The 55,535-nt window shown below is 57.7% G+C and carries 59 protein-coding genes (1 of these 59 cut by a window edge); 37 read left to right on the forward strand and 22 right to left on the reverse strand.

The window, feature by feature from the left end:
* The 4 genes from BLV11_RS03295 to BLV11_RS03310 form a co-directional block, all read left to right on the forward strand.
* Positions 1 to 398: the 3' portion of a LutC/YkgG family protein gene (locus tag BLV11_RS03295; RefSeq protein WP_091811531.1), read on the forward strand. 265 nt of this gene lie to the left of the window's left edge; the window shows 398 of its 663 coding nt (coding positions 266–663); the start codon falls outside the window, past its left edge; it ends in the stop codon at positions 396 to 398.
* Between the two features lie 63 nt (positions 399 to 461).
* Positions 462 to 2,135 carry an L-lactate permease gene (locus BLV11_RS03300; RefSeq protein ID WP_091811532.1) on the forward strand — a complete coding sequence of 558 codons (1,674 nt, stop codon included), beginning with the start codon at positions 462 to 464 and terminating at the stop codon, positions 2,133 to 2,135.
* Between the two features lie 154 nt (positions 2,136 to 2,289).
* Positions 2,290 to 3,024 carry a substrate-binding periplasmic protein gene (locus BLV11_RS03305; protein ID WP_091811533.1) on the forward strand — a complete coding sequence of 245 codons (735 nt, stop codon included), beginning with the start codon at positions 2,290 to 2,292 and terminating at the stop codon, positions 3,022 to 3,024.
* A 7-nt stretch (positions 3,025 to 3,031) separates the two neighbouring features.
* Entirely contained in the window at positions 3,032 to 3,940 is a 909-nt protein-coding gene (locus BLV11_RS03310) for a DMT family transporter (RefSeq protein WP_245725900.1), read from the forward strand.
* 22 nt (positions 3,941 to 3,962) lie between these two features.
* On the opposite strand, the gene BLV11_RS03315 is transcribed toward BLV11_RS03310, so the two are convergent.
* A complete protein-coding gene (locus BLV11_RS03315) occupies positions 3,963 to 4,472 on the reverse strand; it encodes a DUF2244 domain-containing protein (protein ID WP_091811534.1) in 510 nt (169 codons plus the stop codon).
* An 18-nt stretch (positions 4,473 to 4,490) separates the two neighbouring features.
* Entirely contained in the window at positions 4,491 to 5,537 is a 1,047-nt protein-coding gene (locus tag BLV11_RS03320) for an SDR family oxidoreductase (RefSeq protein WP_091811535.1), read from the reverse strand.
* Positions 5,538 to 5,640: 103 nt separating this feature from the next.
* On the opposite strand from BLV11_RS03320, the gene BLV11_RS03325 reads away from it, so the two are divergent.
* A complete protein-coding gene (locus tag BLV11_RS03325; protein ID WP_091811536.1) occupies positions 5,641 to 6,003 on the forward strand; it encodes a MerR family transcriptional regulator in 363 nt (120 codons plus the stop codon).
* 344 nt (positions 6,004 to 6,347) lie between these two features.
* Complete coding sequence (locus BLV11_RS03330) at positions 6,348 to 7,340, forward strand: choice-of-anchor P family protein (protein WP_091811537.1); 993 nt, start codon at positions 6,348 to 6,350, stop codon at positions 7,338 to 7,340.
* Positions 7,341 to 7,447: 107 nt separating this feature from the next.
* Here the strand turns inward: BLV11_RS03330 and BLV11_RS03335 are convergent, their stop codons facing one another.
* From BLV11_RS03335 to BLV11_RS03350, 4 genes are all read right to left on the reverse strand, one after another.
* Positions 7,448 to 8,509: a PA0069 family radical SAM protein gene (locus BLV11_RS03335; RefSeq protein WP_091811538.1), complete on the reverse strand. Its 1,062-nt coding sequence runs from the start codon at positions 8,507 to 8,509 to the stop codon at positions 7,448 to 7,450.
* Positions 8,510 to 8,594: 85 nt separating this feature from the next.
* Positions 8,595 to 9,956 (reverse strand): MBL fold metallo-hydrolase RNA specificity domain-containing protein, encoded by a 1,362-nt coding sequence (locus BLV11_RS03340; protein WP_091811539.1) that lies wholly within the window; start codon positions 9,954 to 9,956, stop codon positions 8,595 to 8,597.
* A 148-nt stretch (positions 9,957 to 10,104) separates the two neighbouring features.
* Positions 10,105 to 10,839, reverse strand: coding sequence for an LrgB family protein (locus BLV11_RS03345; RefSeq protein WP_091811540.1), 735 nt, complete (start codon positions 10,837 to 10,839; stop codon positions 10,105 to 10,107).
* Complete coding sequence (locus BLV11_RS03350) at positions 10,832 to 11,197, reverse strand: CidA/LrgA family protein (RefSeq protein ID WP_091811541.1); 366 nt, start codon at positions 11,195 to 11,197, stop codon at positions 10,832 to 10,834. The genes BLV11_RS03345 and BLV11_RS03350 overlap by 8 nt, the downstream gene beginning before the upstream one ends.
* A gap of 730 nt (positions 11,198 to 11,927) precedes the next feature.
* Between BLV11_RS03350 and BLV11_RS03355 the strand changes: the two genes are divergently transcribed.
* From BLV11_RS03355 to BLV11_RS03370, 4 genes are read left to right on the forward strand one after another with little or no spacing between them, the layout of a single operon-like run.
* A complete protein-coding gene (locus BLV11_RS03355; protein WP_091811542.1) occupies positions 11,928 to 12,878 on the forward strand; it encodes a hypothetical protein in 951 nt (316 codons plus the stop codon).
* A 14-nt stretch (positions 12,879 to 12,892) separates the two neighbouring features.
* Positions 12,893 to 13,420, forward strand: a complete 528-nt coding sequence (locus tag BLV11_RS03360) for a GTP-binding protein (protein ID WP_091811543.1) — start codon at positions 12,893 to 12,895, stop codon at positions 13,418 to 13,420.
* Between the two features lie 26 nt (positions 13,421 to 13,446).
* The gene (locus BLV11_RS03365) at positions 13,447 to 13,836 is read left to right on the forward strand and encodes a roadblock/LC7 domain-containing protein (RefSeq protein ID WP_091811544.1); all 390 of its coding nucleotides are present in this window, start codon (positions 13,447 to 13,449) and stop codon (positions 13,834 to 13,836) included.
* 45 nt (positions 13,837 to 13,881) lie between these two features.
* A complete protein-coding gene (locus BLV11_RS03370; protein ID WP_091811545.1) occupies positions 13,882 to 14,289 on the forward strand; it encodes a hypothetical protein in 408 nt (135 codons plus the stop codon).
* 53 nt (positions 14,290 to 14,342) lie between these two features.
* On the opposite strand, the gene BLV11_RS03375 is transcribed toward BLV11_RS03370, so the two are convergent.
* The 5 genes from BLV11_RS03375 to BLV11_RS03395 all read right to left on the reverse strand — a co-directional run bounded on the left by BLV11_RS03375 (position 14,343) and on the right by BLV11_RS03395 (position 20,342).
* The gene (locus tag BLV11_RS03375; RefSeq protein WP_091811546.1) at positions 14,343 to 15,947 is read right to left on the reverse strand and encodes a metallophosphoesterase family protein; all 1,605 of its coding nucleotides are present in this window, start codon (positions 15,945 to 15,947) and stop codon (positions 14,343 to 14,345) included.
* 82 nt (positions 15,948 to 16,029) lie between these two features.
* Positions 16,030 to 16,869, reverse strand: coding sequence for an iron-sulfur cluster-binding protein (locus BLV11_RS03380; protein WP_091811547.1), 840 nt, complete (start codon positions 16,867 to 16,869; stop codon positions 16,030 to 16,032).
* Entirely contained in the window at positions 16,862 to 17,851 is a 990-nt protein-coding gene (locus tag BLV11_RS03385) for a 4Fe-4S dicluster domain-containing protein (RefSeq protein WP_091811548.1), read from the reverse strand. Before BLV11_RS03385 ends, BLV11_RS03380 begins: the two co-directional genes overlap by 8 nt.
* Positions 17,848 to 19,971, reverse strand: coding sequence for a formate dehydrogenase subunit alpha (gene fdhF / locus BLV11_RS03390; protein WP_091811549.1), 2,124 nt, complete (start codon positions 19,969 to 19,971; stop codon positions 17,848 to 17,850). The genes BLV11_RS03385 and fdhF overlap by 4 nt, the downstream gene beginning before the upstream one ends.
* Positions 19,972 to 20,162: 191 nt before the next feature.
* Complete coding sequence (locus BLV11_RS03395) at positions 20,163 to 20,342, reverse strand: hypothetical protein (RefSeq protein WP_091811550.1); 180 nt, start codon at positions 20,340 to 20,342, stop codon at positions 20,163 to 20,165.
* A gap of 125 nt (positions 20,343 to 20,467) precedes the next feature.
* On the opposite strand from BLV11_RS03395, the gene BLV11_RS03400 reads away from it, so the two are divergent.
* The gene (locus BLV11_RS03400) at positions 20,468 to 21,223 is read left to right on the forward strand and encodes a dienelactone hydrolase family protein (RefSeq protein ID WP_091811551.1); all 756 of its coding nucleotides are present in this window, start codon (positions 20,468 to 20,470) and stop codon (positions 21,221 to 21,223) included.
* On the opposite strand, the gene BLV11_RS03405 is transcribed toward BLV11_RS03400, so the two are convergent.
* The gene (locus tag BLV11_RS03405) at positions 21,207 to 21,968 is read right to left on the reverse strand and encodes an ATP-grasp domain-containing protein (protein WP_091811552.1); all 762 of its coding nucleotides are present in this window, start codon (positions 21,966 to 21,968) and stop codon (positions 21,207 to 21,209) included. The genes BLV11_RS03400 and BLV11_RS03405 overlap by 17 nt on opposite strands.
* Positions 21,969 to 22,109: 141 nt before the next feature.
* Positions 22,110 to 22,382 (reverse strand): YebG family protein, encoded by a 273-nt coding sequence (locus tag BLV11_RS03410; protein WP_091811553.1) that lies wholly within the window; start codon positions 22,380 to 22,382, stop codon positions 22,110 to 22,112.
* Positions 22,383 to 22,608: 226 nt separating this feature from the next.
* Here BLV11_RS03410 and BLV11_RS03415 point away from each other — a divergent pair, with 226 nt between their 5' ends.
* The gene (locus tag BLV11_RS03415) at positions 22,609 to 23,070 is read left to right on the forward strand and encodes a DUF1499 domain-containing protein (RefSeq protein ID WP_217634529.1); all 462 of its coding nucleotides are present in this window, start codon (positions 22,609 to 22,611) and stop codon (positions 23,068 to 23,070) included.
* A gap of 23 nt (positions 23,071 to 23,093) precedes the next feature.
* On the opposite strand, the gene BLV11_RS03420 is transcribed toward BLV11_RS03415, so the two are convergent.
* Positions 23,094 to 24,101 carry an MBL fold metallo-hydrolase gene (locus BLV11_RS03420; RefSeq protein WP_091811554.1) on the reverse strand — a complete coding sequence of 336 codons (1,008 nt, stop codon included), beginning with the start codon at positions 24,099 to 24,101 and terminating at the stop codon, positions 23,094 to 23,096.
* Positions 24,102 to 24,185: 84 nt separating this feature from the next.
* Between BLV11_RS03420 and rrtA the strand changes: the two genes are divergently transcribed.
* Together rrtA and BLV11_RS03430 are read left to right on the forward strand one after the other, a co-directional pair.
* Complete coding sequence (gene rrtA / locus BLV11_RS03425; RefSeq protein WP_175528269.1) at positions 24,186 to 24,752, forward strand: rhombosortase; 567 nt, start codon at positions 24,186 to 24,188, stop codon at positions 24,750 to 24,752.
* Positions 24,753 to 24,889: 137 nt separating this feature from the next.
* On the forward strand, positions 24,890 to 25,582 hold the full coding sequence (locus BLV11_RS03430) for a hypothetical protein (RefSeq protein WP_091811556.1): 693 nt from the start codon (positions 24,890 to 24,892) through the stop codon (positions 25,580 to 25,582).
* A 54-nt stretch (positions 25,583 to 25,636) separates the two neighbouring features.
* Here BLV11_RS03430 and BLV11_RS03435 read toward each other — a convergent pair whose 3' ends face one another.
* Positions 25,637 to 25,828, reverse strand: a complete 192-nt coding sequence (locus BLV11_RS03435; RefSeq protein ID WP_091811557.1) for a hypothetical protein — start codon at positions 25,826 to 25,828, stop codon at positions 25,637 to 25,639.
* A gap of 44 nt (positions 25,829 to 25,872) precedes the next feature.
* Positions 25,873 to 26,193: a DUF6316 family protein gene (locus BLV11_RS03440; protein WP_091811558.1), complete on the reverse strand. Its 321-nt coding sequence runs from the start codon at positions 26,191 to 26,193 to the stop codon at positions 25,873 to 25,875.
* A 259-nt stretch (positions 26,194 to 26,452) separates the two neighbouring features.
* On the opposite strand from BLV11_RS03440, the gene BLV11_RS03445 reads away from it, so the two are divergent.
* A complete protein-coding gene (locus BLV11_RS03445; RefSeq protein ID WP_091811559.1) occupies positions 26,453 to 27,973 on the forward strand; it encodes a hypothetical protein in 1,521 nt (506 codons plus the stop codon).
* Positions 27,974 to 27,992: 19 nt separating this feature from the next.
* On the opposite strand, the gene BLV11_RS03450 is transcribed toward BLV11_RS03445, so the two are convergent.
* A complete protein-coding gene (locus BLV11_RS03450; protein WP_245725902.1) occupies positions 27,993 to 28,634 on the reverse strand; it encodes a TetR family transcriptional regulator in 642 nt (213 codons plus the stop codon).
* A 161-nt stretch (positions 28,635 to 28,795) separates the two neighbouring features.
* Between BLV11_RS03450 and BLV11_RS03455 the strand changes: the two genes are divergently transcribed.
* The 4 genes from BLV11_RS03455 to BLV11_RS03470 all read left to right on the forward strand — a co-directional run bounded on the left by BLV11_RS03455 (position 28,796) and on the right by BLV11_RS03470 (position 36,332).
* Positions 28,796 to 29,965 carry an efflux RND transporter periplasmic adaptor subunit gene (locus BLV11_RS03455; RefSeq protein ID WP_091811561.1) on the forward strand — a complete coding sequence of 390 codons (1,170 nt, stop codon included), beginning with the start codon at positions 28,796 to 28,798 and terminating at the stop codon, positions 29,963 to 29,965.
* A 10-nt stretch (positions 29,966 to 29,975) separates the two neighbouring features.
* Positions 29,976 to 33,140 carry an efflux RND transporter permease subunit gene (locus BLV11_RS03460; RefSeq protein WP_091811562.1) on the forward strand — a complete coding sequence of 1,055 codons (3,165 nt, stop codon included), beginning with the start codon at positions 29,976 to 29,978 and terminating at the stop codon, positions 33,138 to 33,140.
* Entirely contained in the window at positions 33,137 to 34,588 is a 1,452-nt protein-coding gene (locus tag BLV11_RS03465; protein ID WP_091811563.1) for an efflux transporter outer membrane subunit, read from the forward strand. Before BLV11_RS03460 ends, BLV11_RS03465 begins: the two co-directional genes overlap by 4 nt.
* Before the next feature lie 106 nt (positions 34,589 to 34,694).
* On the forward strand, positions 34,695 to 36,332 hold the full coding sequence (locus BLV11_RS03470) for an FMN-binding glutamate synthase family protein (RefSeq protein ID WP_091811564.1): 1,638 nt from the start codon (positions 34,695 to 34,697) through the stop codon (positions 36,330 to 36,332).
* Positions 36,333 to 36,381: 49 nt separating this feature from the next.
* On the opposite strand, the gene BLV11_RS03475 is transcribed toward BLV11_RS03470, so the two are convergent.
* Entirely contained in the window at positions 36,382 to 36,684 is a 303-nt protein-coding gene (locus tag BLV11_RS03475) for a hypothetical protein (protein WP_091811565.1), read from the reverse strand.
* A gap of 287 nt (positions 36,685 to 36,971) precedes the next feature.
* Between BLV11_RS03475 and BLV11_RS03480 the strand changes: the two genes are divergently transcribed.
* From BLV11_RS03480 to BLV11_RS03495, 4 genes are all read left to right on the forward strand, one after another.
* Entirely contained in the window at positions 36,972 to 37,229 is a 258-nt protein-coding gene (locus BLV11_RS03480) for a hypothetical protein (protein WP_139173202.1), read from the forward strand.
* 226 nt (positions 37,230 to 37,455) lie between these two features.
* On the forward strand, positions 37,456 to 38,052 hold the full coding sequence (locus tag BLV11_RS03485; RefSeq protein WP_091811567.1) for a CAP domain-containing protein: 597 nt from the start codon (positions 37,456 to 37,458) through the stop codon (positions 38,050 to 38,052).
* Between the two features lie 210 nt (positions 38,053 to 38,262).
* Positions 38,263 to 38,622: a hypothetical protein gene (locus BLV11_RS03490; RefSeq protein WP_091811568.1), complete on the forward strand. Its 360-nt coding sequence runs from the start codon at positions 38,263 to 38,265 to the stop codon at positions 38,620 to 38,622.
* 122 nt (positions 38,623 to 38,744) lie between these two features.
* Positions 38,745 to 39,530, forward strand: a complete 786-nt coding sequence (locus tag BLV11_RS03495) for a hypothetical protein (RefSeq protein WP_091811569.1) — start codon at positions 38,745 to 38,747, stop codon at positions 39,528 to 39,530.
* A gap of 21 nt (positions 39,531 to 39,551) precedes the next feature.
* Here the strand turns inward: BLV11_RS03495 and BLV11_RS03500 are convergent, their stop codons facing one another.
* The gene (locus tag BLV11_RS03500; RefSeq protein WP_139173203.1) at positions 39,552 to 40,463 is read right to left on the reverse strand and encodes a hypothetical protein; all 912 of its coding nucleotides are present in this window, start codon (positions 40,461 to 40,463) and stop codon (positions 39,552 to 39,554) included.
* A 1,032-nt stretch (positions 40,464 to 41,495) separates the two neighbouring features.
* On the opposite strand from BLV11_RS03500, the gene BLV11_RS18645 reads away from it, so the two are divergent.
* The 10 genes from BLV11_RS18645 (at position 41,496) to BLV11_RS03550 (ending at position 51,602) form a co-directional block, all read left to right on the forward strand.
* Positions 41,496 to 42,200, forward strand: coding sequence for a methyl-accepting chemotaxis protein (locus BLV11_RS18645; RefSeq protein ID WP_245725914.1), 705 nt, complete (start codon positions 41,496 to 41,498; stop codon positions 42,198 to 42,200).
* Between the two features lie 42 nt (positions 42,201 to 42,242).
* A complete protein-coding gene (locus BLV11_RS03510) occupies positions 42,243 to 42,608 on the forward strand; it encodes a response regulator (protein WP_091811572.1) in 366 nt (121 codons plus the stop codon).
* Between the two features lie 19 nt (positions 42,609 to 42,627).
* Positions 42,628 to 44,532 (forward strand): chemotaxis protein CheA, encoded by a 1,905-nt coding sequence (locus BLV11_RS03515; RefSeq protein ID WP_091811573.1) that lies wholly within the window; start codon positions 42,628 to 42,630, stop codon positions 44,530 to 44,532.
* Complete coding sequence (locus BLV11_RS03520; RefSeq protein WP_091811574.1) at positions 44,529 to 45,056, forward strand: chemotaxis protein CheW; 528 nt, start codon at positions 44,529 to 44,531, stop codon at positions 45,054 to 45,056. The genes BLV11_RS03515 and BLV11_RS03520 overlap by 4 nt, the downstream gene beginning before the upstream one ends.
* 91 nt (positions 45,057 to 45,147) lie before the next feature.
* Entirely contained in the window at positions 45,148 to 48,186 is a 3,039-nt protein-coding gene (locus BLV11_RS18610; RefSeq protein WP_217634530.1) for a methyl-accepting chemotaxis protein, read from the forward strand.
* Positions 48,187 to 48,210: 24 nt separating this feature from the next.
* A complete protein-coding gene (locus BLV11_RS03530) occupies positions 48,211 to 49,044 on the forward strand; it encodes a CheR family methyltransferase (RefSeq protein WP_091811575.1) in 834 nt (277 codons plus the stop codon).
* Between the two features lie 5 nt (positions 49,045 to 49,049).
* Positions 49,050 to 49,655, forward strand: a complete 606-nt coding sequence (gene cheD, locus BLV11_RS03535) for a chemoreceptor glutamine deamidase CheD (RefSeq protein WP_091811576.1) — start codon at positions 49,050 to 49,052, stop codon at positions 49,653 to 49,655.
* Complete coding sequence (locus BLV11_RS03540; RefSeq protein WP_091811577.1) at positions 49,656 to 50,720, forward strand: protein-glutamate methylesterase/protein-glutamine glutaminase; 1,065 nt, start codon at positions 49,656 to 49,658, stop codon at positions 50,718 to 50,720.
* Positions 50,721 to 50,736: 16 nt separating this feature from the next.
* On the forward strand, positions 50,737 to 51,012 hold the full coding sequence (locus BLV11_RS03545) for a hypothetical protein (protein WP_091811578.1): 276 nt from the start codon (positions 50,737 to 50,739) through the stop codon (positions 51,010 to 51,012).
* 62 nt (positions 51,013 to 51,074) lie between these two features.
* Complete coding sequence (locus BLV11_RS03550) at positions 51,075 to 51,602, forward strand: shikimate kinase (RefSeq protein WP_091811579.1); 528 nt, start codon at positions 51,075 to 51,077, stop codon at positions 51,600 to 51,602.
* 83 nt (positions 51,603 to 51,685) lie between these two features.
* Here the strand turns inward: BLV11_RS03550 and BLV11_RS03555 are convergent, their stop codons facing one another.
* On the reverse strand, positions 51,686 to 52,141 hold the full coding sequence (locus BLV11_RS03555; protein ID WP_091811580.1) for an aminoacyl-tRNA deacylase: 456 nt from the start codon (positions 52,139 to 52,141) through the stop codon (positions 51,686 to 51,688).
* A gap of 236 nt (positions 52,142 to 52,377) precedes the next feature.
* Between BLV11_RS03555 and BLV11_RS03560 the strand changes: the two genes are divergently transcribed.
* Positions 52,378 to 52,776: a globin family protein gene (locus BLV11_RS03560; protein WP_091811581.1), complete on the forward strand. Its 399-nt coding sequence runs from the start codon at positions 52,378 to 52,380 to the stop codon at positions 52,774 to 52,776.
* 63 nt (positions 52,777 to 52,839) lie between these two features.
* Positions 52,840 to 53,052, forward strand: coding sequence for a hypothetical protein (locus tag BLV11_RS03565; RefSeq protein WP_091811582.1), 213 nt, complete (start codon positions 52,840 to 52,842; stop codon positions 53,050 to 53,052).
* Here BLV11_RS03565 and BLV11_RS03570 read toward each other — a convergent pair.
* Positions 53,033 to 53,812: a helix-turn-helix domain-containing protein gene (locus BLV11_RS03570; protein WP_091811583.1), complete on the reverse strand. Its 780-nt coding sequence runs from the start codon at positions 53,810 to 53,812 to the stop codon at positions 53,033 to 53,035. The genes BLV11_RS03565 and BLV11_RS03570 overlap by 20 nt on opposite strands.
* A 187-nt stretch (positions 53,813 to 53,999) precedes the next feature.
* Between BLV11_RS03570 and BLV11_RS03575 the strand changes: the two genes are divergently transcribed.
* Entirely contained in the window at positions 54,000 to 54,269 is a 270-nt protein-coding gene (locus tag BLV11_RS03575) for a YiaA/YiaB family inner membrane protein (RefSeq protein WP_091811830.1), read from the forward strand.
* Positions 54,270 to 54,274: 5 nt separating this feature from the next.
* The gene (locus BLV11_RS03580; protein WP_175528270.1) at positions 54,275 to 54,970 is read left to right on the forward strand and encodes a PspA/IM30 family protein; all 696 of its coding nucleotides are present in this window, start codon (positions 54,275 to 54,277) and stop codon (positions 54,968 to 54,970) included.
* 40 nt (positions 54,971 to 55,010) lie between these two features.
* Here BLV11_RS03580 and BLV11_RS03585 read toward each other — a convergent pair whose 3' ends face one another.
* On the reverse strand, positions 55,011 to 55,427 hold the full coding sequence (locus tag BLV11_RS03585; RefSeq protein ID WP_217634536.1) for a DUF4399 domain-containing protein: 417 nt from the start codon (positions 55,425 to 55,427) through the stop codon (positions 55,011 to 55,013).
* Positions 55,428 to 55,535: the final 108 nt, after the last annotated feature.

The raw sequence follows: 55,535 nt of genomic DNA on the forward strand, positions 1-55,535 counted from the left end.
GACAGCAGTTGCTCCAGCAGCAACAGGCTTCAGGCCCGGAGTTGCGGACCTACCGGGATCCGGTGGAGCACTGGAAAAGCGAACTGTTTAACGGTGTGGATGCCGCTCTGACCGGTTGCCGGGGCGCCATCGCCGAGACCGGTTCGCTGATTCTTTGGCCCACGGTGCAGGAGCCGCGACTGATGAGTTTGGTGCCGCCGGTTCACTTCGTCGTCCTTCGCGCCGACCAGGTTTACTGCACCTTTTACCAGGCCCTGGCTGAACAAGGCTGGGCGGATCAAGGCATGCCCACGAACGCATTGCTGATTTCCGGCCCCTCCAAGACTGCCGACATCGAGCAGACACTGGCTTATGGCGTGCACGGCCCCCGGGAACTCGTTGTCCTGGTGCTGGAGTAACGCCGAATACCCCACCGCAACTGCGGATTACTACAAAGACAATAACTCAATTGGGAGCAATTTATGTCCGAATCCTTGCTGTCCTTTCTGGCCTTTGCGCCATTACTGCTGGCCGGTGTCCTGCTGGTCGGATTCAACTGGCCGGCCCGACTGGCGATGCCGCTGGTGTTTTTGGCCACCGCGGCAATCGGCCTGTTTGCCTGGGATATGAGCGTCACCCGGATCCTCGCCTCGACCTTTCAGGGGCTGACGCTGACGGCGGCTATTCTATGGATCATTTTCGGTGCCATCCTGCTGCTCAATACGCTGAAGCATTCGGGCGCCATTACCTCCATCCGGCGCGGTTTTTCCGACATTACGCCAGACCGACGAATTCAGGCGGTGATTGTGGCGTGGCTGTTTGGCTGCTTTATTGAAGGGGCTTCCGGGTTTGGTACGCCGGCGGCGGTTGCCGCACCTTTGCTGGTGGCGCTTGGCTTCCCGGCGTTGGGCGCGGTGATGATCGGGATGATGATTCAGTCCACCCCGGTATCCTTCGGGGCGGTGGGCACCCCGATTGTGGTCGGAGTAAGCGGCGGCCTTGATAAGGCCATGATCAGTGGACAGATGCTGGCCCAGGGCTCCAGTTGGGAGATGTTCTATCAGCTGGTGACATCCCAGGTGGCGATTATTCACGCCATTATTGGCCTGGTGATGCCGCTGTTCATGTGCGTGATGCTGACCCGGTTCTTTGGTCGCCGCCGGTCCTGGCGGGAAGGCCTGGAGGTGGCTCCATTCGCGGTATTTGCCGGTTTGTGCTTTGTTCTGCCATATGCCGCTGCAGGCGTTTTCCTGGGGCCTGAATTCCCCTCGATGATTGGTGCTCTGGTTGGCATGGCGATCGTGATTCCGGCGGCCAAGGCTGGCTTCCTGATGCCCAAAAAGGTCTGGGATTTTGCGCCGGCCAGTGAGTGGCCTGCAGAGTGGTTGGGGAAGCTCGAAGTGCGTTTGGATAAAGTGGCTGACAGAGCCTCAATGTCTGGGGTCCGGGCCTGGATGCCCTATGTTCTTCTGGCCGTGTTGTTGGTGGTGTCACGGGTGTTCCCTGAAGTGAAAGCGGTATTGACCTCGTTCCTGAGTTTCGGTTGGAGCGATATCCTGGGGGAGCAGGGTATTTCCGCTGCTATCCAGCCGTTATATCTGCCGGGTGGCATCATGATGATGGTGGTCGCTGTTACCTATGTCCTCCATCAGATGCGCTTTTCCGAACTAAAAGCGGCGTTGAGCGAGTCGTCCCGCACCCTGTTGGGGGCCGGATTTGTCCTCGTCTTCACCATTCCGATGGTGCGTATCCTGATTAACTCCGGGGTCAATGGGGCCGATCTGCCGTCCATGCCCATTGCCATGGCACAGTGGGTCGCCGACTCCATGGGGCACATCTACCCGATGTTTGCGCCGATGGTTGGCGGGTTAGGGGCCTTTATTGCCGGTTCCAATACGGTATCCAATCTGATGCTGTCGCAGTTCCAGTTCAGTGTGGGCGGCTTGCTCGGGGTATCGGGCGCCTTGCTGGTTGCGCTTCAGGCCGTCGGTGCTGCGGCGGGCAATATGATTGCGGTGCACAATGTCGTGGCCGCGTCCGCGACAGTGGGTATGTTGGGGCGTGAAGGACAGACCCTCCGCATGACGGTGATCCCGACACTCTACTACCTGGCTTGTGCCGGCCTGATCGCGGTGGTCGCGACGCAGTTGCTTTGACGCTTGATGCCGCCGGGCCAGAGCCCGGCGGGTGAGTCTGCGTTGGCATTCAGTTAAGGCTGTGGTATTTAAAGTTTGTGGAAGTCAAACTTGTACCATGGCCTTTGTGTTCTCTGCCAGCTCATGAAGGGGCGCCTGCAGGAGAGGGTTTGTCTTGATTTCACGGTCACATGCCCGCTGGATTTGCTTGTCGGTTCTGCTGATGTCCTTTGGGGGGCTGAAAGCCGAGGCTGAGATTCATCTTGCGGTGCCGAGCATCACCACCTTGCTGCAAGCGGATGGTGAGGGGATTTACCAACGTATGTTTGCTCGCGCCATGGCCTCTCTTCATTACCCGGTTAACCAGGAATTTTACCCCTATAAACGCGCTTTGGTTCAATTCAGGGCCGGGCAAGCAGACTGCGTTTATTCATTCACCGATGTCCTGACAAAGGAACTCGGCGCTGATGCGGTTATTGCCAGCTATCCCTTGGGCCATTTTCGATACTTCCTCTTTTCCCGGGCGGACCGCCCCCCGGTCAGGTCCAATGAAGAGCTGGAGGGGCTGCGCTTGGGGGCTGTCATCGGCCATGAAAGCTATTATGGTGAGGTGCTGCGTTATCCCGGTGAAATCCTGGAAGTGAATTCTGACCGGCAAGCCATGGAGTTGCTGAGGCAGGGGCGCATCGATGTTGCCATCGCCGCCTTGCCGGATATTCAGCCTTATTTAGACGAACTTGCCTACGCTGAAGAGTTCCCGCTGTACATAGGCTATGATCGCATTACCTGCCATAACACTCCGCAGAACAGGGTGTTTCTGGACGACCTGTCTGCTGAGCTGAAAAAGCTCAAGGAAGAGGGGGGGTATCGGGAACTCGCGGGCGACTACTTCCTGGACTTCAACTTCTGAGGTGGCTTTGCTGTTTACCTCAATTTCACATTCCCGCCTGATTGCTTATGTCGGGCTGATCCTGACGCCCCTGTTCTGGGCGGGTAATGCGGTGGTTGCCCGTGCGATGTCAGGGCAGATGCCGCCGTTGTCGATGTCGTTTTACCGTTGGCTTCTGGCGTTGTTGATCGTGCTGCCATTAGGCTTGCCAGCGGTCTGGCGGCAACGGCGGGCGGTCCGTGATCACTGGCGGACGATCGCCGTGTTGGCGACCTTCAGTGTGGGGGCCTTCAATTCCCTGTTGTACTTTGCTGCGTTGACCACCAGTGCCACCAATATCGCCCTGATCAATACGACTATCCCTGTGATGATCGCGTTGCTTGCCTGGCTTATGCTGGGCGAGCGCACTCGCCCGATACAGGCGATTGGCATTGCACTGGCCATTGTTGGCATTGTGATGGTTGTGGCCCGTGGCAGTTGGCAGACCCTGGCCCGGCTCGACTGGCATCCGGGGGACCTGATCATGGTTCTGGCCGTGTTCTGCTGGGGGCTGTTTTCAGTGCTTCTGCGCCGCCATGCACTGCCGCTGACCTCACTGGCGTTCCTCACGGTACAGATTGCTTTCGGCCTGATCGCTATTGCACCGTTTTATCTGATCGACCTGCTGTTCTTGAGCGGGGGCTTTGCGGTGACCTCGGGTAACCTTCTGGCGTTGCTCTATTTTGCCGTGTTCCCGGGGATTCTGGCCTATGGTTTCTGGAATCATGCGGTGCACGAGGTAGGCCCGTCGAAATCGGCTCTGTTCATGTACCTGGTTCCGATCTTTGCCGCGGTGATGGCAACCCTGTTCCTCAACGAACAGTTGTCCTGGTTCCACCTCGCCGGCGCGGCACTCATTCTTGCCGGCCTGTTGCTGGCGACGCGGGCGGGCCGGTAGGCGTTGAACTGTGTCCCTAATCTTACATCCAGATCGATGGTGGCGCGGGCGCCCGGGTGTCAATGGCGAGGCCGCTGTGTTCCAGGAGACTTACCAGGGCCTCGATATCATCCCGGTTCAGGAAGTTTGCCAGAGCCACTTCCTTTTCCCTGTGGACCAGGAATAACCTGGGTGGGGCGACCGGGTTCAGGGGGGGATTGATCCGCAGGCGGGCATAGGGGCGTGGCAGGTGCCACTCGGCTTGTTTTCGGAAGATGCCTTTTTCCAGGTGCAAGGCCTCGTCGGTGATGGTGAGGATTTCTCTTCGTCGGCAGGCGAGGGATGTGAGGTAGATGGCGGTGGCTAAGGCGGCCAGTTCCAGGCCGGCAAAGGGCAGTACCACCCACGCCCCAAGCCAGGCCATACCGCCTGCAATCACCAGAGACACGCCGCAGAGTGCAAGCCAGACGCGGACATTGCCGCGCCAGCTCATGGATTGGTTGGGGGTTAGCAAAAGGCGCGTGCCCCCGTTAAGTGGCAGTTGCTGAACCATGATGGTGTTCCTCATGGGTCAGGTTAGCACCTTTTCCCGGTACCAGCGCGCGTTGCTCTGTACCACCTGGTGAATCGGCGGTAGCGTGATTCCCTGGCCTTCCATGAATGCGCAGGACGAAGTCGTATCGAAGCGGGTGGGCTGGATGAAGTGCAGGGATTCCGGCGCGGTGTTCAGCTTTGTCGCGAGCCCCGGAATTTTTAACAGCCAGGCCAGCAATTTACTGGGAATATGATATGCCGGTGGCTTTACGCCAAGGGGCGCGGCCATCAGTGCCAGTAGTCCTTTGAGATTAGGGGTGGCGGGATCCAGCGCCAGTATCCGTTCAGGCGGGGTAGGGGCACTGATCGCAGCGGCAATGATGCTGACCAGGGTGTCGACGGACACCAGTGGGAGCCAGTGTTCCGGTGAGCCCGGAATCAGCGCCATGCGTCCGTGGTTCAGGTTGTCGATCATCTGAAACAGAGGCTGGGCGGTATCCAGCTCGCCAGTGGCTGTGCTGCCTGTCAGCGTGGCGGGCTGTACCTCTACCCAATCCATATCCCTCGCCACCGCGTACTCCCTGCTTTTCAGCGCGCCTTCAAGCTTGCTTGCTTCGTAACTGCCAGCCTGCTGATAGACCTGCTCCCAGTCGGTGTCCGAAAGGTTGGCTAGCTTGATGCCCAGCCGCTCCAGATGAACTCTGTTTTCCAGCATGAAGCCAGAGATAAAGACCATCCTCACCCCCAGTTTGTGGGCCAGTTCGGTAGCCGCCAGACTGCCTTCGACGTTGGTTTTCCGGGCAACGGCGGGGTCCATCGCCCACGCAAAGCGTGCGCCGAGGTGCACGACAGCGGTAATGTCATTGGGCAACGCCGAGGTCAGTCCCAGGCCCGGGGCGTCCAGGTCGCCAGCTATAGCATCAACGAGCTCACCTTGGCCGCCCAGTGTTGATACCTGCTGGCGCAGCTCGGAGAGTTTTGCCGGTTGGCGCATCAGAGCCAGAACCGGCTGGTGGTGCCTGGTCAGGTGGGCGCAGAGGTGGCGACCGATGAAGCCGGTGGCTCCGGTGATCAATACAGTCATGGCGGATCTCCTGTCTATGGGTGTATCCGCAAAGGTAAAGTGTAGAGTATGCTCTAAGGTCAACCCCTCAGCGGCGCCTTAATGAATCACAGGAGATGTCTCTGTGCGAATTGCAGAACTGGAAGTGCGAACCGGAGTCAGTCGTCACACCCTGCGCTATTACGAGAAGGAAGGATTGCTGCAGGAAGTTATCCGCGATGGCAATAACTACCGGGATTACTCCGAGACCGCCGTAAGGCGGGTCGGTATGGTCAGACAACTCAAGGAACTGGGCTTCTCTCTCAAAGAGATCAGAGACGTTATGGATGCCCTGCGAAGCAACACAATTGATTGTGCCCGAGGCGCCGCACTGATGGCTGAGAAAAAGGCCGCGGTTGACCGTCGTATCAAGGAGCTTCGTGAGGTGAGCAGGATGCTGGCTCAGGAGCAGACGCGCCTGGAAGCGAGTGCGGCTGCAGCCTGCTGATCAGGCATCCACCTGAATAGCGACAATATGCACAAATGTACCATATAGAACATTTGTACCATTTTCTTGCCCTTCATATTTAAAAAGAGTCTTTTGCTACTCCCGTTATCGCGCCAATACTGAGATGACCGAACGCAAGGAAATTTTGATCGCGGTGCTGTGTTCAATCGCGCTCATGGGAGGGTGTAGATGTGTCAGACTGGAATTCGCAGTTAACGGGAGTTGTAAAACTTCTCAGCATTGTCTGTCTCGGGGTTGTGCTGGCTTCACCGGCCACAGCCGGAAACGGTAATGGGAAAAACGGCAATCAGGGAGGTTCAGACCCGGTCGTGGAACCGTCGGTCATGGCCACGTACCGCGGCAGTGCCAAAGCGCTGGATGTCAGCGTTAATCTGTTAGTGCTCTCCAAGGATCTGGTGATCTCAGACACCGGTGAACTGGACAGTGTCGGCGGGAGCAAAGATGAATCCCTGCTGGAAATCAACGAAGACATCGTCCAGGCGGCGCTGCTTAAGGCAACCACCGTCGGGTCTGGTCATCAGACCGATTCCATGGCCCAGACTCTGGGGCTGAACCTGGATCTGACGTCTCTGGGGGTAGGCCTGAGCATTGGCGCATCAGTTCTGGAGGCTGGTGCGACGGCTCGCTGTCAGAATGGTGACGTCGCCCTCACGGGTTACTCGGATATTGTCGGTCTGACCATTAATGGCCAGTCAATCGAAGTGGGGACTGATCCCAATGTATCTGTAGATCTGGGGCCGCTGCTGGAAGTTCATATCAACGAACAGATTGTGGACAGCTACGGCATGACCGTCAATGCTTTGCGGGTTGTGGTTCTGGATGTTTTGGGAGCACCGGTTGCGGAGGTCATTATCTCCCAGGCTCGGGCTGGTATTGATTGTGGCTCCGGACCGGAGGGCGAATGCCCGGATGGCGCGGACTTCGTGACTGGCGGAGGCTTTATCATGGGTCCGGACGGTAACCGGGTTACCTTCTCCGTACACGGAGGCTACTTCCCGAACGGTGACCTCAAAGGCGGGATGAACCTGGTCACCAGCGGTCACCACATTAAAGGGTCACCAGCGCTCGGTTACTACATCATCGACGAGACCACCCGGCAGCTTGACTTCATGGCGGATGACTCTGGCCAAGCCACCGTCTGCACCGTCACCGTAGCGGATAATGGCGAGCCGGGGCGTGATGACACCTTTGCCATCACTTGTGACACGGGTTACAACACCAGCGGAGTGATGTCACAAGGCGGCAACATCCAGCTGCACAAGCCCCAGGCGTGCAGTGACTCCAAGACCAACAAACGTGGAGGCAGAAACCGATAGTTCCCATGCGTTAAGCCACGGAGGTTGGGGGTACCTTTTGCTGACGGGTACCCCCTTTTTTATGGGATCTTGCCTGAGTCAGCCATGTCAAAAATCTCCGGCCCAAGTCATAACAGGGACAGTTGGTTTCCTCCAGGGCGTTGGAACAGGTCGGTTCTCAGAGGCGCTCTTTCATCCCTGGCGAGGCCTTCGGCTCTGGCCTTTCGGGCAAAGCGCTGACGAATCAGATCAGCGTAGGGGCCGGTACCGGTCATGCGTTCGCCAAACTGTGACCGGTAGTTTTGTCCGCCCCTTGAATCACGGATCCGGTTCATGACATGACTGGCTCGCTGGGGAAAATGTCGATCCAGCCAATCTCTGAACAGGTCATCCAGCTCATGGGGGAGCCTCAGCAGTATCCAGCTGGCGCTGGTGGCGCCAGCTTCAGCTGCGGACTGCAGGATGGACTCGATTTCATGGTCGTTAATGAACGGAATGACGGGGCCCATGATAATGCCAGTGGGAATACCTGCAGCCGAGAGCTCACGGATCATGCGAAGTCGGGTTGCCGGAGCCGCAGTCCGTGGTTCCATCTTGCGTTTAAGGTCATTGTTCAGGGTGGTCAGGCTCACCCGGACGGAACAGAGTCCCTGGCTGGCCAGCTCGGTGAGCAGGTCGAGATCCCTGAGGATCAGCGCGCCCTTGGTGATAATGGAAACGGGATGGCGATATTCGACCAGTACTTCAAGAATCTGGCGGGTGATCCGGCGCTGTTTTTCCAGCGGCTGGTAGGCATCGGTGTTCACCCCGAGGGCGATGGCTGAAGGTTGATAACCGGATTTGTCCAGCTGCTGTCTCAACTGGGCAGCGGCATTGGGTTTGGCTGTCAGCCGTGTTTCAAAATCCAGCCCCGGCGACATATCCCAGTAAGCATGGGTTGGACGTGCGAAACAGTAGACACAGCCATGTTCACAACCGCGATAGGGGTTAATGGACTGTTCAAACGGAACATCGGGCGAACGGTTGCGGCTGATGATGGACCTGACCTGTTCATCCCGGACCTCTGTCGCCAGGGAGTCCGGACAGATGTCATCATCTGGGTCATGGTACCAGCCATCATCCTGCTGGCGATCGCTGACAATGGTCTGGTAACGGTTGTGGGGGGTTAGGTCAGTGCCACGTGTTTTCATTGCCATGCTCAATACTGTTTAAATATACAGCATTGAGCATAGCGGTCTTCACAGGTTGCGGCAATAGGTCCGGACGAGCGGCTGCCTAGATCTGTACCTTTTCATACAGATCAGGCACACAGCAATCCCAGCCAAAACGGTCACGTATACGCTTACGCATGATATCGCTGGCCAGTGGTTCGCCATGGGTGACGTAGACCCGGTCAGGGCTCAGGGATCCCTGACCCAGCCAGTCCAGAATCTCCTGGTAGTCGCCATGGGCGGATAGTGAATCCAAGTTGAAAATCTCGGCTTTGACCGGCCAGTGCTCGCCATGGATCTTTACCGACTCGGCGCCGTGGACCAGCGCATCCCCGCGGGTTCCCGGAGCCTGAAAGCCGGCGAATACTATGCTGTTCCGCGGGTTCGGCAGCAGCGTTTTCAGATGGTGGAGCACCCGGCCACCGGAAGCCATGCCACTGGCTGAGATGATGATGCTGGGAAACCGCTGGCTATTGAGTTCAATGGACTGCTCAACGGATTTGACGAACTCGGTGTTGTGGTCAATCAGGGCGCAGTCGTCGGTGGAGAGTCGGTGTTCCTTGTGATGGTGGCAGAAAATTTCCGTTGCCTTGATGGCCATGGGACTGTTCAGGTACACCGGCAGTCGCGGAATGCGATGCTCACGCATCAATTTATGGATCAGGTACAGCAGCATTTGCGCCCGGCCTACAGCAAAGGCGGGAATCAGCACAATGCCACCCCGCGCTGAGGTTTCAGTAATGATATCGGTCAATATCTGTTCCGGGTCACTATCGTCGTGCAGGCGATCACCGTAGGTGGATTCACAAATCAGGACGTCAGCTTTGCTGAGTGGTTCCGGTGCCCGCATGATCGGGTCGTTCTGGCGACCTACATCGCCACTGAACACGACCGTGCGGTTGGATTCGCTGTGGTGGACGTGAACGCAGGCTGAGCCAAGGATATGGCCGGCCGGAGTCAGATGTACGGACATACCGCGCACCGGTTCAAAGCTCTCATGGTAATGCACGGATTCAAAATGCTTCAGAGCTTCCCAGGCGTCCTTCTCGGTGAACAGGGGCTCAGGGGTTTCGTGGCGGGAGAAACGTTTTCGGCGGGCATATTTCGCGTCTTCTTCCTGCAGGTAGCCAGCATCAGGCAACAGTACGCGGCACAGATCGTGGGTCGCTTTGGCGCAGTAAATACGTCCTCGGAAGCCTTGTTTTACCAAGGCAGGCAGGTAGCCTGAGTGGTCGATGTGGCCATGGGTGAGAACGACTGCATCCAGTGATGCGGGGTCTACCGGGAATCTGGCCCAGTTCCTTCTTCGCAGCGTTTTCACGCCTTGATAGAGACCACAGTCCACCAGTAATTTATGCTTTTCATCGGTTAACAGGTAACGGGACCCGGTCACGGTTCCTGCTCCACCCAGAAACTGAAGCTCCATAGCTCTGCTGCTCCTTCGCCTGATGTGCGTCTATGAAATCCTGTCTCCCTACTATGGACCACAAAACGGATTTTGACCTTGATCTGTGGCAGTCGACGTCGCGTCTTTTATGCTGCAGGCATCTGCAAGGCCGCCCTGCAGCGGCGCTTTAAATCACTCCCAGGGTGGTCAGAGCGAAGGGCAGAAGCAGGGCGGTGAACACGCCGGTCAACCCCATGCCGAGGGAAGAGAAGGCACCTGCTATGGCACTGATTTCGAAGGCCCGGACCGTGCCGATCGCGTGGCCATTGATCCCCAGGGTCAGACCGATCAGACGATCATCACTGACGCCCAGCCAGCGGGCCAGCCATTCAACGAAAAGCGAGGCCAGTACCCCGGTTGCCAGCAAGCTACCCATCAGCAGAGAGACGGAGCCACCAATCTGTTCATTGATGCCAATGGCGATGGGGGCCGTGACAGATTTGGGTGCCAGCGATGCCAGCACCTCACCGGAAGCACCGAGGGCCCAGGCAATGACCAGCGCATACAGTGCGGCCACCGTGGCTGCCAGCGGGATGGTAATCAGAATCGGCCGCCACAGGGCGCGGATGTGGTGGAACTGCTGATACAACGGAACGCCCAGGGCGACGGTTGCGGGACCGAGTAGGAAGGTCAGCCAGTCGGCGCCCTGCTGATAGTCTCGATAATCGATGGCAAGCAGCATCAGTAATGCGGCCAGCAGTACCGCGGCCAACAGGACTGGAGGACACCATGCCGGCTGTCCCAGCCTGCGGAAAATACCAAGGCTGAGGAAATAGGCAATCAGCGTCAGGAGCACCGCCAGGGCCGGAGTACCAAGAAGGTGGGGCAGCAATTGCTGGAATCGTTCGGCCAGTTCAGTCATGGGACCGAGCCTTTGAGCTGTCGGGCAGCTGGAGTCGCAGCAGCGCCAGAGTGCTGAGCACACTCAGGAACGTGCCCCCTACCAGCGCGAGGGCGATGGCAGGCCACTGGCCGTCGAAGCGGTTGCCAAGGAAGAACACCCCGACAACCCCCGGCATCAGCAGTACGATCAGGATCGCAATCAGCTTCTGGCTGGCCAGGGCGACATCGTCGCGGACGCCTCCAGACAGCATGGCCCAGAGGCTCAGTAACAGCATGCCGATGATGCCGCCACTGACCGGCCATTGGAACAGCAGACGCAGGGCTTCGCCCAGCATCAGAAACAGCAATAGGGTAAGGAAACCTCGTAACAGGGGCATAGGGCAGCCTTAATCTTCCGCAACAGCGTAGTCCATGAAAACCCGGCGCCATTATGGGGCGGAGAAGGGCGGGATGCTATCCGTAAAGCTCATCATCTGTCTTCCCGCCCTAGGCGGATAGCACGGCAGGGACTTGTGTAAGCGGGGCAGAGGTAGGAACTTTCATGCCGCGGAAGCCCTCGGGCCACGCCAATGGAGTTGGTACTATTGTGCATGAATGTTAATAAAAGTTAATGAATTCCAAAGGTTAATAATGGCCGTTTGAGCGCCCCGGTTTTTGCTCTAAATACAGAAACAATCCTGATACAAATTAATACCTCAGATTCCTTGTCAGTCAGCGCCCGCCGTCCTAGTTTTTGTTCAAAGAAGGCCGGATGTTGCAGGGCGAAATCGTTGCTTTCCGGCGCTTCAGGGTTTCATAGACGGACCTCGTGCGAAGGGAAGTTTTCAGTACATCGAACGATGCCCGACTGGTTGTGTAACTCGCTATTCAGAAAACGCATTCGGCGTTTGGCAAGGGAGAAGTGGCGTGCAGAAAATTCATACCCCGCAGTCGGAATTCACTCGAAAGTCTTCTTCCCGGCAGGAGCCTTCACCGTCGATGTTACTTCGTTATCTCTCGGAAGTTGCCCATGCCCTCATGTTGACGGCATAGCCAGACGTGTACCGGTCGCTCCGTCGTCGTGCCGGGTGACAAGACCATCATTTTTATTAATGCGAGGGTAAAGGTTTGAAATACCTTTCCAGTATCGGCCTTTCTGTAAAAGACGAAAACGTCCTCAAGTCGCTTATCGACTTGCTCGGGGCGCGCATGTCTGAGGAATGGCACTACAGGGACGACGTTCCGGCGGACGCCCTGCTGCTGGATGTTGATAACCCGGATGCCATTGCAACCTGGAAAATGAGGCCGGAGACAGCCCGGCGTAACACCATTGCCTACTCCAACAGTGAGCCCGGGTTCGCCCTTACCCGTCGCCTGGCCAAACCATTGAGAGCAGCCGAACTGATTGCGGTTCTGAAAGATATTGAACAGGCCAATGATGAGTTGGCGGTACCGGTGGTTGGCTCTGAGGCCACTGAGGTGACCACCTTGGCGGATTGTGTGGACCGACAGGGCAATGGGGTGATGCGTCTGGCCTGTGGCGACCGGGAGGTCGTCATCGATAGGAGTCGTCAGCAGTTTTGCAGCTCCGAAAGTGGCGAATCGCTAGCGGCATTGTTGACTCTCCCGCTCCCGGAATACCAGATCAGCACCGGGGCGGACGTGCGGCTTCCGTCCGAAGCATCCGTTCGCTGGCAGGATCAGAAGGCGGTGTTATGGCTTGTTGGGCAATGCGGCTCTCATGGCAAGCTGCTCGATGGCGTTGACCGGAACGGACTCTTCAGGCTGAACCGCTGGCCTGGTTTTGGCCCGGTGCGGCCTTCTCATACAGTGCTTTCTCTGTGCTCTCTGCTGAGCCGTAAAAGCGCCATGGGGATTGCCGACATGAGGGAAGCCACCGGATTGCCAGAGTTCGACATCATCGCATTTATTAATGCCGCCTTCCTGACGGGAATCCTGGATATTCAGAGTGGGGACGTGGCAAGGCCAGAAACCGGAGCTGCCAAACCGGAGGTATCTACGGAGCGGAAGGGGCTGCTGGCAAAAATTCGCTCCCGGTTGGCCAATCCACGAACGTAAGGGTCTAGCTGTCGATGTCTGAAATAAAAATCATCATTACCGGAACACCGGGGGCGGGGAAAACCACCGCCATCGCAGCCATCAGTGAAACACCCCCGGTTCGTACCGATACCGCGACCACGGATGAACTGTCTGAGGTCAAGGAACAAACCACGGTTGCCATGGACTTCGGGGAACTGACCCTGGAGGACGACCAGAAAGTATTTCTTTACGGTACTCCGGGTCAGCGGCGTTTTGAGTTCATGTGGAAGATCCTGGTACAGGGCGGATTGGGACTGATCATCCTGGTGGACTGTACTCGTGAGGATCCTCTCGCTGACATGAAGATGTATCTGGAGAACTTCTCCGACTTTATTGCGGAAACCGGAGCAGTCATCGGTCTGGTCAAACGGGATATGACTGATACCCCACCCCTGGACGAGTTCTATCAGGCTCTGAATCAGCAGGGGCTGATGTTCCCGGTCTTTGAAGTGGATGTTCGGGAGCAGGGCGATGTCGCCCTGATGATCGATGCCCTGGTTTCCCTGCTTGAATATTCATAACCGATGATCAGGACCAACCAAACACTATGAGCCAGGTAAGAATCAGCGAAAACGGCGCCCAGTTTTGCCAGAGTGTCTTCGACGACATGATGACCCAGAGTGACGCAGTCTACGGCGTGTTGATATCAACCGTCGATGGTCATGATGTGGTCAAGTGTTTCAAGCAGGATATGCCGGCATCCAAGCTTGCGGCCATGATGAGTTCGGTGTTGGCGCTGGGTGAAACCGTGGCCATCGAGGCGGACCAGCAACAATGCCGCTATGTGATTGTAGAGAACAGTAATGGATATATCCTGACCCTGCGCCTGAAGGAAAAACTGGTGCTGACCGTGATTGCCCGGGCGAACGCGAACCTGGGGATGTTGCACAGTATTACCCGTAGTGCTGTGGAAAAGCTGGCCGAAAAACTTAAATAAAGGCCGCGGTACACAGAAAACCCACCCTGAGAGAGAGTTTGTACAATGGAAACACTGAACGATATCTGCGAAGGAATTGTAGCGGAAGTAAATGATGGCCTGGGAGCTGCGGTGGTTGACCTGGATTCCGGGTTATTGCTCTCTGTTGCGCATAATGTGCCTTACTTTACCCAGAGTTATCTGGATGCGGTAGCGGCTGCGGCGGTTGATATGTTTCGTGGTAAAACCGTCAACACGGTCGAAAAACTGATTGCTTCCCAGCGTGGTACCGAGCTGAAACAGCTGGTGCAGGAAGTCCAGATGACAACGGAAAAGACGTTCCACTTCATGAGCATCGTGCCTGGTAAGCCCAATGCGCTCATGGTGCTGATTACCGGAAAGAAAGCAAACCTGGGTATGGGCTGGGCGGCCTTGCGCAGTGCCCTGCCCAAAGTGGCTCCGCTCTGCCCCTGAGCCTGCCGGCCTCGGCAAAGGTGGGAGCAGGCTCCCACCTGGCTTTTCCTGTGTTACTTGCCCTGCAGTAACCTCGCTGCCAGCTGCGGAGGAAACTGGTGTTGGTTCAGGTCGTTGATGGTGGCCTGGATATCGTACTCTATGTTGTAGAACTGAAAGATCTGGGTTTCCGGGTCGAACAGTGCAAACTCCGCCCCTGTTTTACCTCCTCTGGGCTGCCCTACGGAGCCCGGGCATACCAGGGCATGGGAAATGCCCTGCAGATCGAATGTTGCGTCCATGCTGTGACCATCGGTTTTGCCTTTACGGTAGTACACGCCGGAAAGGTGGGTGTGGCCGTGCATGCAAAAGCGGATGTTACGGCTGCTGAGGTTGTCCAGGTTGTCTTCAAAGGTCATGCGGTAGACATAGCCGTTGAAGAAGGATTTGTCCTGGGGAGCACCATGGAGTGCCAGCCATTGCTCGCCACGGGCCGACAGTGGAAGCTCCCTCAGCCAGGCCTTCTGGAGGTCAGAGAGTCTCGGAATGGTCCAGTCGATCACCCAGCGTGACATGGCTGAAAAGCCTTCCCGGGCTCCCCCCGTCGCCGCTGCATGATCATGGTTACCCTTTATGATGTGCAGAGACGAACGCCGCAACAGGTCGATGCATTCGCCCGGATGGGGGCCATAGCCAACAATGTCACCCAGTACGATTCCGTAACTGACCGAGTGGTGGGCGAGCGCCTCAAGAACGGCCTTCAGGGCCGGCAGGTTGGCGTGAATGTCAGCCAGAATAGCCACTTTTCCATGACCGGGCGAAAACAGCTGCTCCACCGGTAGCGAGTTGAGTGCGCCGGGTTTGGCCGCGCCGGTTCCAGTCGCATCGGTGGTTGAGCCGAGGCCATCACTGAGGGCCTTCATGCGTGCTCTCTGCTCGTCGTTCCCGGTATACAGATCGTGAAGGTGTTCCTGAATGACGGTGGCCCAGTGGTTGTCCGCAAAGGCGGTGACTACGGCCGCCCGAATGGCCTGCCCCAGAGCCCTGAACAGTTCGTCGCCAAGGTTTTCATATTGCCTGACCCAGACCCCCAGAGCGCTGGAAAGGGCTGAAAAATCATCCCAGTTATAGAGATCGTCATCGAGGTAGTACAGGCTGCCGTCGGAATCGAGACCAAAATTTGAAAGGCCGGCATCCAGCATCTTCTCGAAACGCTCGGCCACCCCCAGATAGAGCGTGCTGTAGTCGCCGAAGACGGCGTCAAGCCGACGGTGATCACCATGAATCATGTATTGGTGAAGGGGGGTCAGCAGGGGGGTGGCGTTACCGATCCAGATCTGGTCCTGATAGTGGATCAGCAGCCAGGTCTTGCTGGGGTGGTGAACGCCATAATTGCGTTCACTCTCCAGAGCCTTGCGTGCCCACTCCTCGGAGTTTTTCTGGTTCAGGTGCAGATTTGAATGAACCTTCAATACCAGGGTGGGCGACAGGAAAATGCTGGTTCCGGGGCGCCCGGTAAAGGATTCTCCATGCACCAGCTCCTGCTTTTCTCCGGTCAGCGCCTTGAAGGCATCATCCGTGGCAATCGCCTGCCCGGGCACCAGGGCGCCGATGATCTGCAGATTGTCCGGGCTGAGCATGTGGGCGATGTGTTCAAGTGGCAGGGGTGGGGTGGTCATGTCAGGACGCCTGGCTTTTAGGTTAACCCAAGCCTAGCCCAGTTCCTCGTATTTTGCCCATTGAATCAAGGTGATGAGGGGCTCAGCAGGTGTGTAGCGGCACCTTTGGGTGATCACTGGTTGGCGGCAGTAGTGGTTGCAGTTCGACCCAGCTAAAGGTCGGCCCACTCTGGCAGACATAGCGGTGTTTGAGGTAACAGTGACCACAGGTACCTGCGGCACAGTGCATGCGTCGCTCCAGCGACAGCCAGATGGATTCTTCCGGGATGCCTCGCTGGATCAGGTCGCGGCCAAGAGCGGTCATCATGGCTTCAGGCCCACAGAGGAAGGCGGCCTGCGGGGTATGTCCCCAGGTTTGAAGAATCTTCGGCAGAGCATCGAGGGGCGTCTGGCGACCTGGGTGGTCGGGGTGATGTTCCACCACCTCGAATAATGCCAGCTGATCCTGCCAGCGAGCCCGCTCCCGGCTCAGTACCCGGGCTTCCAGACTGCGGGCACCGTAGATAAGGGCAACGGGAGCCTGACCGGATTCCAGCAGTCGATCGGTAAGACTGACCAGGGGGGCGAGTCCGCAGCCACCACCGATCACAAGAGCCGGGCCTTCGGGCTTTGTGGTGATGGGCCAGCCACGGCCGAAGGGGCCGCGGGCGCCGACAATCGCGCCCGGTTCCAACCGGAACAGGGCTCCGGTTACCGCCCCCATTTTCCGTACCAATGCCCACCAGTGCTGATGGCCGTCGGGAAGTTGGGTGAAGGTTAGCGGCACTTCTCCGACGCCGGGTACGGAGAGCATAAAGAATTGCCCGGGTTGGGTATCCGGCCACAGGCCGCTGTCTAGCAGCCGGAAGTGGAAATGGCGGGCATCCTCGCCATCGTCATAGAACTCGACCAGCTCGGCGGAGACAGGGGTGAGGCTATTCATGGCAGATCCGTTTCATGACTGAGTGAACACCGATAACGCCGGGGCAGGTGACTTCGCAGCGGCCACAGCCAACGCAGCCGTAGCGGCCAAAATCCTGCCGGAAGTCATCGCTGAACTTGTGGTACCAGAACCGTTGTACCCGGGCCCCGGCATCGGCACTGGGGTTGTGTTGGCTGGCTTCACGCTGGAACCCATCGTACAGGCAGGAGTCCCAGAACCGCCGCCGGCTGATGGTTTGTTCTGAAGACTGATCCTGAACCCCGTAGCAGGAACAGGTGGGGCACAGGCTGGTGCAGCCGGAGCAGCTCAGACACTGAATGCCCAGGTGCTGCCACAGATCTTCGGCGATTTCTCCGGCATTCAGCCGCCGTGCCCCTTCTACAATGTGGTGGTCATCCGGGAACTGCTGTTCGCAGTCCGCCAGTTGCTTATCCCGCAGTTGCTGCGCACATTCAGATGCCGCGGCGAGGCTCAGTCCCCGCAGGCTATCTTCTCCTTGGGTGCTGGTGGCGGTCAGCAGCCAGCCGTCGTCAAGGGGATGTAATACCAGGTCTGCGGTCCCGGCACGGGCCCCCGGGCCGGCGTCCACGGTCGGGCAGAATCCGTGTGTGCAGGGCGTGGTGCACTCCAGTCCCACCAACAGCCCCTGCTGGCGACGAGCCTGGTAATGTGGGTCGTCGGCAAAGAACTGATCCTGGTAGGCAAGGGCAACGAGGTCACAGCTGCTGACGCCGATCAGGGCAAAAGGCTTGGGCCGCGGCAGCGTTTCCCTGAAATAGCGACCATCGAACTCGAAAACGTGTTCCTGCTCGGCAAAGAAAAAACCTTTGGCCGAGCGCGCAGGCCGGCCTGCAACCAGAGGCGATGGCGTGGTCGCGTCCGTTTGAAACCAGTCCTGACGGGCGTCGTGTTGCCAGATCTGACGGGTTCGTCCGAGGTGCCGGGTGAGCTCCGCCAGATCGGTCAGGAAATAGGCCATCATCCGGATGTCTCCTGGGGGTCGCTGCCAGAGGTCTGAGCGAGGATGGCCTGTATAGGGCGAGGTTGCTGCCCCTCAGGTAAGGGGCAGACCCGCACAGCGCAGACCTTGAGCTCCGGCATTTTTGAAATCGGATCCATGGCCCGGTTGGTGAGCTGGTTGGACGGGGCTTCATGGAAATGGTAGGGCATGCTGACCAGTCCCGGAGGCAGGTCATCGGTCAGGATCGCGCGGGTTTCCAGGTAGCCACGCCGGGACCGGACACCGACCGCGCTGTGGTCGCGCAGGCCAAGGGACTGGGCATCCAGGGGGTTGATAAACAGGATGCCATCTGGGGTTTCGCGTTCCAGCAACGGTGACTTGCGACTCATGGATCCACAACCGTAATGGAAGTGGAGGCGGTTGGTGGTCAGTTGCAGCGGGTAGTCACCATCGGCGGGCTCATCAATGTCTACATGGTGAACCGGAATCAGTCTGGCACGGCCAATCGGAAAGGATGTCTGGTGCAGTAGGGCCGTGCCGTCAGGCGCCGTTTCATTGCACGGCCACTGCAGGCCATGATGGCGGGCCAGTTTCGGATAGGTCATGCCGCTGTAATTGGGGGTAATGGCCGCCATCTCATCGAACACTGCCTGGCTGTCTGTCCAGTCTAGGGCCTTGCTCCCCAGCCGTCTGGCGATGGCACCTAGCCACTGCCAGTCGCCCCGGGACTCGCCAACTGGCGGTATTGCCTGGTGGACCAGCTGCACCCGGCGTTCGCAGTTGGTGAAAGTGCCATTCTTTTCGGCAAAGGATGCTGCCGGAAGCACCACATGGGCATGGCTGGCGGTTTCGGTCATAGTCAGTTCTGCCACCACCAGCAGATCCAGTGCCTTGAGTGAGGCCAGCACTTCGTTCTGATCCGGGTCGGTGACCACTGGGTCCTCGCCGAACAGGATCATCCCCTTGAACACGCCCCGCAGGGCGGCCCGGGTCATACCCATGGAGGTGAGGCCGGTACGGTTTGGCACCAGGCACTGCCAATAGTCACTGATTCGCTGGCGCGCCGCTGGATCGGCCACATCCTGATAGCCGGGGTAGACGTTGGGAAGGCAGCCCATGTCACAGGCGCCCTGGACATTGTTCTGTCCTCGTAACGGGTTGACGCCGGTGCCGGGGCGCCCCATCTGGCCGCAGCTGAGCGCCAGGTTGGCCAGTGCCATGACATTGAACGTGCCACTGACAAACTGGGTGATCCCCATGCCGTAGAAAATCATCGCATTGCCCGCCTGACCATAGATCCGGGCCAGCGTCTGGATCTGTGATGCAGGCACGCCGATGGCCTCGGACAATCGGCTGGGGGAGCAGTCGGCAACCGCTTCGGCAAGGGCTTCGGCACCTTCGCAGCGGGCATCAAGAAACGCCTGGTCCTGCCAGCCGTGACGATAGATTTCATGGAGCAGGGCATTCGCCAGCAGGATATTGCTGCCGGATCGGACCTGCAGATGCAGGTCCGCCAGTTTGGCAAGACGGGTGCGGCGAGGGTCAACCACAATCAGGGTGGCGCCCCTGAGCTTTGCCTCAATGATGTGTCCGCCAAGGATGGCGTGGTTTTCGGTAGCATCGGAACCCCAGACCACAATGACATCGGCCTGATCGATATCCGCCGCGCTGTTGGTCATGGCTCCGGAGCCCAGGGTCTGTTTCAGTCCTGCAACGGTAGGGCTGTGGCATATCCGGGCACAGTGGTCGACGTTGTTGGTGCCGAGTACGGCGCGGGCAAATTTCTGGGCGGCGTAGTTGTCTTCGTTGCTGGCCCGGGCGCTGCTGATTACACCGACGGCATCGGGACCAAGTCGGGTGATGATGTCTTCCAGCCCAAAGCAGATCACTTCCAAGGCTTCCTCCCAGCTGGCTGCGCGGAAGCCGTTGGGGGTGCGTATCAGGGGGTGTTTGAGACGGTCGCCGGGCTCGATGGCGAAAGGCGTACTCCAGCCTTTGGCGCAGAGCTTACCTTTGCTGATGGGGTGGTCACTCTGGGGGGACACGCCGACGACACTCTCCTGATGATCCACCAGAAGGTTCATGCCACACCCCACACCGCAAAATGGACAGATGGTCTGCACTGACTGTTGGCCCGGCATCGTCGCCTCCCTCGCATGGCGCTGGACTTTGAGACTGGGCCCGTCGTACCTACTCCTGTCTGGCGAGCTGGACCACTCCTCTATTGTGGGTGATGGATGTGATTTTTGCAGACCGAATCGAAAAATTGTTGAGCTGTATCAGTAATTCATTGGCAGAGGGCGTGCCGTACCCTTTTGCTGTCGTGTCGGGGTCAGTGGGCCTTTACTTTCTGCTTACCGCAGCGGGTGCAGCGGTACACGGTCACCAGTTTGCCCTGTTTCACGTCAAACTGTTTCGCCTTGCACACTTCCCACTTATGAAAGTCGTGCTGGCACAGACCTTTGCGCGGCGTCTTCTTCCCAGGCTTCTTGAAAGGCAGGATGGTTGCCATGGCGGTGGTCTCCTGTGTGGGGTGCGGGCTTGGCACAACAGGCCTGTTCAGTACAGAGGCGCTGGTACCGCATCGGGTGTTGGTGGATACTCGGGCTCTCATAATAACAGAGCGACGGCGTCGTCATGATTGAACAACAGGTTGCCATTCCCTTACCCTCCGGCCATCGCATGCGGGCTCGCTGGCTTAAGCCGGAAACCGTGAACCCCCACCAGGCCGGAATTATCGCCATTCACGATATCTTCGGTTATACCGACGACATTGAACGCATCGGGCGCCGGTTGGCTGCCAATGGCTATCCGGTACTGGTACCGGACCTGTACGATCTGCCCGGCAGCAAACCCCTGTGTGTGGTGAAAACCTTGAAAGCCCATGAAACTGGCAAGGGTGAAGCCTTCGAGCAGCTGGAGGCCAGTCGGCAATGGTTACTTGAGCAGACAGAAACGCCGGTGACTCAGGTCGGCGTCATGGGCTTTTGCATGGGGGGACGATTTGCGGTGTTGTTTGCCAGTCGTGCTCCGGTTCAGGTCGTTGCTCCGTTCTACGGTGGCATTCCGAAGAATGCCGATGATCTCAGGGGCATCTGCCCGGCCGTGGGCGGTTGGGGGCGCACCGATGTAATCTATGGCAGCCACGGCGATCGCCTGGCCTCGCATCTGGAGATCCTCGGGGTGCCTCATGACATCAAGAGCTACGACAACGTTGGCCATTCCTTCATGAATAATCACCAGACGTTTGTCTTCAAAAAACTGGGCGCGTTACCGCCGTTACGCTCCCGATATGATGAAGCAGCAGCCGAGGACAGCTGGCAGAGGGTTCTGGCATTTTTTGACAAGGTGTTTTCAGGAGCCTTGCAGGCCACCCCTACCGCTGCTGGTTAAGGTAGTCGAGAATGGCGTTACGAAGTTCCTCGCCCTTTTCTAACCCCTGATTACCGAAAAGCCGGTTGAATTCGAGTACATAGGGATGGTCGCCAACCATGGCGATATCGAAGCCCGCGTGGTTGACGTCGAGCGCCCTGGCCAGTCGCAGGGCCAGTTCAGTGGCGGCTTGCGGTACCGGACTGGTATCGATCCGGCCGCCGCGGGCTACATTGTTGTAGAAGCCCTGGTCGGCCTGGTGGCGCCAGTAGGCGGTCACAACCCGGTCTCCAACAATGACCACACGGATATCCCGGTCAATGGGCAGGTATTCCTGGGCATAAAGCACGTCTGCCTCTTCGCAGTACCGTTGCCAGTCCTGCCGCTCCTGAATCAGCCAGACGCCCTCTCCCATACTGGCTTTGGGGCGTTTGGCGACAAACGGCAGCAGCATGGTGTCCCAGATCATCTCCCGTTCCTGATGGCCATTGGCCTCGATCAGGGTCCAGGGGGTGTGCTCGGGTGCAACGGTCTGAAAGGCCCGGGTCATCTCAATCTTGTTATGGCCGATGTGGTAACTGGCCACGCTCGGGAAAACCCGGCATTTAAGCCCATGCACCAGCGCGTTCAGTTGCCAATACTCAGGGTAAAGCACCCAATCCGCTTGTTTTAGCTCCTCCTTGTGGTTCAGGAACTGTTCTGGCTTCAGGGTCTTGGTGTCGGGAAAACCCAGGGTTCGGAAAATATCAAAGGAGATCAGCTGCATGGGCTTGGGATCATGGGGCGATTGGAATGGTCATATTCTAGGTGGTGTCAGGCACCTGGCAAGCGCTTTTTCCCGTGCTGATTTCTGTATGGGTCGCAGCAAGCCCCTTCAGGCAGGGCTTGCTGCAGGCAGACCGGCTGACTATTCTGCCGGCTGGTTCAGAACGGAGGGCTTCTTCAGCGCTTTTGCAAACAGGTCTTTTTCTTCGGCAATGGCCAGGGCTGCCTTTTCAGCCAGCTCTTCGCCCAGTCCCTCGACCCGGTTTTGCAGGAATTGGGTGATTTCCTCGGCCAGTTCCAGAACCCTGTCACGGGCATCCGCATCTGCTTTGGATGAAAACAGCATGGTGTCGGGGTGCTTCAGTGCCATTTCCAGCCCATCCCTATCAGAGTAATACAGTGCTTGTACGGCCATGAATGTGTCTCCATTGGATTCCCGATTGGTGGCTGTGACCGTCGGGAATGGCAGTTAACTTCCTGGCGCAGTGTATACCAATAACGCTGTATATAAAAACAGTATTTTGTGACCGTTTGACGTTATGCGCTCTGAGCGTGTTGACCTATAGTGGGACGGAACTTCGACCGTTCGGGCCTCTGGCCTGAACTGATACGCTTACTATCCAGAAACCAGGTGACCGCCGATGATGCATCGTAACCTGCACCGTTTGCTGACCATGATTGCGGGTCTGGTCGTCCTGTTGGGAGGGGCTGGTTGCAGCAGCCAACCACCCGCCGGTCTGGGCGTGCAGGCCGATGGGCGCTTGCGGCTTTGCCCGGATCGCCCAAATTGCGTCTCAAGTTATGACTCGGCAGATGATAAAGCGCACTACATTGAGCCGTTTGTTGGCGGTGCGGCGGCGTGGTCATCGCTGACGCACGTGATCGGAGCCCAGTCGTCCCTGACGATTGTGGCGCGCCAGGAGTATTACCTTCGGGCGGAAGCGACGACCAGAGTCCTGAGATTCGTCGATGACCTTGAGTTCCTGTTCCAGCCGGCCCAGGGGCTGATTCACGTGCGTTCTGCGTCCCGGGTGGGTTACTCGGATTTTGGTGTCAACCGGGAGCGACTGGAACGTATTCGCCAGCAGCTCCGTCACCCCTAGCCCTTCAATACCATCACCAGCCGTTAGCATTCACAATTGGCCGGAAAAATCAGGGTTTCGCCATGTTGCATGACCCGGAACAGGTGTTCATCCACCTTCTGGTCTGCCAGTGCCGTACGGAGCCGGCGAGGGGGTTCGTCCATGGGTTCGTCGGTGAGAACAAAGGTACCCCAATGCATGGCCACGGACTGGCGCGCGCCAATATTCCGGTGAATGTGAACCGCTTCTTCCGGCGCTATGTGGACCGGAGACATGAACCAGCGTGGGTCGTAAGCGCCAATGGGCAGTAGCGCGAGGTGAATGGGGCTGAACACCTCACCGATCTGTTTGAAAATCCCGCCGTACCCGGTATCGCCGGCAAAATAGAAACGATAGCCGGCGATCTCCAGTAACCAGCCGCACCAGAGACTGGTGTTGCCATCCGTTGCGGTGCGGCCGCTGAAATGCTGGGCGGGCAGGCAGAAGGCTTCGGTATCGTCGTCCAATTGCAGGGATTGCCACCAGTCCAGTTCCACCAGGTTGTGAATGCCGCGGCGCTCAAACCAGCGCCTCAACCCGCTGGGGATGAGAAACTGCAGGTTGTCGCCAAAGCGCCGGTGCAGCTGGCGTACGGTTTTTTCATCTAGATGATCGTAATGATTGTGGGAAATCAGCACCCGATGGATGACCGGCATCTCGCTGACCTCCAATGCGGGAGCGGTATAGCGCTTGGGACCAATGAACTGAAATGGGCTGGCGCGTGCGGACAGAACCGGGTCGGTGAGAATGTTCTGGCCCTGGTACTGGAACAGAAATGACGAGTGCCCAAGCCAGGTGAGCTGGACATCTTCCGGCGGATGGCTGAGAGCATGAGCATCCGGATGCAGCAGGTGGTACTGCTTGCCTTTCGGGAAGCGCCGTCCCGGTGCCAGCTGCCAGCGCAGGAAGTCCCCCAGGCCGTGGGAGGGAACGTTTTCCAGGTTATGGAAACGCTTGCCGGTCATGTGGGGGTGCTCGGCAAGCTCTGCCAGGCGCTCTCGATCAATGGTCATGAAGCAGTTCCCTGATGGAATTATCTGGTCCTGTGAAGGCATCAGTTTATGATGGTGTTTTCTCAAAGAATACAGGAAATGCCCGTGCCGTCTTTGTCTTACCGTCTACTTGCGCCCACCGCTCTGTCTGCGCTTCTGATGGCTTGCTGGTTTTATTCCGTTGCGGCTGCCTTCCAGTATCAGCCAGGCCTGATCCGGCAGGGTGAGGTTTGGCGTCTGCTGACCGGCCACTGGGTGCATGTTGATCACTGGCACCTGGTGTTCAACCTGGTGGGCATCTGGTTGGTGTGGTTATGGAACGGCCCGGGGTTCGGCCCCGGGCGCTGGTTACTGACGGCCCTGGTGTGTTCTCTGGCGATCAGCGTCGGTTTGTATCTTTTCGATCCTGAGGTCGCCTGGTACCGCGGGTTCTCCGGTGTCCTGTTTGGGTTGTTTGCCGCCGGCTCGGTGATGCTCATTAAAGAGCATCCGCTGCTCGCCTTGGCCGGTTTGGTGGCTGCGGCTGCCAAACTGCTGGTGGACACCGTGGGTTGGGTGGAGTTGGGGGTTGGCCTGGTGACCGATTTCCAGGTGATCCATCAGGCCCATTTATACGGTTTTCTCTCCGGGCTGGGGCTCGGGCTGTTTTTTCGAGGCTTTGATTCTCACTGAACACGCCAGCGTCCGGGGCGATCGTCGGGGATTGGCCTGGCTGACCCTGGCGGCTTGAACATGGCCAATGGCCGGCCAATTTTCTCGGGAAATACTGTTGTCATAGTTATTCCAGTCAACAACGAAGGAAAACAACAATGACCACAGACAAGGCACTCTGGGGCTTTCCCATTGACGATGAATTGCATACCCACGCCAGGGAAACGGCCGAGCGCATTCGCAGCGCCAGTGGTGAGGGAACGCGTCAACTCAGTGAGGACGCAGCCCGGGTGGTCATCAAGCTGACTCATCATGGCCTGCAAAGCTATTATCACCGGCCGACGGAAATCGTGCCGCTGACGCCGGGAATGAAAAAGACTGCGGATACGGGCATTAAGGCCATCATGGGAGCGATCCAGATGGTCATCAAACAGTTCTTCAGCAAGCGCAGTGAGGAAGAGCTGAAAGAGCTGAGTGTCTACCTGGAACAGATGTTATGGATTCATCCCGAGCGTGCAGAACCCCACCTGGTGTTTCACGTCCATGAAGAACTGCATGGGAGGGCGCTGGATCTGATTGCGCAGGTTCGCGTGGAGAGTGATACCAGCCAGTATATCGATGGGGTCATTGATGCGCTCTGCGAAATAGTGGATCTCAGCATCGTGAATTACTACCACGAGCCGACCAACCGCGTATCGCTGGGGAGAATCAGCAAAAAAACCGCTGACCTGGGGATCAATACTGCGGAGAAGGGCATTCGGAAGTTGATTGATAAACTGTTGAGGGATCTGCGTCATAAACAGCTGGTGGAGCTGTCCTATCACCTGGAAAGTCTGATCCACACAAAATAATGACCCGGGACCGAATGCCGCCGGACGTTCAGAGTATGTCCGGCGGGTAGAGGTTCAGCGCGAACTCGGCAGGCGGGTTTCGCCGCGGGTGGCGATGCCGCTCGGGTACTGCTCCACCGAGCGTGGCCAGAAGTAGTGGCTGGCGGCGTTGGCCGCTGTGCGCTCGGCAGCGTGGGGGCTTTGAATGTCAACGACGGCCAGGTAAGCCCAGAAGCCAGTCGCAAAAAGAATACTTGATAGAATCACCCGGTAGTGTCGAGTGCGCCCGGGTGATTTGTTCTTGCCTGGTCTCATCGGACGCTGGGACGTGGCGTAGCGCAATCTCGCAGCAGAGCCAGTTCGGCACACAGGCCGCAGTGAGGAACGTCGCAGTCTTCCAGACGATGGACAGTTGAGGCGGGCATGAACGGGATAATGGAAGGCAGCTCGTTGCGGTTCCACAGCTCGATGTGCTGGTGAAGTCCGGAAATCGCTTCATCCCGGCTGGCAAAGGGCCCCAGTTGCGGAACTTCCCGGGTGCGTACATACCATTGGTTGTTTTCAACCAGAAGGCGTTTGTCCACTTCAAACAGTTCTTTGGGTCGGCTGGCCAGATTTGTCATCACGTTCATACTGCATTCCCCGGAATCGTCAAAGTACTTCGTTAATATTGTTATAAGTAAAAAGCTGTAACGTCTTTTGCTAATAACACGCCAGCGGACATCAATAAGTTCCATCAAATTTTGAGATTCTGCGTGAACTTTCCCCATCCCGCGCCAGTCAGCCATTGTGACGCCGGTTGAGGTTGCTTCGGCCATAGAATTCCTGATTGCCTGCGGCCATTGTTGAGCCCATGACCATCGTCAAATAATCACAATATACGGTGCTTCCATGACCCAGTTTGCCCGCGCTGCCTGGTTGGCGTTCAGCCTCTGCTTTTCCGCTTCCGTTGTGGCTGTACCGCCTGAAATTATTCAGTGGGGCTGGCGCCCTCCGGTGGAGTTTGCCGGGCAGGGAGATCCGCAAGTCGCCGTTGAGCAATTGCGGAACTACATCCGTTTGCAACGCCTGGTGATGGATCACACCGATTATCATGAACAAACCCGCGAGTTCGTTGACGAGCTCTGGCATTCGCTGGAAAGTTTCGATCTGGAAGGTTTTTACTGGTTGCTGCCCGATGAGCAGGAAAGCTGGCGGTCATTGACGGTATACGGTGAGGCAGGCCCTGACCAGTACCATATTGGCCCGGTCCCCAGACTGCAGGCCGTCGATGACGAACCTGGGCTTGGCAACTTTCGGGCTGAAGTCCGGGCGCGGGAGATTGATACCGACGTGGCAACCCATTACCTGTTGAATGCCGAAGTGGGCGTCGGTCTTGGTGAAGTCAGCTGGTCTGCTCTGGTGGACGCTTCCCAGGAGGCGCTGCGCATGGTGGGGGGCGAATTGCCGGTCCAGGTTATTGGTCAGGACGCCGACCTGGAGCATTACCGGCGTCAGGCGGAGGCCATGAACCCGGCACTGTCTGCCGATGAGCTGGATCTGCTGGCGCCGCTGTGGGCGTCTTACCCGGATATGTGGACCCTGTTGTCGGGGCTCGGGGAGCTGAATGACCTCCTGGTTCTGCATCACGCTTCTGCGGGCTATCAGGAAGTGCGGATGGTCTTTACCGTTGACCCACAGCGCCTGGCCCACGGCTATCCCGATCTTGCGAATTACCTGGAGCGACTCGACACCCTGGTGAAGAGTGAGTTCAGCCTGTACGACGACTATGGCCGCTTGCTGCGGGCCAGCATCGACAGTGAAACCCTGCAGGGCACGCTGAACATGGTGGTTCGGGATGGCCAGGTGGTGCCCGTGCGTTATGAACGCCCGGTGGTAGAGGCGCCCCGTTTTGATCCCGGCCAGCCCCGCCACCTGCGGGCCAGCATCGATGCAGAGATGAACATTCTGGGGATTATTGCGGAAGTGGAAGACATGACCTTCGAGATCGAATTTCAGCCGACAGGGGAGGGGGCGCGTTTTATTTCCCAAGGCCGTTCCGTGCCCCGGATCGGGGTAGGAGGTCGTGCGCTGGGGGTATTCCCAGCACCATTAATTGATGTATTTCTTCCCAAGCGGATAGATCAGCTGATGAAGGATTTCCTCACCGTCGCCTGCGAGGGAAATGACCAGCAGGGCATTACCGGAGTGGTGGAGATTGGTGCGGCAAATGACGAGTCTGCGCAGCTGCGCCTCGCCGGTGCCTTTGAAGGGCTGGATAACTTTTTTGTGCGTATCGGGATGGGCATTATCAATAACCGCATCATTCCCAACGAACGGGTGTCCGGGGACCTGAGGGCCCTGGTTTACGATGCCCACCAGGCCTTCTCCAGTGATCTTGATCAGTTTGAGCAACAGGTGGTCCGACGATAGCGCGCAGGTGCCTTTGCTCTCAGGAGTGGTCGTCACCACCAAAACAGTGTTGCAGGGAATTGAAATAGGCGTCGATCACCCGGTCTGCCTCGCCCTCGAAATTCAGCTCACCGGGCAGCAACAGCCACAGATAGATGAGTCCGGTCAGCTGCACATGCAGATGCAGAATGGCCCGGTCTATGTCCAGTGACTCCGGTAACTGGCCGCGCCCTACGGCATTGGCCAGAACTTTGCGCATGCGCCCCGAGGAGTCGAGGAACCCCTTGCGATGCCGGGCAATGAGCGGTTCATTCTCCTCGGTCATTTCGCATTTCAGGAAGAGAATTTCGAAGACCCGGCGCCGTTTCGGATCATTGGCAATTTCCCGCATCAGATAACGCAGAAACTCACTCATCCTGCCCAGCGGATCTTCCTCGTCCGGTGATTCGATCGCCTTGTGGAGGGTTTCCAGTGGCAGGTCCTGCCGTTCCAGCATGGCCACAAACACATCGTGCTTGTTCTTGAAGTGCCAGTAAACCGCGCCTCGGGTCAGGCCAGCCTCTGCCGCAATGTCGTTGAGTGACGTTTTCGAGACGCCTTTATGGTGAAACACCATTTCGGCAGCATCCAGTAACTGCTCGCGGGTTTTCTGGGCATCCTCTTTGGTACGCCGGGCCATCATCTACTCCTGAACTCAAATCAATAACTGTGCGAAGTTTTACCTACTATACATACATTCGTGGATGTATGTATTATCGTATTTACACGCACATGACGTTGCCGGGCTGGCACGGCCCGACCTTGAACCACCACACATTCATTATTCATACAGAGGAACTGACGATGCGTCATCTCGCTCTACCACTGTCGCTGTTTACAGTGCTCCTGCTGGCCGGTTGCGGCCAGACTGATGCTCCGGCCAATGAGGCGCAGGTTGCTCCCGAAGTGGGTTATATCACGGTTGAGGCCCGGCCGTTTACCCTGGTGAACGAACTCCCTGGACGCACAGCACCTTACCAGGTGGCAGAGGTTCGCCCCCAGGTCACCGGGTTGCTGGTCAAGCGACTGTTTCAGGAAGGCGAGGCGGTTGTGACAGGTCAACCGCTGTATCAGATTGACGATCGCCTCTACAAAGCTGCGCTCGCCAGCGCCCAGGCTGAACTGGCCTCAGCGCGGGCTTCGTTGGAAACCGCCCGTCTGAAGGCAGAGCGTTACGAGCGCTTGATTAACACCGGGGCCATCAGCCAGCAGGATCTGGATCAGGCCAGAGCGACTCTCCATGAATCCGAAGCGCTGGTGGACGCCGCTCGTGCAGCGGTGCAAACCGCCACCATCAATCTCGAATACACCACCATCACGGCCCCGATTGCCGGCCGTATTGGTCGTTCCTCGGTCACTGCCGGTGCGCTGGTGACGGCTAACCAGGCCTCAGCGCTGGTCACGATTCGCCAACTGGATCCGATCTACGTCGACGTCACCCAGTCCTACAACGACCTGCAGGAACTGCGCAGCGCGATGGCCGCTGGCCAGTTGCAAACCGTAGGTGAAGATCAGGCTGCGGCAACTCTGGTGTACCAGAGCGGTGAGAGCTATGGCCACAGCGGCACTTTGCAGTTTTCGGAATTTGCCGTGGATGAGACGACCGGCTCGGTGACCCTGCGGGCCTTATTCCCGAATCCGGACGATGCGTTGCTTCCGGGCATGTTTGTGCGTGCGCGTCTGCCACAGGCGGAACGGGAGTCAGCAATTCTTGTGCCCCAGAAAGGCATTTCCCGGGATCCGGATGGCCAGGCTGCTGCACTGGTGATCAGCGACGAGGGCACGGTGGAGAAACGCCGGGTTATTGCTGAGCGGGTGGTGGAAAGCCAGTGGCTGATTCGTGAAGGGTTGGCAAATGGAGACCGTCTCATCGTAGAGGGTCTGCAAAAAATTCGTGTCGGTATTCCGGTCCGGGCGGTGAATGTTGGTACCCCTGAGGTATCCGCGTCATCCAGCCTGGTCGCGGAAGGGTAAGGTTAATATTATGGCTCGTTTTTTTATCGATCGTCCCATCTTCGCGTGGGTTATCGCCATCGTTCTTATGCTGGCGGGCGCCCTGTCGATCTCTGGCTTGCCGGTGGAGCAGTACCCCACCGTGGCTCCGCCGGAGGTCACTATTTCAGCGACCTACCCGGGAGCCTCATCGGAAGCCGTTGAGGATTCGGTGACCCAGGTTATCGAGCAGGAAATGAACGGCATTGACAACCTGCTGTACATGTCCTCGAACAGTGACTCTCAGGGCAACGCCACGGTTTCCCTGACCTTTGCGGCGGGTACTGACCCGGATATTGCCCAGGTGCAGGTGCAGAACAAGCTCCAGCTGGCAACGCCAAGCCTGCCGGCGGTCGTCCAGCAGCAGGGCGTGCAGGTGACCAAGTCGTCGGATTCGTTCCTGATGGTGCTCGCATTCACCTCCAGCGATGGCAGCCTTGACCGGGATGATCTCGCAGACTTTGTGGCGTCGAACCTGCAGGATCCGATCAGCCGTACTCAGGGGGTTGGTCAGGTTCAGTTGTTTGGTGCCCCCTATGCCATGCGCGTGTGGCTTGATCCCAACCGGCTCAATGAATACCGCCTGACGCCAGCGGACGTTACTCAGGCCATCGAAGTTCAGAATAACCAGGTAACAGGTGGTCAGCTTGGTGGTGCACCGATGGTGGAATCCCAGCAAATGAACGCCTCCATAGTGGTACAGACCCTGCTGGAAACGCCGGAGGAATTCGGCAACATTCTGATCCGGGTTACCTCGGATGGTGCCGAAGTTCGTTTGCGTGACGTTGCGCGGATCGAGCTGGGCGCTGAAAACTACGCCATCAAGGGGCGTTTTAACGGTAAGCCTGCCGCTGGTCTTGGCATCAACCTGGCGTCCGGTGCCAACGCCCTTGATACCGCTGAGCGGGTACGGGCGCGGATCGCTGAACTGAGCCCGTACTTCCCGGACAGCCTGGAAGTTGCCTATCCCTATGACACCACGCCGTTTGTAGAAATCTCCATCTGGGAGGTCGTAAAGACCTTGCTGGAAGGCATCGTGCTGGTCTTTGTGGTGATGTATCTGTTCCTGCAGAATTTCCGTGCCACGCTGATTCCAACCATTGCGGTACCGGTGGTTCTGTTGGGAACGTTTGCCGTGCTGTTTGCCTTTGGCTTCTCGGTCAACACGCTCACCATGTTTGGCATGGTTCTGGCGATCGGCCTGCTGGTGGATGATGCCATTGTGGTCGTGGAAAACGTGGAGCGGGTGATGGCCGAGGAAGGTCTGTCGCCTCTGGAAGCCACCCGCAAATCCATGGGCCAGATCACCGGCGCGCTGGTGGGCATTGCCCTGGTGTTGTCTGCCGTGTTCGTGCCTATGGCATTTTTCCCAGGCTCAACGGGGGCCATCTACCGTCAGTTTTCGATCACCATCGTGTCGGCCATGGCGCTGTCGGTATTGGTTGCGCTGATTCTTACGCCGGCGCTGTGCGCCACCATGCTTAAACCCCACAAGGGCGATCATCAGAGCAAGGGCGGGTTCTTCGGCTGGTTCAACCGGTCGTTCGACGCCGTTGCTGGGCGCTACCAGGGGCGGGTGGAAAAAATTCTCGGTCGACGCGGTCGTTACCTGTTGATGTACGTCGTTATCGTAGCCGCGCTGGCGTTCAGCTTCATGCGTCTGCCGTCGGCGTTCCTGCCGGATGAAGATCAGGGCATCCTGCTGGCCCAGGTGCAATTGCCGGTTGGCTCCACTCAGTTCCAGACCCTGGATGTGCTGAAAAAGCTGGAAAACCACTTTATGGAGAACGAGGCTGAAGCCGTAGAGTCTGTGTTCACCGTGGCCGGATTCAGTTTTGCTGGCCAGGGCCAGAACTCCGGCCTGGCGTTTGTACGCCTCAAGGACTGGGAAGAGCGTGACCTTGATCGCAATGGTGTGGATGCGATTATCGGCCGAGCCATGGGCGCTTTTTCCGAGGTGCGTGAGGCGATCATTTTTGCCCTCAATCCGCCCTCGATTCCGGAATTGGGCGTTGCCAGCGGTTTCGATTTCCAGTTGCAGGACCGGGGAGCCCGGGGGCACGAAGCTCTGATGGAAGCTACAAATACCCTGTTGGCCAAGGCGAACCAGCATCCGGCCCTGTCTCAGGTGCGTTACAACGGCCTGCCCGATGCGCCGTTGTACCGGCTGGATGTGGACCGTCAGAAGGCCCGCGCCATGGGGGTATCGTTGAATGACATCAACACCACCCTGGCTGTGGCCTGGGGTTCCAGTTACGTCAATGACTTTGTCGACCGCGGTCGTATCAAGAGGGTGTTCGTCCAGGCGGATGTGGAGTACCGGATGCTGCCAACGGATATCGACAACTGGTATGTCCGTAATGGCGATGGTGACATGGTGCCGTTCTCCAGCTTTGCCAGCGGGGAATGGAGCTACGGTCCGCAGCAGTTGCAGCGTTATAACGGTGTGTCTGCGGTGAGCATTCAGGGCGGTGCCGCAGCCGGTATGAGTACCGGTGATGCGATGGCTGTGATGGAACAGCTGGCGGCGGAGTTGCCTGGTGGTTTTGGCTTTGAGTGGACGGGCCTGTCCTATCAGGAGCGCCAGTCTGGCAATCAGGCTCCGGCACTCTATGCGTTGTCGCTGATTGTGGTGTTCCTGTGTCTGGCCGCGCTTTATGAAAGCTGGTCGATTCCGTTTGCGGTGATGTTGGTGGTACCGCTGGGCGTTATCGGCGCGGTGCTGGCGGCAACCCTGCGCGGGCTTGAGAACGACGTGTTCTTCCAGGTGGGGCTATTGACCACCATAGGCCTGTCGGCTAAGAACGCGATACTGATCGCCGAGTTCGCTTTGGAACTGGAAATGAAAGGCCGGGGTTTGCTGCAGGCCACTCTGGAAGCCGTCCGGCTGCGGCTGCGGCCGATCCTGATGACGTCGCTGGCATTCATGCTGGGGGTGACGCCGCTGATGATCAGCACCGGTGCCGGCTCCGGCGCCCGTAACGCCATCGGCACCGGCGTGTTCGGTGGCATGCTGACGGCGACAGTCTTGGCGATTTTCTTTATCCCGTTGTTCTATGTGATGGTTCGCCGGCTCTCTGGCGTGCCGCTGACAGCGGCTGCAAGCGCAGCTAAAGGTCACCCTGTTCAAGATGAGCTGCAGGAGGGGAAGGCATGAAAACGTTGACGCCCATTGTTATGTCTGTGGCGCTGATGTCCGGGTGTTCGTTGATACCTGAGTACCAGGCGCCGGTAGCGCCGGTGACGAACGCCGTCGGCGAAACCCGGGCAGCGACTGAAGAGGCTCGCCTGCCCGGCTGGCGCGATGTGTTCCCGGACCCCCAGTTGCAATCGCTGATCGACACGGCTCTGTCAAATAACCGGGATCTTCGGTTGGCCATGCTCGATGTTGCCGAAGCCCGGGCGCTATACCAGATTGAAGGCGCCGGTCGATACCCGGAGCTGTCGCTGGGTGCGGATAGTACTCGTCAGCGTCTGCCTGCTGATCTGTCCGGTACTGGCCGGGCAGAGACCGGGGGACAGTATGGTGTTCAGGTAGGCATGGCGTCCTATGAGCTTGATGTGTTCGGGCGGGTCCGCAGTTTGGAGGCCGCGGCCATGGAACGTTATCTGGCGACCGAAGAGGCCAGCCTCAGCGCTCATATTACCCTGGTCTCGGAGGTCGCCAATGCTTATCTGACGCTGATGGCAGACCATGAAAAACTGCGAATCAGTGAGCAGGCAGAGGCCGACCAACAGCGTGCGGTCTCGTTGGTGCGCAATCGCTACCGCAACGGGCTAGGCACAGAGCTGGCCGTACGGCAGGCTGAAATAGCCCTGGAGACTGCTCGAGCCTACCGTGCCCAGAATGCCCGTCTGGTGGCTCAGGGCCGTCATGCGTTGTCGGTGGTGACGGGGGCCCCGTTGCCCCTGTTGATCAGTCGTCAGATTGGCGATCCGATGGTGACCACCCTGGCCGAGGTTCCGGCCGGGCTGCCTTCATCGGTGTTGGTCCAGCGCCCCGATGTCCGGGCTGCTGAACGTAACCTGCGAGCCGCTAACGCCGATATCGGTGCGGCCAGGGCTGCGTTTTACCCCAGTATCACCCTGACCGGAGGGATTGGCACTGCCAGCAGTGACCTGTCCGGCTTGTTTGATGGGGGCTCCGGAGCCTGGTCATTCTCGCCGGCCATTACCCTGCCGATTTTCACCGGAGGACGGAATCAGGCCAATCTGGAGGTCGCGGAAGTACGACGTGATCGTCATATCGCCCGCTATGAACAAGTTATCCAGACGGCGTTCAAGGAAGTGGCCGATGCCCTGACTGCCAGGCAGTACCTGCTGGACCAGGAGCATGCCCAGGATGCCCTGGTCAAAGCCACCGAACGCTCGCTGGTATTGGCCGAGGCGCGTTTCAGGGAAGGGGCAGATGATTACCTGGCGGTGCTGGATGCCCGGCGTGCGCTGCTGGATGCCCGGCAGGAACGGGTGGCCGTCTCTCGTCAGAAGCTGGCCAACCGGGTGCAGCTGTACCGGGCCCTGGGCGGCGGAGTGTCGCCGGATCAGGCGATCTTGCTCGGCGGTGAATCTGGTGCCGCAGCGGCAGGGTCGTCGCCACAAAGCTGACCGGATAAAATTGCCCGGGCGGGCTGACGCCCGGGTAATCCTCCGCTAACCTGTTGCGATTATTCAATTAAAGAGCCGTGGATGGTTCCTGGGGGTTGAGCTCGCAATGGAAAAATTTTTGCCGTCACGTTACCTGGTTTACGTTCTGAGCATCGCAGGGCTCATTGTTTCCCTGCCCCTGTCGGTTGCTTATGACCTTGCTTACTGGGTGCCGGCGGTCTTTGCTGTGCTGGCGCTGTTGGGCACTTACGATCTCATCCAGCGTCAGCATACCGTCAGTCGTAATTACCCGATCCTGGCCAACATCCGTTATTTCCTGGAATCCTTCGGGCCGGAGATCCGTCAATACTTTATCCAGTCGGATACTGAGGAGCGGCCGTTCTCCCGTGAGCAGCGGGCCATCGTCTACCAACGGGCGAAGAATACCCTGGATAAGCGACCCTTTGGTTCCCAGTTACCGATGTACGAGCCTGGTTTTGAATGGATGAACCATTCCCTGAAGCCGGTGGAGATCGTCGATCGGGATTTCCGCATCGAAATTGGCAAAGGCTGTAAGCAGCCCTATCGGGCCAGTATCTTCAACATTTCTGCCATGAGTTTTGGTTCTCTGTCGGCCAACGCCATTTTGTCGTTGAATACCGGTGCCCGACTTGGAGGCTTTTTCCATGATACTGGCGAAGGATCGATTTCCCGTTACCACCGGCAGCCTGGTGGTGATCTGGTCTGGGAGATCGGCTCGGGTTACTTCGGTTGCCGAAACCCGGACGGTTCGTTCAGCGAGCAACGCTTTGTGGAAAACGCGGCTCTTGATCAGGTCAAGATGATTGAAATCAAGCTGTCCCAGGGCGCCAAACCCGGCCATGGCGGTATTCTGCCCGGTGCCAAGGTGACCGCTGAGATTGCGGAAGCCCGTGGCGTGCCTATGGGTGAGGATGTGGTGTCGCCCGCCGCGCATTCAGCCTTTCACACGCCGGTTGAGTTGCTGGAGTTCGTAGATCGCCTGCGGGCGTTGTCTGGCGGAAAACCGGTGGGGTTCAAACTGGCGATTGGGCACCCGTGGGAATGGTTTGCCATCGTCAAGGCGATGCTGGAAACCGGACGGCGTCCCGACTTTATTGTGGTCGATGGGGGTGAAGGTGGGACCGGAGCTGCACCGCTTGAGTTTATCAACCGTCTCGGGATGCCCCTGACTGAAGCCTTGTTGCTGGTTCATAACACCCTGGTGGGAACCAGTCTGCGTGAACACATTGCCCTGGGCGCCGCTGGTAAAATTACCTCGGCGTTCAATATTGCGCGCACTCTGGCGTTGGGTGCCGACTGGTGCAATGCAGCAAGGGGCTATATGTTCGCGCTCGGATGCATCCAGTCCCTCAGCTGCCATAGCGGTCACTGTCCCAGTGGTGTAGCCACCCAGGACCCTCGCCGCGGCAACAAGCTTGATGTGACCGACAAGAGCCAGCGGGTTTTCCATTTCCACCAGAATACCGTGGATGCGCTGGCCAACCTGATCGGGGCGGCGGGACTGAAACATCCTTCGGAGTTGGGACCTGAACACATTATCCGGCGGGTATCTAAGAACGAGGTGCAGTCGTACCTCGATATGTACCACTTCCTGGAACCCGGTGCTCTGCTAAAAGGGCAGACCGGGCATGCGGTTTTCGACAAATACTGGCCTCAGGCCGATAGCAGTAGCTTTGACCCTCCTCAACTGATCGCCCGCCTTCGGGAAACCAAGCTCCAATAAATGTCCTCGCCGGAGGCTCTCATCCCAATACTGGGAGAGAGCCTGTCCGTCAGAACTCCGCGGAGTCGAAAATATAGCGTTTGCGTTCGTGCGCGGTCTCGACACCGGGAGGAAAATCAATGTTGCTCTCAGGCGCGGCCTGTTTCATGTCCATGTCCACCATCACTGCGTCCTTGGTTCCGCCGGGGCCAGCAGCCGTGGCGCCGTAGGTTGAGTGGATCCTCTCGATGGTGTCCATGGCCTGTTGGGTTCCGGATTCGTTGTATCGATCGGCAAGGCCTTCAGCAACGGCGCCTAGCGAAAAAGACAGCAGGCATACGGAAAGCAAGACTGATCTGCTTGATGTCAGCATGGTTCGCTCCTTGTTTTTTGCTGGGGGTTCTGACGCGCTGAACGGAGCCTTCCATTCACAAAACCCTACGTCTTTGACAGCTGCGCCGGGGGAAGTTCGAGAACGTTTAGTTGCATCAACCCTGGGTTTGATTCCCTTCTACACTTAATTGCGGGAAAAGGAATCGAGACTGGCGTCCGTGTTTACAAATGTATCTTTATGTAGCTTGAGTTCTGGTTCTCGTTTTTTTGACACAAACGTTTGCAATATTTCGTCATATTTACGACGCGATTGATGGATGTTTGTCTATGAAGCCTAAGTTCTCGCCGCAAGCTTCTGAGGTTAAAGCGAGCCAATGGATGAGCGCGCCCCTGGTGGTTAGCTTCATTTCTCTGATCGTTCTGGTGGTCAGTGTTGTCATGCTGTCTCAGTCTTCCGGGGTGAATGTCAGTGGCCTGGCAGGCTCACTTCGTCATCAGTCCTTCGACCCTGCGGTACTTCTGGTTCACACAGGTGAAGCGGTTTCTGAAGCCTGGATTCAATTGATCCAGACGGCAGGTTCGTAAGCGACCAATCCGGTGTTTCTCAAGGCCCGGGGTATGCCTGGGAGCATCCCTGTCGGTATAGTCCGGCAGGGATTTCTTGTTGTTTGGCAGGGGATGGTTTGGGCTAAGTTGGTACGAATGTACTAATTTGTAGCCAAATGTAACATGAGATGCGCATCACTTTTTTTTGACGCTTAGCCTATCAAAATGGTGTCAACTTTCAGTCACGCCAGATAGGTGAAGAGCAATGAACTTGCAGCGTTTTCTTCTTGTAGTAGCAACTTTGGCCCTGACTGCATGCGGTGGCGGTGGTGGTGGCGCGTCTGAAAAACCCTCAGTGGTCGCCACCAGCCAGGAAGAATCCGCCGCCCCCCAGGAAGAGGTTCCCAGTCAGTCTCAGGATCTGCCTGCGGGCTGCGTACTGACGGATTACCAGAAAGCCATGATGGCGCAGATCAACAAGGCACGGGCGGTGGCCCGGAGCTGCGGTGCGACCCACTTTGAGCCGGCTCCGGCACTTACTTACAGTTGCGAGATCCAGCCTGCGGCCATCAACCACAGTGTCGATATGGCGACCAACAACTTCTTCTCCCACACAGGTTCAGACGGTCTGCGAGTGTCTCACCGAGTGACCGATACCGGCTATGAGTGGGCCGTTGTCGGGGAAAACATCGCCGCAGGGTTTTCCAGTGTCGGAGACGTGATGACGGGTTGGCTGAACAGTGAAGGGCACTGCCGGAACATTATGGATCCGCGCTTCGAGCACGTTGCGGTGGCCCGGGTCAACACCAATCAGGCGGATTACGATAACTATTGGACTCAGGTCTTCGCGGATCCTCGTTAAGCCTTCGTTGCACCGTAAATAAAAAGAGCGCCGGGCAGGCGCTCTTTTTATTTACGGTGACTTGCGTTTTCTTGGGTGTCTTCTTCAGCTTTTTTTCGGGGGAGAGAGAATGGCTGGAAGGGGGTTGGGGCATGGAAATCTGGAGCAGTAATCGGTAAGCTTGCTGGCCGAAAATTGATCAGATCCTCCGTTAACCTCCGAATGAAGACCATGAATCCCGTTCGACTGAAAATCTCAATCTCTGCTCTGTCTCTCCTGGTCATGGCGCTGGGCGCTGTGGTGATGGCCTCGTCCATGCAGGATGGGGCGAACTCTTTAGGTATGACCCTGGGGGCCCTGCTGATCCTGGTGCCTGCTTCGGTCATGGTGACCCGTCTGCCGAGGTTGTGGCGATACCAGGTACAAACCCGTGACTGGTACCAGACCACCTATCCCGCTGCGGTGTCCGGTGAGCGGGTCGCCTGTTTCTCCTGCGGCAGCGATGACATTGAAACCCATACCATCAACCGGCAAACGGGTCATAACGGACATATCTGCGGACAGTGTGATACCACCCTGTTCTACTCCTGAATAGCCGCTGGTGTTTGCCCGCTATCGTGGTAACGTTTCTGCATTATCCGGTCCGGGGGCAGCAAGTGGTGACGGCAATAGCAAAACAGGGGGCATTCGCGTGTCTGCGGGTGTGGTGTGTTGTGTCATGTTCGCTGGTCGCCGGTACGGCTGCCGCTGCTGATCAGAGGGCTGGGGGCTATGTCGAGGCCGGGGCCAGCTGGCTCTATTTCAACTACCAGGAAACCGGCAGCGCTGGTCAGGTGCTGAATGAAGAAACTGGGGATATCCCCGGCGTCTATGTTGCCTGGTCGTCGGTGTTTGGTTCCTACGCCTGGGCCCGGCTTGAGGCCAGCTATGCGAGTCACAGTGTGACCTACGAGGGGCAAACCCAGGCGGGAGCGCCGCTAACCACCTCTACCCATGAGCGCCTGATTCACTACGATGGCCGAGTCGGAGGTCAGTGGTTGCAGAATGCCATCGCTGTTCGCCCCTTCCTGTCCGTCCGTTACCAGCGTTGGGACCGGGAAATCCAGCCGACCGCCTCAAGTCTCGCCCTGAATGAGTATTACCGCTGGTGGGAAGCCGGTGTCGGGGTCGAAAGCTGCGGCAGTGGATGGTCATGGGCCGCGGAAGTTTGTCTGGATCTTGGTGTATTCCGGACCACAGCTGCCGAAGTGGAGGTCGCGCTGGGGAGTGATCCGGATAATTATCCGGTGCTGGAGCCGGGGGATGGTTCGGGGTATCGGGTTCAGTTGCGGTGGTCGCCGCCGGCGTCGTCGCACCTGGTGGTAAGCCTCTTCCATGCAGCCTGGGATTTTGACCGCAGTGACTCGGAGTTGGTCCGCTTGGGTTTCGCCCAGCTTCGTATTCGTGAACCGGCGAGCGAGGCCAGCCGTCAGGGAGTGAGAGTGGCGCTGCGGTTTTGAGCCCGCAGCGCCAAAGCCGCCTTATTGCTGTGGGACCGGGTAGCCGACACCGTCGTAGGTGACGGTGTAGTCAGCTCCACAACCACTGAAGGTTGCGGTTGCCACCACCCCGGAGGCGTCCGTCACCGTGATGGTGCCCGTGCTGAAGCCGGTGCCATCGGTGCAGATGATCAGGTCGGTTCCCTGGAAATCCACGTAGCCGAGTTCCTGGTGATAGACCCGGGCGCTGACAGTAAAGCCAAGGTTGTTGTCGCCACTGACTGTTACATTGGTGACCCGGTAGCGTTCACCGTCGCTGCCGGTAAAGTCGGTGGTGTAAGTGCAGTTGTCCAGCATGTCGCCGCTGCAGCTGATCGAGCCGGCGCTGTTCTGGCTTTCACCCAGATAATTGTAGGTAATATCAAAAGTAGCGTCGTAACTGGTCAGGGTTTCGCCGCTGTAGGTGAAGGTCATATCCACCCAGCCATTGAGGACCATGTTGCCACCCTCGGCAGCTTCACAGTAATCCTTGTAGTCCACCCTGAAGTGAGTCTGGCTGTAGGCAGTAATGTCGGCACTGCCGCCACAGCTACCAGTAATGCTTTGGGTATCGGCCGCGGACGGAATGTTCATCGATAACACCAGATCCAGGGTGCGTGCGACGATGTCCTCAGTGGCGCCCACCTGATCCGTTTCAGCGGCAATCGGGAAGTTAAACGCATCCTGTGCGTATATGCCCTGACTCGCCGCCTGGCGGCTGGCTTCAGAGACGGCCTTGGCCTCATCTTCCGAGCTTACGCTGGCCTGCGACGTGTTAAAGGTGACGCTGCCTGAGGTTGAGCCGTCATCACCCCCTCCGCCACCACCGCCACAGGCGGCCAGCCCTAACAGGCCTGTCAGTAGCAGGGCATTGCGGAAGAGGGAAAAGGCCGGATTTTTGTGTTTTGTTTCCATGTCAGTGTTCTCCACTGGATCTCCATTTGATGATTCACCTGGTACTGCCGCAGTGCAATCCGAAGGTCCTTCCTGATTCGTGCTGGCGTCGCTGCTGACCGACCTGTTCCGGTTCGGTAATGTTGAGCATTCTGGCGCAGGCTCGCCAAAACGCTCCAATAGCCTCCTCAGTATAGTTGCCGGGGCAGATATGACCCAACGCCATAACATCATGGCGTTTCTCCGATTGAGATATTTTTCACAATTTAACCTCAAGGAAGACGGTTTTCAGTCGAAATAATGTGATGTAGGTCACATTAAGTTCGGTTTTCGGGATGGTTGAGGGGCAATGTTGGCCTCAGATGTAGCTCTTCGGGATGAATGGACTAGTGTTAGAAGTGAATGTGTCTTCCCTTTGAATGGGAAAAGCGCAGGGTAGGCGCCGGTTATTTTTCGTTATTTCAAAAACATGATAAGAAAAACTACATAAATGGACGCTTTCGCTACGGTACCCAGGTCGAACTGGGGGCACACTGAAAAAAGACGCAAGGTTCAGCCCACTATTGGTGCTGGCTGGATTCACTGGTGGTATGAGGGTCACTGATGGCGGATTCATCAAGAATAACGTGGCTGGCCATGGCTGCCCTGGCAGGGGCCGGAACCGGGCTTGTCGTTCAGGTTTTTCTGCCGCCCTGGCTGGCGGTGATCGTTGCGGCACTGGTGGTATCGGGTGTGGTCTGGTTTGCGGATCAGAAGACTGCGACAACGCCGGAGCTCAGTGAGGCAGAGATTGCCTCCTTTACCTCCCGGGTCGATGGTTCGCTGATCGGTGATATTGCTGACCTGCACCGCAGTGAGCTGGATATTCAAAGTGACCAGCTGACCAGCCTCAATGGAGTTCTTCAGGACGGCGTCCAGTTGCTGCGGGTCGCTTTCGACGATATGCACAATCTGCTCAATGACCAGAAGGACGCCATTGGTCAGATTCTCTCCGGCGCCGAGGGTGACAGTGGCGGTATCAACTTCGACGAGTTCATTCAGCGCACGTCCGAGATGCTCGACTTTGTCATTAACAATACGGTCACCATCAGTGAAGATCTGACGAATCTGGTGGATAAAGTGAACTCGGTCGACCAGCAGATGCCCGCTGTGATGAAGGCTCTGGAAGAAATCGACCAGCTGGCCGACCAGACCAACCTGTTGGCTCTCAATGCTGCCATTGAAGCCGCCCGGGCCGGTGAGCATGGTCGGGGATTTGCCGTGGTGGCGGACGAAGTTCGCTCCCTGTCCCGGCGTTCCGCGGAGTTCAGCAATGTCATCCGCCAGCAGCTCCAGGGCATTAACCAGGCGGTGACTCATCTGAGTCAGCATATCGGTGCCATCGCTGCCCAGGATCTCGATACCCTGAAGGCATCCAAGGCAGAAGCTGAAACCTCAATCAGCAATCTGCAGACGCTTGCCCAGCGCGACCGCGACCTTACCGAGAACATCGACCGTATTGCCGAACAGCTGGTGGATGCCTCTGGGCGGGCCACCCGTGGACTGCAGTTCGAGGACATGACCACTCAGACCGCCGATTATCTGAAGCAGCGCATGGAACTGCTGAGGGCACTTGATATTCGCCTTGCACAATTGGTGACGGAAGACGTCGACAGCCTGCCTGCGGCCCTGGCGAAAACCCGGGCGGAGTTGCGTGACTATCGCCAGAGCCCGGTCAGCCAGCAGTCCATGGATAGCGGCGAGATTGAACTTTTTTAACGACACGCATTGGCATGTGGATGTGCCAGGAGGAAGTAAACGATGGGTAAACACGTTCTGATAGTCGATGACTCTGCCTCCATTCGGCAGATGGTGGAACACACCCTGAAAACCGGGGGCTATCAGGTCACTGTGGCGTGCGATGGTCAGGAGGCGCTGGACCTCTGCCAGAAGCAGCACTACGACTGTGTGCTGACGGATCAGAATATGCCGAGGATGGATGGCCTCACCCTGATCAAGAATTTGCGCGGCATGGCCAGCTATGGCCGGACGCCCATTCTGGTGCTCACTACTGAGGCCAGTGATGACATGAAGGCCAAGGGCCGCTCTGCGGGCGCGACCGGGTGGATGGTCAAGCCGTTTAACCCGGAGAACCTGCTTCAGGTTGCAGCGAAGGTGATGCCGTAGCCCACTGTCGGAGAGTGCGATGAGCATTGATCTGAACCAGTTCCATGCAGTGTTCTTCGAGGAGAGCCAGGAGCACATCGATACGATGGAGCAGCTCCTGATGGCTCTCGATCTTGAAGAGCCGGACCCGGAAGACCTCAACAGCATTTTTCGGGCGGCCCATTCCATCAAAGGCGGCAGCGGCATTTTCGGGTTTACCGCCCTTGGAAAAATCACCCACGTGATGGAAAACCTTCTGGATCAGCTCCGTAACGGCGAGCGCCATCCGGACACTGCTCTGGTTGACCACTTCCTCACGGTCCTTGACTGCCTCCGTCGCATCCTTGATCAGTATCGGGGCGGGGAGGACATCGATTGGGATGAAGTTGAGGAGCAGGTCAAAGCACTGGAGGCAATCCTCAACGACGGCAAGAGTACCCCCCGGACGTCCGCCACCGCCAGTTCCTCGGCAGAGCCCGATGCTAATGCAGACAATGACGCCTTTGGTTTCTTTGATGCCCCGGAAGAGGAACCGGCGGAAACCGCAGATTCCTCAGGCAGTGGTGACAGTGAGAACTGGGGGCTGTTCGAGCCAGAACCGCAAGCGGAGCCCTCCGGGGCGGAAGCGCCCGATACCGAGGCGGCCTTTGGTTTCTTTGAAGACCCCGCCAGCGCTACTGAACCCCAGCCGGCCAAGACCGCCAGCGCTGCTTCGGCTGCCGCTCGCCCGGACAGGTCGAAAGCGAAGGCCGCCACGCCCGAATCGGCAACCATCCGGGTCGGGGTGGACAAGGTCGACTCGCTGATCAATCTGGTGGGTGAACTGGTGATTACCCAGTCCATGCTCAAGGTGCTGGGAGAAGATCCCGACAATCTCGATACCCTGAAAATGAGTACCGTGCTGGCCGAACTGGAACGCAATACCCGGGAAATCCAGGAGTCGGTAATGTCGATCCGGATGATCCCGGTGTCGTTTGTATTCAATCGCTTTCCCCGGGTGGTCCGGGATCTGGCGAGCAAGATGGAAAAGCAGGTAGAGCTGGTACTGGAAGGCACCCAGACTGAGCTCGATAAGGGGCTTATCGAAAAGCTGGTCGATCCACTGACTCATCTCGTACGCAACAGTATCGACCACGGTATTGAATCACCGGAACGGCGTCGTGAAGCGGGTAAGCCGGAGAAGGGCACCATTATCCTGGGGGCGTCCCAGCGTGGTGGCAGCATCATTATCTCCATCAGCGATGACGGAGCAGGACTGAACCGTGGTCGTATTATGGCCAAGGCCAGGGAAAACGGGCTTCCGGTGTCGGACGATATGCCCGATGCCGAAGTCTGGGACCTGATCTTCCAACCTGGATTTTCAACGGCGGAGCAGGTCACCGATGTATCAGGAAGGGGCGTTGGTATGGATGTGGTGCGACGCAACATCCAGCAACTGGGTGGGCGGATCGAAATCTCCAGTCAGGCGTCGGTGGGCTCGACCTTTACCATCCAGTTGCCGCTGACCCTCGCTATTGTCGATGGCATGGGCGTCGCGGTGGGCGGCCAGACCTTCATTATTCCATTGGTCAGCATCATCGAATCGATGCAGCCGCCAAGAGCCAACCTCAAACGTCTGGCAGGTTCCGACTTGCTGCATGTCCGTGAGGAATACTGGCCGCTGTTGCGGCTGGCGGAGGTTATGGAAACCCAGGCCCGTTCTTCGGACCCGGCGGAAGCCATTGTGGTGCTGATCGAAACCAGCAAGCGCCGTTACGGGCTGGTGGTGGATGAGCTGGTTGGTCAGCAGCAGGTTGTGATCAAGAGTCTGGAACAGCATTACAAGCGAGTGCCCGGTGCTGCCGGGGCAACCATCATGGGAGATGGCAGTGTTGCCCTGATCCTGGACGTGGAATCACTCGCGGACATTGTCCGGGACCCTATTGTTGAAGAGGAAATCGTATGAGTGACAGCCAGAGGTCTGCCGAGTCGGACGAGTCGCAGGTCACACGAACCGATGTCAGGGAGTACCTGACGTTCTCCCTCGGGGAAGAGCATTACGCCATCGACATTATGGCGGTGAAGGAAATACGGGGCTACGAAGCCGTGACCCGGATAGCCAATGCACCGGATTTCATCAAGGGGGTGATCAACCTTCGCGGGGACATCGTTCCAATTGTTGATTTGCGGATCAAGTTCAACGTCGGCACTGCCAGTTACGACGAGTTCACCATCGTCATCGTGATCCAGATCCATGACCGGATGGTGGGCATTGTGGTGGATGGCGTTTCGGATGTTATTTCACTGTCCCGTGAAGAGCGTCGTCCGCCTCCGGAATTTGGCGTCGCGTTTGACAGCCGGTTCCTGGTCGGGCTGGCGAAGGTCCAGGATCACATGGTCATTCTGGTGAATATCGAGGCCCTGATTTCCAGTCAGGAACTCGGTCTGGTCGATGCGGTAACCCAGGAGGCCGGCAATGGCGACTCATGAATCTCAACCTTTTATCAATCCCGGCCAGACGGAACGCAGCGCGGGTGCTGCAATCACCGGTACAACTATAAACTCCTCAGGAGGGAACGGCATGCCTCAATCAAAACAGCTATTTTTGTCGGCTCTGCTTCCACTGGGGGCCGTGCTGGTCCTCAGCGTGATCGCGCTGGTGGGTGCAGGGTCTGAAAGCACGGTTCAGATGCTGATGGCGCTGAATACCCTGGTCGCTGTGGTGGGACTTTTCTTCTCGACTCTGGCGGTTCGCAGTCTTATCGGACAATTAGGTGCAGAGCCCGGTGACCTGAAGCTGGCAGCCGAAGCCCTGGCCAACAACGACTATGCCCGGGTATCGGCCGCCGGTGCCGAGCGTGGCACCCTTATGGCTTACCTCGGCACGCTTCGGGACCGACTGGCGAAAAGTGATGAGGATTCGGAGTTCACAACCCGTATCAGCCAGGCCATTGACCGGGCAGACACCAATATCATGATTGCCGATGCAGACCGCAATGTAGTGTACATGAATGCGTCGGTGGTACAGATGCTGCGCAATGCGGAAGGCGATATCCGCAAGGATCTGCCCAGCTTCTCCGTCGATACCGTGCTGAATGGCAGTATTGACCGTTTCCACAAGAACCCAGCTCACCAGATGAAGATGCTGGAACAGTTGACCGATACCTACCGGACACAGATTAAACTCGGAGATACCACCTTTAGCCTGATTGCCAACCCGATCTTTGGGGATGATGGCCGCCGGTTGGGGACCGTGGTGGAATGGAAGGATCTGACTCTGGAGCTGAAGGCCGATGAACTGGCGGTGTTCAATACCCGCATCCGTCAGGCCATCAATGGCGCCAGCACCAACATCATGATTGCGGACACTGACCGCAAAGTTGTTTACATGAATGCGGCAGTCGCCGACATGCTGCGTCATTCCCAGTCGGAAATCCGTCGTGATCTGCCCGATTTCGATGTCGACGATGTTCTGAATGGCAGCATTGACCGGTTCCACAAAAATCCGGCCCATCAGATCAAGATGCTGGATGAACTGCGGGACACGTACCGCACTGAGATCAAGCTTGGCAACACCACCTTTGGCCTGATCGCCAGCCCGATATTCTCGGAAACCGGTGAGCGACTGGGAACGGTCGTGGAGTGGAAAGACCGGACTCTTGAGGTCAAGGCCGAGGAACTGGCGGTATTTAACAGCCGGATCCGTCAGGCGATCAATGGTGCGAGCACCAACATTATGATTGCCGATACTGATCGCAACGTTGTCTACATGAATGCAGCGGTTGCCGACATGCTTCGGAATTCCCAGTCTGAGATTCGCCGTGACCTTCCGAACTTCGACGTCGACACCGTTCTGAACAACAGCATTGACCGGTTCCACAAGAACCCGGCACACCAGATGAAATTGCTTGCTGAGCTGAAAGACACTTACCGCGCCGAGATCACGCTGGGGGCGACGACCTTTGGTTTGATTGCCAACCCGATCTTCTCGGAAGAAGGTGAGCGTCTGGGGACTGTGGTCGAATGGAAAGACCGCACTCAGGAGATTGCAGCGGAGCAGGCCGCTGTTTACAACACGCGGATTCGCCAGGCGGTGGATAACTCCAGCAACAACATCATGATCGCCGACGAGAATCGAAATGTTGTTTACATGAACAAAGCCGTCGAAGACATGTTGCGCAATGCACAGGACCAGATCCGGAAGGATCTGCCGCAATTCAATATCGACGATGTCCTCAACGGCAGCATTGACCGTTTCCACAAGAATCCGTCTCATCAGATGAACCTGCTCAGTCATCTGCAGAGTACCCATCGCGGCCAGATCAGGTTGGGCGCCAACACGTTTGGCTTGATCGCCAACCCGATCTTCGGTGCGAACAACGACCGTCTTGGAACTGTGGTGGAGTGGCTGGATCGTACTGAGGAGCTGAAGGCTGCCAGCGACGTGACCAATCTGGTCACCGCTGCATCGGCAGGTGACTTTACCCTACGGATTCCGGTGGAAGGCAAGGAAGGCTTCTTCCTTGATATGGCAACCGGTCTCAATCAGTTGATGGAAACCTCTGACCGGGGCCTGAATGATATTGCCCGGGTTCTTGGAGCCATCGCTGAAGGCGACCTGACCGAGCGGGTAACAGAGGATTACCAGGGCACCTTCCTGGAACTGAAGAACTTCTGTAACCGCACCACCGAGAACCTTACCCGGATGATCGGTGAAATCCGTATGGCGTCGGAGACAATCCTCAGTGCCTCCGGCGAGATTGCATCCGGTAACGCTGATTTGTCCAGCCGTACCGAGCAACAGGCATCCAGCCTTGAGGAAACCGCCTCCAGTATTGAGGAGCTGACCTCCACGGTACGAACCAATACCGACAACGCCAAGCAAGCCAACGTGCTGGCGGAGCAGGCGACGGATGTTGCCTCTGACGGTGGCGATCTGATCCGTCAGGTGGTGACCAATATGGAATCCATTAACCAGTCGGCGCAGAAGATCAACGACATTATCGGGGTTATTGATGGTATTGCCTTCCAGACCAACATTCTCGCGCTGAATGCTGCGGTGGAAGCCGCCCGCGCAGGCGAGCAGGGCCGTGGCTTTGCGGTTGTTGCCTCGGAAGTGCGGACTCTCGCACAGCGTTCCGCTGATGCTGCCAAGGATATCAAGCAGCTGATCTCCGATTCGGTGGCCAAGATCGAAGGTGGTAACGCCCTGGTCAACAAGTCCGGTGAAACCATGGATGAGATCGTCACAGCGATCAAACGGGTCAACGACATTATGTCTGAAATCGCCGCTGCGTCGGTCGAACAGGCGAGCGGGATTGAGGAGGTCAATACCGCGGTTGGGCAGATGGATGAAATGACCCAGCAGAACGCGGCATTGGTAGAAGAAGCTGCGGCCGCTGCGGAAAGTCTGCAGTCCCAGGCCGGGCAGTTGCAGCAGAACGTGTCTGTGTTCCGCCTGGATGACTCGATGGCAGCCCATACAGCCAGTGCGCCGGCGTTGACGCCGAGCCCTGCGCCAAGGCCCGCCAAAGCGGCAGCCGACGTTCGGAAGCCGCGAAATTCTCAGCCGACAACGCCGCCGGAGGGTGATGCCGAAGACGATTGGGAGTCCTTCTGACGTGGCGGCGGGTGGTCAACAGCGATGACGCAGATGGAAGCCGTCCAGAGGGAATTTGAGTACCGCAAGGAAGACTTTCAGGCCATCCGCCAGATTCTCTATCGGGCTGCCGGCATCAGCATGTCCGACAGCAAGGAACAGTTGGTGTATAGCCGGATTGCCCGGCGCCTGCGGGCGCTGGGCATGAGGTCTTTTGCGGATTACCTGGACTATCTCAAAGGCAGCAGTCAGGAGCAGGAAGAGTTCGTAAATGCGTTGACGACGAACCTCACCGCGTTCTTCCGCGAGTCCCATCACTTTGACATTTTGGCGGGCTATCTGAAACAGCACCGTGCTCCGGGGCGTAAATTCCGGCTCTGGTGCGCGGCGGCCAGTACCGGTGAAGAGCCCTATTCCATGGCCATGGCCGCGATTGATGCGCTTGGCGACAATCCGCCTGTCGAAATTCTCGCGACGGATATCGATAGCAAGGTCCTGGCTCATGGACGGCGAGGGGTGTATCAGGAAGAACGGGTGAAAGACCTCACCCGCAATCAGTTACGGCGGTTTTTCAAACGGGGGACGGGGCCCAATGCCGGGCTGGTAAAGGTTCGCAAAGAGGTCCAGCGTCTGGTGGAGTTCCGGGAGTTGAATCTGTTGTCGGCAAACTGGCGGCTGGATCCACCCTACGACCTGATTTTCTGTCGCAACGTAATGATCTACTTTGATAAACCGACTCAAACCAAGGTGCTGGAACGGATGCTGCCCTTGATGCGCCCGGATGGTTTGTACATTGCCGGGCATTCCGAAAGCTTTGCTCACCTGTCGAAGCTGGTACGGCTGGTTGGCAAGACAACCTATCAGGCCGTGGGCGGGTAACCGGTATGGCGCTATCGGAGGGGCAGTGGGCAGGAAACTCCTATTATGACCGACATTTCCAGCGGCAGGCGGTCAAGATACTGCCGGGGGAGTACTTCACCACCAGTGGCCACGAGGTGATTGTCACGGTGCTGGGGTCCTGTGTTGCCGCCTGCCTGCAGGATCCGGGGACGGGTATCGGGGGCATGAACCACTTTCTGCTGCCCCAGAACTCGGAGGATGACAGTTGTTTGTCGGCCCGCTATGGCGTTAATGCCATGGAGTTGCTGATCAACGAAATGCTGGCTATGGGGGCGGTCAAATCCCGCATCACTGCGAAGGTTTTTGGTGGGGGGCATGTGATTGAGGCCATGTCCAGCAACCGTGTCGGCACGCGTAATGCCGAGTTTGTTGAGGGATTTCTGCGCAATGAGCAAATCCCCATCGTAGCCAGCGACTTGTGCGGCGACTATCCCCGGAAGGTGTATTTCTTCCCGGATACCGGACAGGTCTGGGTCAAAAAGATTCGTAATCTCAAGAACGATACGATTCTGGTCCGGGAACAGTCGCTCAGGGAGCGTCTGGCACAAGACCAGGTGGCTGGCAGTGTAGATCTGTTTTTGGAGTCATAGATGGCGATTTCGGTTTTAGTAGTGGATGACTCAGCACTTATTCGTCAGGTTTTGGGAGAAATGATACGTACGGCTCCAGGCTTCCGTCTGGTGGGGGCTGCAGCCGATGCCTATGCTGCCCGGGACCTGGTGAACAAGTTTGCGCCCGATGTCATTACTCTGGATATCGAGATGCCGCGTATGGACGGGCTGTCCTTTCTGGCCCGTTTGATGAAAGCGCGTCCGACCCCGGTGGTGATGGTGTCGACCCTGACTGAAAGTGGTGCCGACGCAACCCTCAAGGCACTTGAGTTGGGGGCGGTGGACTACGTGGCGAAACCTAAACTTGATATCAAACGCAATCTTGAGGCCTATCGCAGCGAGCTGCTCGAAAAGCTTCAGGTGGCGGCCGCGGCAGGAGAAGGCATTCGTCGTGTAGCCGGCCAGCGGGGGGCCTCCCCAGAGCGGATTTCCACCACTTTGTCGGTCCAGGGGACCGAGCATATCGTGGCCATCGGCGCCTCAACAGGGGGCACTGAAGCCATCAAGACCGTGCTGGAAATGCTGCCCGTTGGCATGCCCGGTATAGTCATGACCCAGCACATGCCCCCGGGTTTTACCCGGTCGTTTGCCGAGCGGCTCAACCGCAGTTGTCGCCTGAATGTACTGGAAGTGCAGGGCGGCGAACGTATTCTGCCGGGTTACGCGTATCTGGCGCCCGGTGACCGGCATCTGCTGGTGGAGCGCTCAGGGGCTGACCTGATCTGCAAACTGTCGGACAGCGAACCGGTGAACCGGCATAAGCCAGCGGTGGATGTGATGTTCGATTCGGTGGCTGAGGTTGCCGGTGCCAGTGCCACGGGCGTGCTGTTGACCGGCATGGGTAAGGACGGAGCGGTTGGCATGCTGCACATGCACAACAGCGGCGCCCGTACCTTTGCCCAGGATGAAAAAACATCCGTTGTCTATGGTATGCCCAAGGAGGCTGTAAAACTGGAGGCCGTCGATGAAGTGCTTCCATTGACGTCCATCGCGGCCAGCCTGGTGGAACACATAAAACGGGTCAGCAAGGGCAACCGGGTCTGATCAGGGCAGCTGCAGAATGATTAATCAGAACGACAGCGTACTGGACGAATACATTGGCGCCATGTTCGGCCAACCGGTGTCACCTCCGACGTCGGGAACCCTGTTCCCGGACACCCTGGAGCCGGTCCGGGCCGACCGTTCTTTGCAATGCACCTGGGCAATGCCCTGTAATCAGACCGAAGCAGTGACGGCTGCGCTAATGCTGTGGCAACTGTTCCACGGCTTGCCCGCTGGTCGGTTACGTGTGACGCTGCATCAACGGGGCCGGGCCATGCTGGGAAGATTCCGCTGACCAGCGTCTCTGCCCGGAAACCTGGCTTCGGCCAGAGTGCATCCCGGAATGTCAGGCAAACCATGGGCAGACATCAACGAAATATTGTTTTGATCGGCATGCCGGGCAGTGGCAAGAGTACGATTGGTGTGCTGTTGGCAAAGGCCCTGGCGATGGGGTTCATTGACACTGATCTGCTGATCCAGGCTGATCAGGGCCAAACCTTGCAGGCCATCGCCGACGAACATGGCTATCAGTACTTTCGAAACGTTGAAGAAAAGGTGCTATGCCAGCTCGAGGTCTGCGGCCAGGTCATCTCGACCGGGGGCAGTTCGGTATACAGCGACCGGGCCATGCGGCACCTCAGGCAGAATGGACTGGTCGTATTTCTCGATGTCCCCCTGGCGGCGGTCCGCGAACGGATCGGAGATTATAGCCTGAGGGGAATCTCCCGGCGGCCGGGGCAAAGCCTTGATGACCTGTTCCAGGAGCGTTACCAGCTCTACGCCCGTTATGCGGATATCACCGTTGACGGCGATCTCGGTTCTCAGGGTGAGGTCTGCGAGGAAGTTCTTCATGCATTACCGCCATTGGTCACGGGCGGCGTATGATGCTGGTCAGGGCCTGTCATGAAAAACGGCAGCCACTCCACGGTTACCCGGTCGTGACTGCCGCCCTGTAAGCAACGCCCGTGTCAGAAGTGGACCACGTGTGGCCGCACCAGGCGTTCATAATCCTGGTAGCTCATCTTCATCACTTCATCGTGGCTACCAGCATTGAACGCGATACTTTCATCCTCCCGCAGATGTTCGCTGACAAACGTTTCCATATTGTATAGGTTGCCAAACGGTGGCATGGCCCCGATATCGCAGTCGGGGAAGGCGTCCCGCAGCTCGCTCTCGTCGGCCAGGGTGATGTCGGTGGCTCCGATGGCTTTTCCCAGTTGTGCCAGATGCACCTGGTCAATCGCTGGCAGCACGGCCATTCCAACACGGCCCTTGGCCTTGAAGATCACCGATTTGGCGAACGACTTGCCGGGAATGTGTGCGGCCTGTGCGGTGCGCATGGCGTCCGGAGTGGGGGAGTGAACCTGGGTCTGGTAACGGACCGGATGCTCCTCCAGGTAACGTTGGAGTCTTTCGCTGATCATGGCGAATCCCTCCTCTAGGTGGTTGTGACAAAACTCGTCCCTGTCAGACAGACATCCCTCCTTTTCAGTATAGACCTCACCTTCATCCGGGTTAATGACCGAATCCGTGGCTGGCGCTTCCGTGCGGCCCGGCAATGAAGGTATCTACGGATTGAGCCCGACTATCGTCGTCTGGAGAATGCGCTACCTTTCTGTTTGTATTGCCTTTTCGGAAAATTTCTCAGTTGGAGCCCTGTATGGTCGGAACGCCGGCGGATATTGTTTTTCAGAGTTATGGTCGTTGTTGCAAGAGCGAGCAGTTCTTCGTTGATTTTTATGATTACTTTATGGCCAGCTCACCGGCCATCAAGGATCGATTTCGTGTGACCGACATGAGTCAGCAACGACATTTGCTGCGTAATGGAATCATGCAGCTGGTGCTGTATGCCCGTGGCATGTCAGATCGCAAGCTGCGGTCACTGGGGGAATCCCACAACCGCTCCGGCTACAATATTCCCAGTGAGTGGTACAGCCTGTGGCTTGACTCGCTGATGAAGACCGTCAGCAAACATGACCCCGAGTATTCCCGGGCCCTTGATACCTGCTGGCGGGACGTGTTGACGCCCGGCATCGACCTGATCCGGGACGCCTACTGATAAGCTGATCGGTGCGCACGGGGACCGGGTCGTACACGCGGTATCTGCAGCGGAGGGCAGGGCATGGACTTCCGGCATGGCATCGAACAAATTGTTGCGGATAGGGAACACGGCTCAGGCTGGCTGGTTGCCCGGATCAGCTGGTTACTTGAGTCCGTGCAGGAGCGGCCGCAGAGCGTCAGCTTTTGCGCTGGGGGCGTTCCCCTTGCCGCTCACGTTCACCTGATGACCGAGCCGCCTGATTGCGACGGGGCTGTCATCGAATGGGGCGCGTAATCCCATGGCCCGGGTAGAGCTTGTTATCACCTGACTTGCGGTACTGCTGGAAAACCGACACCTCCCAGGGCCGGATGGCCATCATCAAGCTCATCCCGAAACGTTGGTCCAGCGGCAGTGACAGGTCTTCCTGGTGACAATGGCGGAAATCGAGTGCCAGCCGTCTGAGCTTTTGCTGCATCACCTCGTTGGAACGGGGGGACAACATGCCGTTGAGAAAGAGCCGCAGTTCTCCGGGCCGATTGAAACGGCAATTGAAGAAGTCCGTCTGCACGTGGGACTCGAAAAAGTCCTGAATGGGGCCGTTCTTCTGCCAGTGGAAGTCGTGGGTGATCAAAGGTTTGATCCGGTTGCCGGGTAGCAGTTCGATCAGGCCCATACGATCCAGCGTGGCAAGTCGCTGAATCACCTCGGTTTCGCTCAGGGTGTAATGTTCAAGCATCTGCTGGAAGGTCCAGCGATTGAGCGTGCAGATGGCAACGAGCAACAGCGAGATATCGGACACCAGTTGTCGTTCCTGTTCGACCGCCAGCTGGTTGATCCGGGGCTCGGGCTCCAGCCCCCGTACCAGATCACTGATCTCCAGTCCCATCACCGCGCATATCTGATCCAGCCGTTTCAGTGAAAACTGCCGTTCTGCAAACAGCCGCTTCACGCTGGCTTCGGAAAGATCCAGCGCCTCGGCCACCTGTTGATAGGTCAGGCCGTGTTCCTTCAACGCTTTCTTCAGTGCATCCACAATCGCCGTGGTTTGGGCCATGGTTCCGGATCTCTTGGGTTTGGGTATCAGTATTCAATACCAGATGTTTAGGGTTGTGCAACTTTTAGGCTTTCTGTGGCCGGCGCTGGCGCTGGCAGGAATAGTGTCCTGCAAGCGGGCACATCGTGCCCTATGGACTCCGGATGGAGTTGAAGCAACAACCCTGTGAAAGCAGTTGGAGATGGACATGGACAATGAGCTTGGCAGTAATTCAGCGGGATGGATGTTCTTTGTGAAGGCGTCGTTTGCCATTGCCTTGCTGGCAACGGCGCTGGGTATCGTATTCGCCCCAATCGATATCCTGGTCAAGGGTTATATGGGGATTTGCGCCCTGTTTCTGGTGAGCACCGCCATCACTCTTTCAAAGACCATGCGTGATGATCACGAAAGCAAGCGTATCCACAACCGGTTGTCTGAAGCGCGGGCTCAGCAACTGTTGAAAGAATACACGGAGTAATGGCCATGATGATCTGGAGAAAGGTTGGAACCCTGTTTCGCGCGTCGGTACAGGAGCCTGCGGAAAAGCTGGTGGACGCCAATGCCCTCAGAATCCTGGCACAGGAACTGCGGGAAACCGAGCAGGCCATGATCCTGGCAAGGCGCGAGTTGGCGAACCTGATGGCGGAATCCCGGCAACTGGAACGCAGCCGTGAACATCTGTCGAAAACCATTGCGTTGCGAGAATCCCAGACTCGGGAGGCCATGGAGAAAGGGCACGAGTCCCTGATGCTGGAACTGGCGGAACGCATCGCCGCGGATGAGAACCTGCTGCAGGAGCAGCGTCAGCATGGCGAGCGCCTGGCGGCCCAGGAGAAATCCCTGCGCAGCCATCTGCAGGAGGCGGCGCGGATGCTGCAGCACTACAAGCGGGAAATGAGTCTGGCTCGGGCCAACGACAACGCCGAACAGGTACTGCGGCAGCTCGGCAGCCAGACCGTGGGGCTCAGGGCGCATATGGGCGACCTGGACGCTTCTCTGGGGCGTATCAAGGAGCGTCAGGCACGCTTCGCGGACGTTAATGATGCTCTGAAAGAACTGGATCAGGAAGCCCGTGGTCATGACCTGGATGGGCGATTGCAACAGGCGGGAATTGCGACCGGCAAGCAGGATGCGAAGGCGGTACTGGATCGGCTGAGGAGCGGGGCGGGGCAGAACTGAGGCCGGTAGGCCGGGCCGGGGTTATCCCGGCCCTTGGGGATTATTCTACGGTGATGGTGATTTTGTCTGACATCACGGGTGGGGTATGGGGGATATGGTCCTTGTCGCCGAGGAGCAGCTGGAGGGTGTGCTCCCCGGGTGGCAAATCCAGGGAAACCTGGGTCTGACCACCACCGAAGTGGCGGTGCTGGTCGTCTGAGGCGACGGGCTGGTCCATGGGGGGCAGCTCATCCAGATTAATCAACAGATGGTGATGGCCCGTGTTGTCGCGGTCGGTACCCGCTGGCGCAACGCCCATGCCGGACAGCCCAAACTGAATGACAACCGGGGACGACACCGTCGCGCCGTCCATCGGTGAGAGGATTTGGGTACTGGCACCGTCCGGCGCGGTGGTAGCCTGAGCCATCAGGGGCAGGGTAAACAGGGCGGCTGCACCAAGGGATTTTACCATTCGCATCATTACGTTCTCTCCTTTGCCAATCCTGGCTTGTGTTTTTTTGACGTCTTCAAGCATAGAAGAGAATGTCGCAAAGCGGTAACAATCTGGCCGGCGGGCGTGGCAGGT

This window comes from Marinobacter mobilis (genome assembly GCF_900106945.1).
Taxonomy (GTDB): Bacteria; Pseudomonadota; Gammaproteobacteria; order Pseudomonadales; family Oleiphilaceae; genus Marinobacter; species Marinobacter mobilis.

Coding starts and splice junctions, on each gene's coding strand:
- BLV11_RS03440 (WP_091811558.1), bottom strand. CDS start 26,193: ATGAACGTGATGACAAATCTGGCCAGCCGACCCAAAGAACTGTTTGAA.
- BLV11_RS03540 (WP_091811577.1), top strand. CDS start 49,656: ATGGCGATTTCGGTTTTAGTAGTGGATGACTCAGCACTTATTCGTCAG.
- BLV11_RS03515 (WP_091811573.1), top strand. CDS start 42,628: ATGAGCATTGATCTGAACCAGTTCCATGCAGTGTTCTTCGAGGAGAGC.
- BLV11_RS03580 (WP_175528270.1), top strand. CDS start 54,275: ATGATGATCTGGAGAAAGGTTGGAACCCTGTTTCGCGCGTCGGTACAG.
- BLV11_RS03345 (WP_091811540.1), bottom strand. CDS start 10,839: ATGACTGAACTGGCCGAACGATTCCAGCAATTGCTGCCCCACCTTCTT.
- BLV11_RS03410 (WP_091811553.1), bottom strand. CDS start 22,382: ATGGCCGTACAAGCACTGTATTACTCTGATAGGGATGGGCTGGAAATG.
- BLV11_RS03490 (WP_091811568.1), top strand. CDS start 38,263: ATGAATCCCGTTCGACTGAAAATCTCAATCTCTGCTCTGTCTCTCCTG.
- BLV11_RS03570 (WP_091811583.1), bottom strand. CDS start 53,812: ATGGCCCAAACCACGGCGATTGTGGATGCACTGAAGAAAGCGTTGAAG.
- BLV11_RS03385 (WP_091811548.1), bottom strand. CDS start 17,851: ATGATGGCCTATTTCCTGACCGATCTGGCGGAGCTCACCCGGCACCTC.
- BLV11_RS03400 (WP_091811551.1), top strand. CDS start 20,468: ATGATTGAACAACAGGTTGCCATTCCCTTACCCTCCGGCCATCGCATG.
- BLV11_RS03330 (WP_091811537.1), top strand. CDS start 6,348: ATGGCCACGTACCGCGGCAGTGCCAAAGCGCTGGATGTCAGCGTTAAT.
- BLV11_RS03465 (WP_091811563.1), top strand. CDS start 33,137: ATGAAAACGTTGACGCCCATTGTTATGTCTGTGGCGCTGATGTCCGGG.
- BLV11_RS03445 (WP_091811559.1), top strand. CDS start 26,453: ATGACCCAGTTTGCCCGCGCTGCCTGGTTGGCGTTCAGCCTCTGCTTT.
- BLV11_RS03450 (WP_245725902.1), bottom strand. CDS start 28,634: ATGATGGCCCGGCGTACCAAAGAGGATGCCCAGAAAACCCGCGAGCAG.
- BLV11_RS03575 (WP_091811830.1), top strand. CDS start 54,000: ATGGACAATGAGCTTGGCAGTAATTCAGCGGGATGGATGTTCTTTGTG.
- BLV11_RS03460 (WP_091811562.1), top strand. CDS start 29,976: ATGGCTCGTTTTTTTATCGATCGTCCCATCTTCGCGTGGGTTATCGCC.
- BLV11_RS03300 (WP_091811532.1), top strand. CDS start 462: ATGTCCGAATCCTTGCTGTCCTTTCTGGCCTTTGCGCCATTACTGCTG.
- BLV11_RS03365 (WP_091811544.1), top strand. CDS start 13,447: ATGAGCCAGGTAAGAATCAGCGAAAACGGCGCCCAGTTTTGCCAGAGT.
- BLV11_RS03480 (WP_139173202.1), top strand. CDS start 36,972: ATGAAGCCTAAGTTCTCGCCGCAAGCTTCTGAGGTTAAAGCGAGCCAA.
- fdhF (WP_091811549.1), bottom strand. CDS start 19,971: ATGCCGGGCCAACAGTCAGTGCAGACCATCTGTCCATTTTGCGGTGTG.
- BLV11_RS03370 (WP_091811545.1), top strand. CDS start 13,882: ATGGAAACACTGAACGATATCTGCGAAGGAATTGTAGCGGAAGTAAAT.
- BLV11_RS03430 (WP_091811556.1), top strand. CDS start 24,890: ATGACCACAGACAAGGCACTCTGGGGCTTTCCCATTGACGATGAATTG.
- BLV11_RS03360 (WP_091811543.1), top strand. CDS start 12,893: ATGTCTGAAATAAAAATCATCATTACCGGAACACCGGGGGCGGGGAAA.
- BLV11_RS03340 (WP_091811539.1), bottom strand. CDS start 9,956: ATGGAGCTTCAGTTTCTGGGTGGAGCAGGAACCGTGACCGGGTCCCGT.
- BLV11_RS03530 (WP_091811575.1), top strand. CDS start 48,211: ATGACGCAGATGGAAGCCGTCCAGAGGGAATTTGAGTACCGCAAGGAA.
- BLV11_RS03545 (WP_091811578.1), top strand. CDS start 50,737: ATGATTAATCAGAACGACAGCGTACTGGACGAATACATTGGCGCCATG.
- BLV11_RS18610 (WP_217634530.1), top strand. CDS start 45,148: ATGCCTCAATCAAAACAGCTATTTTTGTCGGCTCTGCTTCCACTGGGG.
- BLV11_RS03420 (WP_091811554.1), bottom strand. CDS start 24,101: ATGACCATTGATCGAGAGCGCCTGGCAGAGCTTGCCGAGCACCCCCAC.
- BLV11_RS03350 (WP_091811541.1), bottom strand. CDS start 11,197: ATGCCCCTGTTACGAGGTTTCCTTACCCTATTGCTGTTTCTGATGCTG.
- BLV11_RS03510 (WP_091811572.1), top strand. CDS start 42,243: ATGGGTAAACACGTTCTGATAGTCGATGACTCTGCCTCCATTCGGCAG.
- BLV11_RS03415 (WP_217634529.1), top strand. CDS start 22,609: ATGATGCATCGTAACCTGCACCGTTTGCTGACCATGATTGCGGGTCTG.
- BLV11_RS03380 (WP_091811547.1), bottom strand. CDS start 16,869: ATGAATAGCCTCACCCCTGTCTCCGCCGAGCTGGTCGAGTTCTATGAC.
- BLV11_RS03565 (WP_091811582.1), top strand. CDS start 52,840: ATGGACTTCCGGCATGGCATCGAACAAATTGTTGCGGATAGGGAACAC.
- BLV11_RS03315 (WP_091811534.1), bottom strand. CDS start 4,472: ATGGTTCAGCAACTGCCACTTAACGGGGGCACGCGCCTTTTGCTAACC.
- BLV11_RS03520 (WP_091811574.1), top strand. CDS start 44,529: ATGAGTGACAGCCAGAGGTCTGCCGAGTCGGACGAGTCGCAGGTCACA.
- BLV11_RS03550 (WP_091811579.1), top strand. CDS start 51,075: ATGGGCAGACATCAACGAAATATTGTTTTGATCGGCATGCCGGGCAGT.
- BLV11_RS03335 (WP_091811538.1), bottom strand. CDS start 8,509: ATGAAAACACGTGGCACTGACCTAACCCCCCACAACCGTTACCAGACC.
- BLV11_RS03485 (WP_091811567.1), top strand. CDS start 37,456: ATGAACTTGCAGCGTTTTCTTCTTGTAGTAGCAACTTTGGCCCTGACT.
- cheD (WP_091811576.1), top strand. CDS start 49,050: ATGGCGCTATCGGAGGGGCAGTGGGCAGGAAACTCCTATTATGACCGA.
- BLV11_RS18645 (WP_245725914.1), top strand. CDS start 41,496: ATGCTCGACTTTGTCATTAACAATACGGTCACCATCAGTGAAGATCTG.
- BLV11_RS03560 (WP_091811581.1), top strand. CDS start 52,378: ATGGTCGGAACGCCGGCGGATATTGTTTTTCAGAGTTATGGTCGTTGT.
- BLV11_RS03555 (WP_091811580.1), bottom strand. CDS start 52,141: ATGATCAGCGAAAGACTCCAACGTTACCTGGAGGAGCATCCGGTCCGT.
- BLV11_RS03500 (WP_139173203.1), bottom strand. CDS start 40,463: ATGGAAACAAAACACAAAAATCCGGCCTTTTCCCTCTTCCGCAATGCC.
- BLV11_RS03375 (WP_091811546.1), bottom strand. CDS start 15,947: ATGACCACCCCACCCCTGCCACTTGAACACATCGCCCACATGCTCAGC.
- BLV11_RS03455 (WP_091811561.1), top strand. CDS start 28,796: ATGCGTCATCTCGCTCTACCACTGTCGCTGTTTACAGTGCTCCTGCTG.
- BLV11_RS03470 (WP_091811564.1), top strand. CDS start 34,695: ATGGAAAAATTTTTGCCGTCACGTTACCTGGTTTACGTTCTGAGCATC.
- BLV11_RS03395 (WP_091811550.1), bottom strand. CDS start 20,342: ATGGCAACCATCCTGCCTTTCAAGAAGCCTGGGAAGAAGACGCCGCGC.
- BLV11_RS03475 (WP_091811565.1), bottom strand. CDS start 36,684: ATGCTGACATCAAGCAGATCAGTCTTGCTTTCCGTATGCCTGCTGTCT.
- BLV11_RS03320 (WP_091811535.1), bottom strand. CDS start 5,537: ATGACTGTATTGATCACCGGAGCCACCGGCTTCATCGGTCGCCACCTC.
- BLV11_RS03585 (WP_217634536.1), bottom strand. CDS start 55,427: ATGCGAATGGTAAAATCCCTTGGTGCAGCCGCCCTGTTTACCCTGCCC.
- BLV11_RS03405 (WP_091811552.1), bottom strand. CDS start 21,968: ATGCAGCTGATCTCCTTTGATATTTTCCGAACCCTGGGTTTTCCCGAC.